Genomic DNA, 55,841 nt, shown 5'->3' with positions numbered 1-55,841 from the left:
CGTCCCCGCCGGACTGAGGCTTCTCGATCCAGCGGACGGTCTTGCCGTCCGAGTAGGTCTGCAGGGTCTTGAAGACCAACTGGTCGCCGCTGTCGGGCAGTTGACCGAAGGCGACGTCGAAGTCCTCGTACTGGCCGGCGCCGATCTTCCCGCCGGTCCAGGTGATCTCGGAGACGGCGTCGGTGATGGTGCCGTCGTCGGTCTTCACCGGCGTCTTCAGCTTCGTGTGGGTGACCTTGGCCGTCCAGCCGTCCCGCGGCGGCGAGACGAGCACACCGAGGACGGGATGGTCGGTGGGCAGGAAGACCTGCACCTTGGTGGTCCTTGCCGTGTCCTCCTCGTTGGGGACCCGGAAGGTCAGGACGCCGTCCGTGGCGCCCTTCGCATAGCTGTCGGGGTGCACGGTGACGTGCGCAAAGGCCGCGCCCGCGGCGGCGAGGACCCCGGCGGCGGCCAGGGCGGTCACGGCGCCGGCGCGGCGCAGGGCGGTGGGTGCGATGGACATGACTGGGTCGGTCTCCGTACTGGTGAGGGGTGTCGAGGTCGGCTCGCGTACGACGTCCCCGCCGGTGGACCGCGCCGCTGCACCGCGTGCCGCAGCAGGAGCCGCCGCAGCCGCGGCGGACCGCCGGACCCCGGGCGTACGGCGTCCTGCGCGTCCGGCACCCCCCGGACCCCACCGCACACCTGCCACCAGGCCGCGAGGCCCGGCACGAGCCGGGCGGCCCGGCGCAGCAGCGACCACACCGCGGCCTCGCCGCGCCGCAGCCACCACGTGAGCAGCACGGCCGCACCGACATGCGCGACGGTGGCGTGCGGTGCGAGGGCGTGCGCGTGGGCCATGCCCATGCCGTCCACGGCCTGTGTACCGCCCATGCCGGGCATGTCCCGCGCGGTCGTCCCCGCGTACGGCCGTGCGAGGACGAAGGCCAGGTGCAGTCCGCCCTGGGCCGTGAGGGTGCCCGTGCCGATGGCGGGCAGCGACCGCTCACGGCCGGCCAGCAGACAGCCGGCGGCGAAGACCGGCCCGAACCCGGCGGCCTGCACCCACACGGGCGGCACCATCCCCGTCCCGAGGGCATGGCCGCCGGTGGCGAGCAGCACGCACAGCGCGGCGAACACCGCCGCGCGCGTCACGCGTACCGAAGGAGCCGCCCTCATGCCGCCCGATCCTGCCACGCCCGCGACCGGCCCCGCCGTGCGGATGCCGGCGCGCACCGGTGCACACTGAAGACCCACGGACCGGACGGCGAAGGCGGTGACGGGATGCGCATCCGGATCGACGGCGTGGACCTGCCCGGTCTCAGGTGCGGGCCCGGCGACGGCGTCCCGTCGTACACGAACATCCATGTGGCCGTGCAACGCCGGGACCGGCCGGCCGAGTTGCTCGACCCGCAGCCCGGCGACGCCGTCCGTGCGAGCTGGACACTGGAGTGCACGGTCACCGGTACGGACGTCAAGGGGCCCTACGTTCAAGGGCGTCCCGGCAACCGGTTCGTCTATCTGTCGTGGGGCACGGTCGACGGTCGTGGTGCCTTCGCCATGTTCCGGCGCGCCAAGCTGATGCTGGACGCGGTGCCCGCGGAGGTGCTCGGGGCCGCCGTGCGCGAAGGGCTCCTGGTGGGGCGGCTCGGACTGACCGACGGGCGGGGTCACCCCCTGTGCGCCCGGGTCGTGCCGCCGCGTATCACCTGGAGTGCCCGGCCCGCCGGCCGGAGCTGACCGGGCGTACGCCGCCATCCGTCCGCGCGGTGGGCCGCCGGGGTCTTGCGTGCCGCCGGCGCCCGCACGGTTGCGGTGCTCGGCGCCGGCGTGGACGCCGTGTTCGCGCCGCCGGTGCGGCGCACGGAGCCGACGACGCGGGAGATCCGGGCCGCGGTGGACGGGAGCGCGGGTGACGCGGGCCGGGTGACCCGGTCGCCCGGTGACGGAGCCGGTGGACGCGGACGGGGTGCGCCGCGCGCCGGTGGCGCCGGTCCGGGACGGGGCCGGCTCACGCTTCGCGGTGCGGGTGTCCGCCGTCCACCCGGATCGCCCGGACACCGCTGCCGTACCGGGCCCCGCACCGCTCCCGCGGCAGCACCGGCGCATGCGCGACGTCGGGGTCGGTCTCCGCCCAGGACGGCGGCGCGTGGTGGCCGTCGGTGCCGGTGACCGCACGCACCTGACGCCGCGGTGCCCGCCCTCCGGGCGGACGACGGGAATCGTCAGACACCCCCTAGGACACAAGTGCCGTGAGGACCTCCGCGCAGATGGACATGGCGGTCTCCGCGGGGGTGCGGGCGCCGATGTCCAGGCCGATCGGGCCGTGGATGCGCCCGAGGAGCCGCTCGTCCAGGCCCGCCTCGGCCAGGCCCGCGGCCCGGCGCTCCTGCGTGTGGCGCGAGCCCAGCGCACCCACGTAGGGGATGCCCGAGGCGAGCGCCGTGCGCAGGGTGGGGACGTCGACCTCGGGCTCATGGCTGAGCATGATCAGGCAGGCGGCCGCGGGGCGTTCGGCGAGGAGCTTGGCGGCGTCCGGCGCGGCCGCGGTGACGGCGGCCTGCCAGCCGAGCAACTCCGCCTGGGAGACGAGGAGTCCGGCGAGTTCACCGCCGCCGACGATGACGAGACGGGGGACGGCGGGGCAGGTCTCGATCAGGACGAGCCCGGCCTCGGTGGCCTGCACCTCGCGGCCGGCGTGACGGCGGGCGAGCAGGGCGCGGGCCCGGGCGGCGGCCTGCGGCGGCAGGTCCGCGTCGTCCGGGCCCGGGGCCGGGGTGACCACCGTGCTGACGGCGTGGGCGCGCCGCTCGTCGAGCCAGGTGATCAGCGCGGCGTCGCCGCCGGCCGCGAGCACCTCCCACCAGCGGGCCGGCACCGCGGGCAGCGGCTGGAGCAGGATCTCGGCCTGTCCGCCGCAGGTCAGCCCCGCTTCCCCGACCTCGTCCTGGTGGACGGCCACCGCGCACACGCGGGCGGTGTGCCCCGGCGCGAGCGTCGCGGCCTCCTCGGCCAGCCGCCGGTCGAAGGCGCCCCGGTAGAGGCTGCCGTGGCAGGTCCCGTCCGCGTCGATCAGGAGCGCGTCGGCCGGGCGCCTGGGCCCGAACCCCCGCTCGGTCACCGGCCGCGCGAGGACCGCCGCGCCACGGCCGAGGGCCGCCCACTGCCGTGCCGTTTCCGCCAGTTCACGCATGTCCCCAGCGTAGTCAGTACCCGTCCCGTCCGTACCGCCTGCCGGTGGCGGGCCGCATGACCGAGGCCGCCGCGCCCGCCGGACGAGGGGGCGGCACCCGGGACGCCCGTGGCGCGGGTGCCTCGACGCAGGTCAGGAGGGCGCACCGGACGGACGGCGGCGGGGCGGCGCCCCCCGCCCGCACGGGGCGTGAGGGGGTGGCGCACCCGCCCTTCATCCGCCGTTCGGAGCGGCGCGGCAAAACTTGGCCAGTTCGTTTTCTTGAACTCTTCGTGTTTATCGGGCTAGGTTGATCCCATGACCGCGTCCCAGACCCCGAACACCGCCGCTGAGCTGCGCGGTGCCGGCCTGCGGGTGACGGCCGCCCGCGTAGCGCTGCTCGAGACCGTCCGCGAGGGCGACCACCTCGGCGTCGAAGCGATCGCGTCGGGAGTACGCGACCGCGTGGGCCACATATCCCTGCAGGCCGTGTACGAGGCTCTCCACGCGCTCACCACGGCCAAACTCGTGCGCCGCCTCGAACCGCCGGGCAGTGCCGTCCGGTTCGAGGGACGGGTCGGCGACAACCATCACCACCTCGTGTGCCGATCGTGCGGAACCGTCGTCGACGTCGACTGCGCGGTGGGCCACGCACCCTGTCTGACCGCCTCGGACGACCGCGGCTTCGCGGTCGACGAGGCCGAGGTCATCTACTGGGGCCTGTGCCCCGCCTGCTCCACCGAAGCCCCCACGTCAGCACCCTGATCCACCCAGTTCGGAAGGACTGTCATGTCTGAGAACCCCGATGCAATCGTGACCGATCCCAAGGCGGAGGGCACCGGCGGCTGCCCGGTCGCGCACGAGCGTGCCGCGCACCCGACTCAGGGTGGCGGCAACCGCCAGTGGTGGCCGGAGCGGCTGAACCTGAAGATCCTCGCCAAGAACCCCGACGTGGCGAACCCGCTCGGCAAGGACTTCGACTACGCCGCCGCCTTTGAGGCCCTCGACCTCGCGGCCGTGAAACAGGACATCGCCGAGGTGCTCACCACCTCGCAGGACTGGTGGCCCGCGGACTTCGGCAACTACGGCCCGCTGATGATCCGTATGGCCTGGCACAGCGCGGGCACCTACCGCATCAGCGACGGCCGCGGCGGCGCCGGCGCCGGCCAGCAGCGCTTCGCCCCGCTCAACAGCTGGCCGGACAACGCCAGCCTCGACAAGGCCCGCCGTCTGCTGTGGCCGGTCAAGAAGAAGTACGGCCAGAGCATCTCCTGGGCCGACCTGATGGTCCTCACCGGCAACGTCGCGCTGGAGCAGATGGGCTTCGCGACCTTCGGCTTCGGCGGCGGCCGCGAGGACGTCTGGGAGGCCGAGGAGGACGTCTACTGGGGTCCCGAGACCACCTGGCTGGACGACCGGCGCTACACCGGCGACCGTGAGCTGGAGAACCCGCTCGGCGCCGTCCAGATGGGCCTGATCTACGTCAACCCCGAGGGCCCGAACGGCAACCCGGACCCGATCGCCGCCGCCCGCGACATCCGCGAGACCTTCCGCCGGATGGCGATGAACGACGAGGAGACCGTCGCCCTCATCGCCGGCGGCCACACCTTCGGCAAGACCCACGGCGCGGGCCCCGCGGACAACGTCGGCGCCGACCCCGAGGCCGCCCCGATGGAGCAGCAGGGCCTGGGCTGGCGGAGCACGTACGGCACGGGCGTGGGCAAGGACGCGATCACGTCCGGCCTGGAGGTCACCTGGACCACCACCCCCACGCAGTGGAGCAACGGCTTCTTCAAGAACCTCTTCGAGTACGAGTACGAGCTCGTCCAGAGCCCGGCCGGCGCCAACCAGTGGGAGGCGAAGGACGCCCCCCAGACCGTTCCGGACGCCTTCGACCCGGAGAAGAAGCACCGCCCGACGATGCTCACCACCGACCTGTCGCTGCGCTTCGACCCGATCTACGAGCCCATCGCCCGCCGGTTCTACGAGAACCCGCAGGAGTTCGCGGATGCGTTCGCCCGCGCCTGGTACAAGCTGACCCACCGCGACATGGGCCCGAAGTCCCTGTACCTGGGCCCGGAGGTGCCCGCGGAGACGCTGCTGTGGCAGGACCCGCTGCCCGCGGCCGAGGGCGAGGCCGTCGACGCCGCCGACGTGACGGCGCTCAAGGCGAAGATCCTCGACTCCGGTCTGACCGTCCCGCAGCTGATCGGCGCGGCCTGGGCGTCGGCCTCGACGTTCCGCGGCTCCGACAAGCGCGGCGGCGCCAACGGCGCCCGCGTCCGCCTCGAGCCGCAGCGCGGCTGGGAGGTCAACAACCCGGACGAGCTCGCGCAGGTCCTGCGCACCCTGGAGAGCATCCAGGCCGACTTCAACTCCGGCGCCAAGAAGGTCTCCGTCGCCGACCTGATCGTCCTCGGCGGCAGCGCGGCCGTGGAGAAGGCGGCCAAGGACGCCGGCGTGGAGGTCGAGGTGCCGTTCGCGGCCGGCCGTGTCGACGCGACCGACGAGCACACCGACGCCGAGTCGTTCGCCGCGCTGGAGCCGCAGTACGACGGCTTCCGCAACTACGTCGGCAAGGGCAACCGCCTGCCGGCCGAGTACCTGCTGCTGGACCGCGCGAACCTGCTCGACCTGAGCGCCCCCGAGATGACCGCCCTGGTCGGCGGTCTGCGTGTCCTGGGTGCGAACTACGACGGTTCGAAGCACGGCGTCCTCACCGAGACGCCGGGCCGGCTGACCAACGACTTCTTCGTCAACCTGCTCGACCTGGGCACGACCTGGAAGTCGACGTCCGCGGACCAGACCACCTTCGAGGGCCGCGACGCCTCCGGCGCTCTCAAGTGGACCGGCACCCGTGCCGACCTCGTCTTCGGCTCCAACTCCGAGCTGCGCGCCCTCGCGGAGGTCTACGCCGCCGACGACGCCAAGGAGAAGTTCGTGACGGACTTCGTCAAGGCGTGGGTCAAGGTCATGAACCTGGACCGGTTCGACCTCGTCTGATCGCACCGCACCGCACGCCGGGGCCGGCCCGCATCGGGCCGGCCCCGGCCGTCTTGGGGACCGCGGTCCCTCACGGACGCCGCCCGACCGCGACGAAGGTGGCGGCGAAGAAGCGGCGTTCGCCGCTCCCCTCCTTCTCGGCCTCCTGGAAGGCCGCGTCCCAGCGGGCGACGTCGTCCGGCCCCGCCAGCCCCTCGGCGACCAGGGCCTCCCGGGCGGCCCAGGCGGGGCCGCGCATCCCGGGTGGCGGCGTGACGACGTCGATGTGACCCTCGAAGACGGCGACGTCCAGCCCGGCGGCGACGAGCAGTTCGTCGAGCCGCGTGCCGATGCTCAGGTCGTCGCCCCGGCGCCGGTGCAGTTCGCCGTACAGCTCGTGCATCTCGTCGAAGACGGGCGGGGCGTTGCGCATCCCGGAGGAGCCGATGTCGATGTCGACGAGGTACACGGTGCCGCCGCCGGGTCGGGCGAGCGTGGCCAGGTGGTCGACGATCGCCTGCTCCTGCCCGCCGTTGTGGGCCAGCACGTGCCGCATCATGACCAGGTCGAACGTGCCGGCGTCCAGCCCCGTGCGCGCGGCCGAACCGAGCCCGGTGTGCACCGCGACACCCGTGCGCTCGGCGAGCGCCGACGCGACGGCCAGCGCGTCGGCGTCCCGGTCGACCGCCCACACCGCTCCGTTGGGGGCCGCCAGGCGCGCCAGCCGCACCGCGACCGCGCCGGGTCCGCATCCGACGTCCGCGATCCGCGCACCGGGGCCCGCCCCGGCCTCCGCCCACAGCTCACGCTCGCGCCGCTCGGCGGCGTCCGCCATGAGCCGGTAGCGCCGGATCTCCGCGTCACTGAGGGTCAGGGAGTAGTCGGCCACGTCAGCCCTGCCTTTCCTCGGCCGCGGGCGCGGCGCACCCGCGGGGGCCACCGTCAGCACCATGCCACGCGGGGGCCGCGCGGGCACGGCGGACGCCCGAGCGGACGGCGGGCGCAGAGCCTCGTGACGGCCGCGCGAACGGTGCGCGCGGAGGTGTAGGAGGCTGTACGGGCGGTGCCGGTGCCACGGGGCGGACGGCACCGCCCGCCCGCCCCGGGCGAGCGCCGCCCCGCCCCGCCCCGCCCCGGACGACAGGACCACCGTGACCAGCCGTGTCACCCTCATCTCGCCCGCCATGAACCGGTCGCTGCGCCAGGCGCGCTTCGACGACGGCACGACGTCGCTGGACGACGGCGGCACGGCGCTGGCCCGCGCCGCGGCCGGGACCCTGCCGCCCGCCGCGCGTCTCGTCGTCTCGCCCGGTGCGCGCTGCCGCGAGACCGCCACGGCGCTCGGGCTGGGCGCCGCCGAACCGCTGGCGGAACTGGCCGGTCTGCGGACGGGCCGCTGGGCGGGCCGCACGCTGGACGAGGTGGGCGGGTCCGAACCGGAGGCGGTGGCCCGGTGGTTGACCGATCCGGACTGCGCGCCGCACGGCGGGGAGTCGGTGGCGGACCTGTGCCTGCGCGTCGGGCGCTGGCTGGACACCGCGTCGCGGACGGACGGCCGCACCCTCGCCGTGGTCGAGCCGGACGTCGTACGGGCCGTGGTGGTACGGGTGTTGGGGGCGCCCGCGGCCGCCTTCTGGCGCGCCGACGTGCCCCCGCTGACGGCGACCGAGATCAGCGGGCGGGCGGGGCGCTGGAACCTGCGGCTGGGGAACCCGCTGCGGCCGGAGCCGGCCGGCGGCTGACCCCGGTACGCGAGAGGGCCCGCGGAGGGTTCCGCGGGCCCTGTGGTGCGCTCGGTTCGGCCGCCGTCAGCCGGGCGCGGTGACCGCCGACGGCGTGGCCGCCTTCGCGGGCCGGGGGTTGAGCAGCCGCTGCGCCAACTCGCCGAAGGCGAGCCCGAATGCTCCCCACAGCGTGAACTGGATGGCCAGCGCCGACAGCCGGAAGCGCCACAGCACGGTGGCCGGGAAGTGCGCGGGCACCTCGTTGACCACCGGCAGGAACGCGAAGGCCACACCGATCACCAGGGCGAACGCGGCCACCGCGACGACGGTGGCGTACCAGTTGCCCAGTCTTGGGGCGAGCCGCTTGCCCAGGATGGTCGCGGCGACCGCGAGGAGCACGCTCAGCACCATCATCAGGAAGTACAGGGTGGTCCGCTTGCCGATGGTGTCGGCGTTGCCGACGGCGGGCGGGTTCGCCGGGTACTTCAGGAACGGCACCACGTAGACCGCGAGCAGGGCGCAGCCGGACAGCAGCAGCGCGGTGGCCCGCGGGCCGAAGCGGCCGACCCGGCCGAGCGCGAAGCAGTACGCGAGCGCGGCGATGCCGCCGAAGGCGACGCCGTAGATCAGCACACCGGTGGCCAGGCCGGCGGTCGACTGCAGGCCACGGGAGACGATCTCCATCTCGTGTTCGTGGGAGTGCGCCTCCTCGAAGCCGATCGCCTTGTCGACGTTGGGTTCACCGAGGAAGTAGGCGGCGACCAGAGCGAGCACGCCGGCCGCGAGGCCGGCGAGCATGCCCCGCACGAGCAGTTTTCTCACCGTTGCGGAGTTCATGAGGATGTCGGGGTCCCTCGCGTCAGTGGCAGGGGAAACCGAGCAGATGGCGGGCGTCGTGCACCCACTCGTGGACGTCCGAGCCGGAGAGGACGGAGGTGGCGCCCTGCTCGGCGCCGACGAAGTACAGCAGGACCAGCATCAGGATGCCGAAGAAGACCGCCCACGGGGCGATCGCGCCGATCGGCAGCTTGGCGGGGAGGGTGGGAGTGGTGGCAGTCGGCTGCGCGACATGCTGCGCCATGGCAGTGCCTCTCCGGGAGTTCGCGTCCCTTTTCGATGGTGCACAGGACGAGGGCTACGGGTCTGACTCGCCGCCGCCCTTGCGAGGCTGCGGCACACAGTGGCGCGACCGTGCCGGATTCCCACCGGCTTCCGTCTTGCCCTCGTCGATATCGCATCGACGGTATCGCGTGTCGCGAACATGGCCAATACCGCCCGACCAGGCGTGATCTTTCTCGCGATCACGCGGCGGGGGGCGGCGGCGACGCTTGGCGTGATCCGACAAGAAATGCCCGCCGTGGCGCCGTACGGTCGAGACATGCACGAAGAACCAGACCTGACCGGCATCCCCGTGGACACGTCCGCCCCCGTCCTGGTCACCGGCGCGACCGGATACGTCGCCGGGTGGCTCGTCAAGGGACTCCTCGACGCAGGTGTCACGGTGCATGCCGCGGTGCGCGACCCGCACGACACTGCCAAGATCCAGCACCTCGTGGACTTCGCGGAGCTGTCGCCGGGTGCCATCGAGTTCTTCGCCGCGGACCTGCTCGCGGAGGGCTCCTACACCGATGCGATGGGGGGCTGCCGCATCGTGTTCCACACCGCGTCGCCGTTCACGACCCAGGTGGAGGATCCGCAGCGCGAGCTGGTGGATCCGGCCGTCCAGGGCACCCGTACCGTCCTGCAGAGCGCCGACGCGACCCCCTCGGTGCAGCGCGTCGTCCTGACCTCCTCCTGCGCCGCGATCTACACCGACGCCGCCGACTGCGCCGCCGCCCCGGACGGACGGCTGACCGAGGACGTCTGGAACACCACCGCCTCGCTGGACCACCAGCCCTACAGCTACTCCAAGCTGCTGGCCGAGCGGGCCGCCTGGGACATCGCCGACGCGCAGAGCCGCTGGCGGCTCGTCGTCGTCAATCCGTCCCTGGTCATCGGGCCCTCGGTCAATGCCCGGCCCACGTCCGAAAGCTTCTCCATCGTGCGGCAGCTGGGCGACGGCACCATGCGCCGGGGCGCCCCCCGGGCCGGGCTCGGCGTGGTCGACGTCCGCGACCTGGCCCGCGCGCACATCGCCGCGGCCTACCAGCCCGACGCCCACGGCCGCCACATCCTCTCCGGCCACGACACGGACCTGCTCGAACTCTCCCGGGTGCTGCTGCCGCGCTTCGGGGACCGTTTCCCGCTCCCCCGGCGTGCGCTGCCCAAGCCCCTGGTCTGGCTGGCGGCGCCGAGCGCCGGGCTCACCCGCACCTTCGTCAGCCGGAACGTCGGCGTGGAATGGCACGCGGACAACGGCAAGAGCCGCCGGGAGCTCGGCATGGTCTACCGGCCGCTCCAGGAGTCGATGGAGGACATGTTCGAGCAGCTCGTCGAGCGGGACGCGGTCGGCGCCCGCGCGTAGCGCCGTGTCGACCTACTCCCTCGCCCCGGGATGGCACCGCGTCCTGTCCGCCCTCGGCCTGGCCCCGGACGCCCTGCTACGGCAGGCGCATCTGCCGGCGGACCTGCTGCACCGTCCGGGGGCCCGGATCGGCGCCGAGGGCTACTTCGCGCTGTGGGAGGCGGCCGACACCCTGTATCCCGGCCCCGACTTCGCCGTCGCGGCCGCCTCTGCGGTGTCGGCCGACCATTTCGACGCCCCCCTCTTCGCCGGGCTGGCCAGCCGCGACCTGGCACAGGCGGCGCAGCGCATCGCCGTCTACAAGCGGCTCATCTACCCGGTGACCCTGGACGTGCGCACCGATGCGGGCCTGCGGATCGCGCTGCGACCGCGGGACCCCTTCAACCCGCCCGCCGTGCTGGAGCGGTTCGAGCTGCTCTTCTGGGTGGCCTTCGCACGGCTGGCGACAGGAGCCCGGGTGGGGCCGGTGCGGATCACGGTCCCGGACCCGCCGGACGACCAGACCGCCGTGGCGGACTTCCTCGACGGCGCCCGGTTCGTCCGCGGTCGCCGCGCCGAGGTGGTCTTCTCCCCGTACGACATGCGCCGCCCGTTCGTGACCGGCGTGCGCACCGGCATGTGGGAGCACCTGGAGACGGGGCTGCGCCGGAGTCTGCACGATCTCGAACAGTCCGCGACCTGGGCCGACCGCACGCACGCGGCCCTGCTGACCTGCCTGCCGGCGGGGCGTCGCACGCTCGCCGACGTGGCACTCGAGCTGGCCACCAGCCCGCGCACCCTGCAGCGCCGCCTGGAGGCGGAGAGCACGTCCTTCCAGATGGTCCTCGCCCAGACCCGGGAACGGCTGGCGCGCGCGTACCTGCGACGTTCCACCCTGTCGAGCACCGAGATCGCGTTCCTCGTCGGATACGACGAACTGACCTCCTTCCACCGCGCCCTGCGGCGATGGACGGGCGAGACACCGCGCAGCCTGCGCTCCGCGTGAGCGGGCCGGCGGCCGCCGTCAGCGGTCGCGTCCGACCCAGAGACGCCGCGCCACGGCGGCCATCCGGAAGTTCCCGGCCGGCCGGAGTTCGAGCAGCTCAGCGACGTGCCGAATATGCCATTCCCTGTCGAATTCGACGCCGTGCGCGCATACCTACCGCATGACATACCCGGCGCATTCCGGCACGACCGACGGCACCGCCGAAATCGCGATCCCCGGACCGAGAGCGGGTCAGGAACGCTTCGCCGCCGGCTCCAGGATCGCCCCGCACTCCAGGTGGCGGGTCATCGGAACGGTGTCACCGGAACCGCATCCGGGAAACTGCAGGTCAGTACCGCGTCGGTGTCGTACTCAGCGGCTATGGCCACGCTCGCCGCGTCCGCGAGGTCCAGGCCCAGGTCGCGATACCGGGCGCGTACCGACCGGGCGACACCCGGATGGCCCTCCGTGATCTCGGGCAGAACGACACGACCTCGTCGCACCCCATGACGGATGTCGTCGACCGCACTGAACGCCGCTGCACGACCGAGCTCGCGCGTGGCGACGTGGTCGATCTCCGCGAGCAGCGGCGGGGACATCGCCAGGAGCCATGACGGCTTCGTTCGACGCTTGGTACTCGGGGTGGGCGGAGTCGAGCGCCGCGAGCGGCCCGGAGGCATCCGCGACGACGACGATCACGCCTCAGTCATCGGAGCGAGGCCGGCCCGGGCGAGCAACGGGGAACACGAGGCCAGATCGGTTCTTGGCTCGCTGCCCGCGTCGGCGGCCGGGGCCGGGTCGCCGCTGATGCCGGCCGTCACGATGGCCCCAGATCGCCCGCCGTTCACGCGGGAGACCGCGCTGCGGAAGGTCCAGGCCACTGGGAACGCAGGGAACACCCGCGGCCCCGGCGGCCGGCATCCGCCCGCACCCGGACTCGACGCGGCGGAACCGGGACGTGTTCATCAGCGGCCGTGCCAGGACACCGCGCCCGCCGCCTCGTGCCGGCTCCCGCTGCCGCACGCCGCCGACGGAGCGCGGCCCCGGTGCGGCCGCCCCCTACCGGGGCGTCCTGCGGCGTGGCAGCGGCACCAGAGCCAGTCCCGCCACCATGAGCGGCAGGAAGCTGACCAGCAGCATGGTGCGTTGCAGCGCCTGGGTGAAGTCCAGCCCGAGGTGGAGTCCGGAAGCCTGACGGAGCAGGTTCGGATCGTAGACGCCGCCGCCGACGTTCTGTGCCATCGCACTGCGTACGGCATCCACGGCCTGCTGAGCCTCGTTCACGGACAGATCGCGTGACTGCGCGTCCGCCAGCCAGCGCCGCTGGAAGAAGAAGTTGAAGAGCAGGAGGTAGACGGTGGGCCCGAGTGCCGAGCCGGTCATCCCGAAAGCCATCTGCACGGAGGCCACCGTGCCGGACCGCCCCGGCGGTGCCTGGGCGAGGACCGTCTCGGACACCGCTGTGGAGGTGACCAGCGCCCCCAGGTTGGTCAGCCATGTGGCCAGTACGAGCAGCCACAGCGCCATCGTGGGGCTGACGGTGCCGGCCAGCAGCAGACCGCTCGCCGCCATCGCGAGCAGACCGGTGACCATCACCGGCCGGGGACTGTGCTTCCCGACCAGACGCCCGGCCAGGATCACGGCGCCGGCGACGAGAAGCGTGCCGGGCAGGTACAACAGGCCGATCTTCTCGGGGGACAGCCTCAGCACCACGCTGCCGAACTGCCCCAGAACCAGGCTGAGCCCGACCCCCAGGAAGTTCAGTGTGAGGGCCGCCGCCAGGGCCACACCGAACGGTGCGCTGCGGAACAGCGCCAGATCCAGCGCGGGTTGGGCGGTGCGGCGGGCATGCAGCACGTAGAACACGACGGCGACCGCACTGATCACCAGCGGTACCCAGGTCTGAGGCCGGGAGACGCCGTTCTGCGCCGCGGCGAGACCGACGACCAAGGTCAGCAGGGCCGCTCCGATCAGGCTGACACCGGTCACGTCCACGGGGCGCCCCTGCTGAGCGGGGGTCGGCGGCACATACCGGGCCGTCAGCCACAGCGAGACCAGGGCGAGCGCAGGGGCGATCAGGAACAGGAACCGCCAGCCGACGGCCGCCACCGCCCAGCCCGTGAACGCGGGGATCACCCCGCACAGGGCCATCTCGACGCCCATCAGGACACCGATGGCCGCCGGCCGTTGCTCCTCGGTCACCGACACTTTCAGCAGGGCCAGCGACACCCCCAGCAGCATGGTCATCCCCAGCCCGTCCAGGAACCGCATCGCCAGCAGGAATCCGTAGCCGGGGGAGAACGCGGAGAGCACGTTGACGACCGTGACGACCACCAGTCCCCGCATCAGCATCCGCTTGAGTCCCACGGTGTCCGCGAGGCTGCCCGCGGCGAGGACGGAGGCGGCCATCACCAGCGTCGCGGCGCCGCTCAGCAGACCGACGGCCTGGGGCGGCACCTGCAGGGCCCGGTCCACCTGGGCCAGGTTCAGGCTGAGGACCAACGGGTCGACCACCGTGACGGTGAAGGCGAGGGAGAGCCCGAGGACGATCGCCAGAGGCAATCCCCTGGCAGGCGACCCGACCGCCGGCGCGGCACCTCCGCTGCTTCCACGTCCCATGCCGGTCGACGCTAGCCCGGTGCCGGCGGACTGTCCGACGTGCCCGGTCCAACACGCACGGAAGCCAGACGATCGGGTCAGCGGGGAAACGGGCCGTGACCCGAGGCCCTACCGCCCGCAACGCCCGCACCGCGCCTGATGCGCACGGACAAAACCGCCGTTCAGGAGCCCTTCGCGGCCGGTTCGAGGATGGCGACACACTCCAGGTGGTGGGTCATCGGGAACAGGTCGAACGCCCGCAGCGTGCGCACCCGGTAGCCGCCGTCCCGGAAGTACGCCAGGTCCCGGGCGAGCGCGGCCGGGTCGCAGGCGACGTAGGCGATCCTGCGTGCGCCGAGGGAGGCCAGGTGCGCCACCGTGTCGCGGCCCGCGCCCGCCCGCGGCGGGTCCAGGACGATGAGGTCGACCTCGGTGATGCCGGTGCGCGGCAGCACGGCCTCCACCTTGCCGTGCTCGATGCGCACCCGGTCGAAGCCCTCCAAGTTGTGCCGGGCGTCCTCCACGGCGCGCTTGCCGGACTCGATGCCGAGCACCGCGCCCCGCTCGCCGAGCCGGTCGGCGAGCGCGCCCGCGAACAGGCCGACGCCGCAGTACAGGTCGAGCGCCGTCTCGCCCTTGCGCGGCAGCAGGCCCTGCATCACGGCGGTCACCAGGGTGTCCGCCGACTTCGGGTGGACCTGCCAGAAGCCGCCGTTGCCGACCCGGTAGGTGCGCCCGTCCGCGCGCTCACGGACGAAGGGACGGCCGTGCACACGGTGCACCCCGCCGTCCTTCTCCCCGACGCGCATCACCGACACCGGCTTGTCCAGCTCCACGATCGGCAGGCGGGCGCCCGGACGCGGCGTCAGGATCACCTGGCGGTCCTGCGAACCGGTCGCCGCGATCGCGTCGACGGAGGCCATGCCGCTCCAGTCGCGCTTCTCGATGCCCAGCTCGCTCACCCCGGGGGCGGCGATCATGCAGTGGTCGACCGGCTCGACCTCGTGCGAGCGGTGGCGGCGCAGACCGGCGTGCCCAGCGGCGTCCACCGCGTACTGCACGCGCGTGCGCCAGGCGGGTACCTCACCCGCGGGCAGCTTGTCGCCCTCGGCGGGCATCACCGTGCCGTCCCACCCGGCCTCCTCGGGCGTGAGGCCCGCGAGCCGCCGCAGCTGCTCGGCGAGGACCTCGCCCTTGAGCCGGCGCTGTGCGCCCGGCTTGGCGTGCTGCCAGTCGCAGCCGCCGCAGCGGCCGGGACCGGCGTAGGGGCAGGGCGCCTCGATGCGGTCCTTGGCGGCGTTGATGATCTCGACCGCGTCCGCGCGCAGGTACCGTGCGCCCTCCTCGCCCTCGGTGACCCGTGCCACGACCAGCTCGCCGGGCAGCGCGTGCCGGACGAACAGGACCTGGCCCTCGGGGGTGCGGGCGACGCAGTGCCCGCCGTGGGCGACGGGTCCGACCTCGACCTCGTACTCCTCCCCCACCAGCGACTTCTTCGGTTCTGCCTGCATGGCGGGGTGACTCCACAACGTCGGATGCGAAACGGCCGGACAACAGCCCACCAGTCTACGTGGGTGTCGTCCGGCCGCTGACCGGCGAGCCTCAGCCCTGGCTGCCGGTGTGCTCCTTCGGGCGGCCGGACTGGGCGGGACCGCGCCGCACCGAACCCGGCGCGCTCCAGTCCTGCCGCCTGCGGGCCCGCACCTTCGCGGCCTCCGAGGACTCCAGCTGGTAGGGCACCGAGGTGACCATGACACCGGGCGTGAACAGCAGCCGGCCCTTCAGCCGCAGCGCGCTCTGGTTGTGCAGCAGGTGCTCGTACCAGTGGCCCACCACGTACTCGGGGATGATCACGGACACGGCGTCCCGCGGCGACTGGTTGCGCAGCCCCTTCACGTACTCGATGATCGGGCGCGTGATCTCGCGGTACGGCGAGTCCAGCACCTTCAGCGGTACGTCGATGCCGCGCCGCTCCCACTCCTGCCGCAGCGCCTTCGTCTCCGCCGGGTCGACGTTGACGGTCAGCGCCTCCAGGGTGTCCGAGCGCATCAGCTTGGCGTAGGCGAGGGCGCGCAGCGTGGGGCGGTGGATCTTCGAGATCAGGACGACCGAGTGCACGCGGGAGGGCCGCACGCTGTCCTCGCTCGGGCCCTCGGGGGCCGCGATCTCGGAGGCGACCCGGTCGTAGTGCTTACGGATGGCCGTCATCGTCGCGTAGAAGATGCACATGCCCAGCAGCGCCACCCAGGCGCCGTGCGTGAACTTGGTGACGAGGACGACCACCAGCACCAGGCCGGTGAAGAAGGCGCCGAAGGTGTTGATGGCGCGCGAGCGGACCATGTGGCTGCGCCGGGCGGGGTCCTTCTCGACGGCCAGATGGCGGTTCCAGTGCCGGACCATGCCGGTCTGGCTGAGCGTGAAGGACATGAACACGCCGACGATGTACAGCTGGATGAGCCGGGTCGAGTCGGCGCCGTAGATGACGACGAGCAGGGTCGCCGCGCCGGCCAGCAGTACGATGCCGTTGGAGAAGGCGAGGCGGTCGCCGCGGGTGTGCAGCTGGCGGGGCAGGTAGCGGTCCTGGGCAAGGATCGAGCCGAGCACCGGGAAGCCGTTGTAGGCGGTGTTGGCGGCCAGGAACAGCACCAGCGCGGTGGCCGCGGCGAGCACCACGAAGAAGAAGCTGCCCTTGCCGAAGACGGCCTCGGCGACCTGTGTGATCACCGGGTTCTGCACATATCCGGAGCCGACGCCCACACCGTGCTCGAGCAGGTCGGTGGCCGGGTTCTCGACCATGCGGACCTTGGTCGCCAGGGCGAGGGCGATGATGCCGCAGAACATGGTGACGGCGAGCAGGCCCATCATCGCGAGCGTGGTCGCCGCGTTCTTGGACTTGGGCTTCCTGAAGGCCGGCACACCGTTGGAGATCGCCTCGACGCCGGTGAGCGCGGCACAGCCGGAGGAGAAGGCCCGCAGCAGCAGGAAGACCAGGGCGAATCCGGCGAGGCCCTGGTGCTCGGCCTTGATGGTGTACTGCGCCGTCGGTGCCCGCATGGTGTCGCCGAGCACCAGACCGCGGAAGGCGCCCCACGCGACCATGATGAACACGCCGCCGACGAACACGTACGTCGGGATCGCGAAGAGCTTTCCGGACTCCTTGACGCCGCGCAGGTTCATCAGGGTCAGCAGCACGATCACGGTGACCGCGCAGAAGACCTTGTGCTCGACCACGAAGGGGATCGCCGAGCCGAGGTTCTCGATGCCGGACGCGATCGACACGGCCACGGTGAGGACGTAGTCGACGAGCAGGGCGCTGGCCACGGTCAGGCCCGCCTTGGGGCCCAGGTTGGTGGTCGCGACCTCGTAGTCGCCGCCGCCGCTGGGGTAGGCGTGCACGTTCTGCCGGTAGGAGGCGACCACGGTGAACATCAGCACCACGACCGCGAGCGCGATCCAGGGGCTGAAGTGGTACGCCGACACGCCTGCGATGGACAGGACCAGCAGGACCTCGCCGGGGGCGTACGCCACCGAGGACAGCGGGTCGGAAGCGAAGACGGGGAGGGCGATGCGCTTCGGCAGGAGCGTTTCGCCGAGCCGGTCGCTGCGCAGTGCGCGCCCGATCAGAATCCGTTTGGGCACGTCGGTCAGTTTGGACACAACAGGTAATCGTAGGCGTTCGAACGCGCGCCGAACCACCTCCCCCACCCTCGATCGCGCGGGAACCGGGAACCGCCGCCCGCGGATCTGCCCTCCGGGTGAAAACGGCGGGGCCACGGCTGCGGATTCCGCGGCCCGCCGTCGCGTCATGCCTATATGACAAGCACCGCTCCACTCATCGCTCTACTCACCGCCGTCGTCGCCCTGTTGCCGTTCCCCGGAGGTTCCATGCACGCCACCGCAGAGTTGATCGGCGCCGCGGCGGCCCTCGTCGGCCTCGGAATCCTGACACTCGCCAGCGTCCGCAGCATCAGCCGCCGCTGACCTCACACGCCGCGCGGCAACCGTGCACAGGGGTGCCTGCGTCTCCCCGCTGGTGTGTAGCTTTGGGCGTCGGTCTGAGACCCTGATCGGGCTGAGCAGTGATTCTTGACACCGGAAGGACGGTCGTGCACATCGTCATCATGGGCTGCGGAAGAGTGGGTTCCGCTCTTGCCCAGACCCTGGAGCAGCAGGGGCACACGGTCGCCGTGATCGACCGGGACCCCACGGCCTTCCGCCGCCTCGGCCCCGGATTCGGCGGCCGCCGGGTCACCGGAATCGGCTTCGACCAGGACACCCTGCGTGAGGCGGGCATCGAAGAGGCCGGCGCCTTCGCCGCCGTGTCCAGCGGCGACAACTCGAACATCATCTCCGCGCGCGTGGCCCGCGAGATGTTCGGTGTGGAGAACGTCGCCGCCCGCATCTACGACCCGCGCCGTGCCGAGGTCTACCAGCGCCTCGGCATCCCCACCGTCGCGACGGTGCGCTGGACGGCCGACCAGATGCTGCGCCGGCTGCTCCCCTCGGGCGCCGAGCCCCTGTGGCGCGATCCCACCGGCGGCGTCCAGCTCGCCGAGGTGCACGCGTCCGCCGCCTGGGTCGGCCACAAGATCAGCAGGCTGCAGGAGGAGACGGGCGTCCGCGTGGCGTTCCTGACCCGGCTCGGCGAGGCGATCCTGCCCACCTCCCAGACGGTGCTGCAGGAGGGCGACCTGGTGCACGTGATGATGCGCACCGACGAGGTCGACACGGTCGAGGCGTCCTTCGCCAAGGGCCCGGACGAGGAGGGTGGGCACTGATGAGGGTCGCCATTGCCGGTGCCGGTGCGGTCGGCCGCTCGATCGCGGGCGAGCTGCTGGAGAACGGCCACGAGGTCCTGCTCATCGACAAGACGCCGACCGCCATCTCGGTGGAGCGTGTCCCACAGGCGGAGTGGCTGCTCGCCGACGCCTGCGAGATCACCTCGCTGGACGAGGCGGCGCTCCAGCGCTGCAACGTCGTGATCGCCGCGACGGGCGACGACAAGGTGAACCTGGTCGTCTCGCTCCTCGCCAAGACGGAGTACGGCGTCCCGCGCGTCGTGGCCCGCGTCAACAACCCCAAGAACGAGTGGCTCTTCAACGAGTCCTGGGGCGTCGACGTCGCCGTCTCCACCCCCCGTCTGATGTCCGCCCTGGTCGAGGAGGCGGTGAGCGTCGGCGACCTGGTCCGCCTGCTCCGCTTCAGCCACGGTGACGCGAACCTGGTGGAGCTGACGCTGCCGGAGGAGTCGGCCCTGGCCGGCACCCAGGTCGGCGATGTGGCGTGGCCCGAGGACACCTCCCTGGTCACCATCATCCGCGGCACCCGCGTCCTGACGCCCTCCAGGGAGGACTCCCTGGAGGCGGGCGACGAGCTGCTCTTCGTGGCCGCCCAGGCCAGGGAGGAGCAGCTGGAGGACCTGCTGTCGCTGCGCAGGCAGGACACGACGGGCTGACCCGGCCCGCCACCGCGTTCCCGGCCACGACGAGGGGCGCCCCGCACGTGCGGGGCGCCCCTCGTCGTGGTGGAGCGCATGACGTCGGCGGGGTCTACGCGTCCCGGCGGTGCCGCCCCCCGGCCGCCTCGACCCCCGCGGCGGCGGCCCGCTCCTTCTCGGCCCGCTCCTCCGCCTCCATCTCCGCGAACACGTCGATCGGCGCCGGCGCCTTCGCCAGGAAGACCCAGGTCAGCCACACGGCCAGCAGGAACGGCGGAATCTTGAGGGCGACCAGGACCCAGCCCAGCTGCGCGGTGTTCGCCCACCAGTACAGCGGGAAGAGGATCGCGCACTTGCCGAGCAGGATCAGCCCCCAGGCCCAACTGGCCTTGGCGTAGGCCCTCTTGCGGCCCGGGTTGCGGGTGCGCCAGGAGAGGTTCTCCTTGAACACGGGACCGAGGATCAGCCCGAGGAGCGGGACCCCGCTCAGCGTCGTGACGATGTACGCCAGCGCCAGGCCCAGCGTGTAGAGCATGCCCGGCAGGTAGAAGTCCTTGGCGTTGCCCGTCATCATCGCGAAGACGACACCGAAGGCGACGCCGAAGACCCCGCTGAACGCGTGCTTGACGGTGTCCCGCATGGCCAGACGGACCACCACGAGCGCCAGGGACACCACGAGGGCGGCGATGGCCGACCAGTGCAGGTCCTTGTTGATCGTGTAGATGGTGACGAAGAGGAGGCCGGGCAGCACCGTCTCGACCATGCCCCGCACTCCGCCGAACGCCTCGAACAGGGCGGCCTCCGTCACCGTCCGCGTGTCGTCGGCTTGAGTGTCTTCGGTCGGCTTGTCGAGCGACGTCACCGGCTACTCCCGTCCGAGGGGTCTCAGTTCGTATTTCGGATTGAACAGCACCCGGCGGCCCCGGCTCATCGAGACCCGGCCTGATGCGATCAGTCTGCGCCCCGGCTCTATCCCGACGATGGAGCGCCGCCCGAGCCACACCACGTCGAGCGCGGCGGAGCCGTCGAACAACTCGGCCTCCAGGGCCGGGACGCCCGCACGCGGCCGCAGGGTGACCGTGCGCAAGGTACCAGTAACCGTGACGATCTGTCGGTCGTGGCAGTCACCGATCCGGGTGCAGCCCGCTGTCTCGGTGTCCTCCCGCAGCTCCTCGGACTCCAGGTCCTCCTGCGAAGAGGAGAGCCGGTCGAGCATGCGCCGGAACCGGCCCACCGGCTTTTCGGAACGAGGAACAGCACTCATGTCTTGAAGCGTACCGGGGTGCACTGACGGCTACGTACCCGCGGCCCTAGCGCTCGAACCGGTAGCCCATGCCCGGCTCGGTGATGAAGTGCCTGGGGTGCGAGGGGTCCGCCTCGAGTTTCCTGCGCAGTTGCGCCATGTACACCCTGAGGTAGTTCGTCTCCGTGCCGTACGACGGGCCCCACACCTCCCGCAGGAGCTGCTTCTGGCTCACCAGGCGTCCCGTGTTGCGCACCAGCACCTCCAGCAGATGCCACTCCGTGGGGGTCAGCCGTACGTCCCTGCCGCCCCGGTTGACCTTCTTCGCGGCCAGGTCGACGGTGAACTCCTCGGTCTCCACGGCCGTCAGGTCGTCCTCGCCGGCGCCGACCGGCTCGGCCCGGCGGACCGCGGCCCGCAGCCGGGCCAGCAGCTCGTCCATGCCGAAGGGCTTGGTGACGTAGTCGTCGGCGCCGGCGTCCAGCACCTCGACCTTCTCGTCGGAGGTGTGCCGCGCGGACAGCACCAGGATCGGCACCCGGGTCCAGCCGCGCAGCCCCCTGATCACCTCGACGCCGTCCATGTCGGGCAGTCCCAGGTCGAGGACGACCACGTCGGGGTGGCGGGCGGCGGCGAGCTGGAGGGCGCTCGCGCCGTCGTGTGCCGCGTCGACCTCGTACCTGCGCGCCTTGAGGTTGATCACGAGGGCACGGACGATCTGCGGCTCGTCGTCGACGACGAGCACCCTGGTGGGGGCCTGGGGGACGCCCCCGGTCGGGCTCACCATGTGGTCTGCCTTTCGGGTTCCGCGGGGTGGGGAGGCTCCGGCGCGTGCGAGGCCGCCGCACGCAGGGTGAGGACCATCGTGAGGCCGCCGCCGGGTGTGTCCTCGGCGTCGAGGGTGCCGCCCATGGCCTCGGTGAAACCGCGCGCCACGGCGAGGCCGAGGCCCACGCCGGCCCCGCGCGGCGCGTCGCCGTAGCGCTGGAAGGGCTCGAAGATGCGCTCCTTGGCCTCGTCGGGGACGCCGGGGCCGCGGTCGACGACCCGGACCTCCACCCGGTCGGCGATGGCGCTCGCGGCGACCAGGACCGCCTCGCCGGGCGGGCTGTACTTCACGGCGTTCTCGACCAGGTTGGCCATCGCCCGCTCCAGCAGCCCCGGGTCGACGGCGACCATGGGCAGCGTCTCCGGCACCTCGAGGCCGACGCTGCCCTCCGGCACGCCGACCAGCGCCATCGGTACGACCTCGTCGAGGTCGGCCTCGCGGATCAGCGGGGTGACCGTGCCGGTCTGCAGCCGGGACATGTCCAGGAGGTTGCCCACGAGGTGGTCGAGCCGGTCGGCGCCCTCCTCGATGCCCTCCAGCAGCTCCGCCCGGTCCTCCTCGGACCACGCCACGTCATCCGAGCGCAGGGACGACACCGACGCCTTGATCCCGGCGAGCGGGGTGCGCAGGTCGTGGCTGACGGCGGCCAGCAGCGCCGTACGGATGCGGTTGCCCTCGGCCAGCGCACGGGCCGTTTGGGCCTCCTCCCGAAGGCGCGTGCGGTCCAGCACGACGGCGGCCTGGGCGGCGAACGCGGCCAGCACCCGGCGGTCCTCGGCGGGCAGCACGCGGCCGGTGAGCGCCAGCGCCAGGTGGTCCCCGACCGGCACGTCCACGTCGGCGTCCTCGGGCCGCCCGCCCGCCGGCCCGAGTCCGGCGCGGCCCGCGCAGGTCCACGGGTCGCGGTCGCCCGCCCGCTCCAGCAGGGCCGCGGACTCCATGCCGAAGGTCTCGCGGACCCGTTCGAGGAGGTCCTCCAGACCGGTCTCGCCGCGCAGCACGTTGCCCGCGAGGAAGGACAGGATCTCCGACTCGGCGCGCAGCCGGGAGGCCTGGTGGGTGCGGCGGGCGGCGAGGTCGACGACCGAGGCGACCGCGGCGCCGACGCCGACGAAGACGGCGATGGCGACCATGTTCTTGGGGTCGGCGATGGTGAAGCGGTGCAGCGGCGGTGTGTAGAAGTAGTTCAGCAGCAGGGAGCCCACCGCCGCCGAGGCCAGTGCGGGCAGCAGGCCGCCGAGCAGCGCCGCCGCGACCGTCACCGCCAGGTACAGCAGCATGTCGTTGGCGAGGCCCAGGTGGACGGTGACGAGCAGCACCGCGAGGACGGCCGGAAGGATCACGCCGACCGCCCAGCCGGCGATGATCCGGGACCGGCCGAGCCGTGCCCCGCGGGACACCGGCAGCCCGCGCCCCTTTCCCGCCTGGCCGTGAGTGATCAGGTGGACGTCGAGGTCGGGTCCGGAGTCCCGGGCCACGGTGGCGCCGACGCCGGGCCCGAAGACGTACTGCCAGCTCTTGCGCCGGGAGACGCCGAGCACGATCTGGGTCGCGTTGGCCCCGCGCGCGAAGGCGAGCAGGGCCGCCGGTATGTCGTCGCCGACGACGTGGTGGAAGGTGCCGCCCAGGTCCTCCACGAGGGTGCGCTGCACGGCCAGTTCCTTCGGCGAGGCGGCCGTCAGCCCGTCGCTGCTGGCTATGTAGACGGCGAGCACCTCGCCGCCGGCGCCCTTCTCGGCCAGGCGCGCGGCCCGCCGGATGAGGGTGCTGCCCTCGGGTCCGCCGGTCAGGCCGACCACGATCCGCTCGCGCGAGCCCCAGATCCGGGAGACCCGGTGCTCGCTGCGGTACTGCTGCAGGTACTCGTCGACCCGGTCGGCCACCCACAGCAGCGCCAGCTCTCGCAGCGCGGTGAGGTTGCCGGGCCGGAAGTAGTTGGACAGGGCCGCGTCGACCTTGTCGGGCTGGTAGATGTTGCCGTGCGCCATGCGCCGCCGCAGCGCCTCGGGCGACATGTCGACCAGCTCGATCTGGTCCGCCCGCCGTACCACCTCGTCGGGCACCGTCTCCCGCTGCCGCACCCCGGTGATCGACGCGACGACGTCGCCGAGTGACTCCAGGTGCTGGATGTTGACGGTGGAGACGACGTCGACACCGGCGGCGAGCAGCTCCTCCACGTCCTGCCAGCGCTTGCCGTTGCGGGAGCCGGGGACGTTGCTGTGCGCGAGTTCGTCCACGAGGGCCACCCGCGGGGCCCGGTCGAGCACGGCGTCGACGTCCATCTCGGTGAAGACGGCGCCGCGGTACTCCAGCTCCCTGCGCGCCACCTGCTCCAGGCCGCGCAGCATCACCTCGGTGCGCGGCCGGCCGTGGTGCTCGACGAAGCCCACGACGCAGTCGGTGCCCCGCTCCACGCGCCGGTGCGCCTCGGCGAGCATGGCGTACGTCTTGCCGACGCCCGGTGCCGCACCGAGGTAGATCCGAAGCTTGCCGCGTCCCATGGCCCCCATTGTCTTCCCGTTCCGCGCGGTGCACGCAGCGTCGACCCTACGGCCGGCGCACCGGGCAAAAGGGACGAGGGGCGGGGTAAGTGACGTCTTTGACACTTCTCTGACGGGCCCGGCGGACCGGCGCCCGGCGATCTCCCCGTCGCCCGGCTCCGGGTCCCGGCCGACCGGCTCGGTGGCCGCGCGGACCGGGACGGGGTCCGCGGGACTCGACCCGAGGCCGGCGTGGTCGCGGCGCGGGGCGAGGAGCCCGTCCTCGCCGGGGCGTGGCCGGGGGCGCCCCCGGCGGCGCGCTCGTGATCGCGCCCGGGAGGGCCGCAGCCGCCACCGGGCGCGTGGTCCGTCGGCGGCCGGTCAGTTCGGATTGTCCCCGTGGGTGAGGGTCTCCCAGGCGACGAAGAGGTTGTTGCTGCCGGCCGGGCGCTGCCGCTCGGTCAGCGCCTGGGTGTTGGTCATCGCGATGCCGAGGCGGTTGTGCAGGGCGTTGTAGCCGACCTCGGTGACCGGCCCGAGCCCGAGCTTCAGCGATCCGCCGCACAGCCAGCCCGGGACCGCCGCGCCCCGCTGGTACTTGGACTGGAAGCCGAGCGCCTGCCGCAGCCGCTCGCCGACGTCGGTGCCGTAGAGGTCCTGGCCCTGGATCCGGCTGGTCTCGGCGACGTGCGAGAGCGAGGAGATGCCATAGCCCGTGTGGGTGAGGTCGCGGCAGGTCTCCTGGGTGAGCCCGGTGACGAAGGTGGACTGCCCCTGCCAGTAGCTGACGATCTTCGCCTTCGTGTCGAGGTGCTGGCCCGGCACGGTCTTCGGCAGGTCGCCGTCGGAGGCCAGGTACACATAGGCGGCCGTACGGGTGCGGAACGTCGCCATGGCCTTGTCGTACGACGCCCTGTCGTCCAGGAAGACGGAGATGCCCACGGCGGCCTCCATCATCGTCAGCTCCCAATTTCCGTTGGAGTGGGAGCCGTTGATGATCTCCGGGAGGTAGACGTCGCGGAGCATGGCCGCGAAGCGGCCGGAGTTCGCCCAGGTCCCGGTGTACGTGTACTTGATGATCTCGGCGGCCTTGGGCCAGGAGGAGCCGGCCCAGCCCGTCTGCAGGGGCGCGTTGCTGTTGGTGTGGTCCTTGATCACGGCGGACCAGGCGTCCATCAGCTCGATGGACTTCTTCGCGTAGCGGTCGTCGCGCGTGATGTACCAGGCGAGCGCGTCGGTGTACGCGGCGATCGCGTCCTCGCGCTCGTCCGTGCAGCCGTGGTTGGGATTCGAGTACGAGCCGCACTCGACCGTCGCGCGCGGCTTCGGCGTGCGGTTCAGGTCCGCGTACTTGCTCGCCGTCATCTGGTCGAAGGCGCTCTTCCAGGGCTGGGCGCCGGCCTCGACCTCGGTGCGCGCGAAGTCCAGCTGCGCTCTGGAGACGGTGACTCCGGGGTGGACGAAGGCGCCGGGGGCGGCGTCCGCGGGACGGACACCGGGCCAGGTGAGCATGCCCACGACAAGTGTGGAGGTGGCGACGAGGAGGGCGGTACGGCGCATGGTGGGGGGCCTTCCGTTCTCGTACATGAACGTGAAGCGCCTTCATGAACAGACGCGGGGAGTTGGAACGGTAAGTACGGACCAATGCGCCGTCAAGAGGTCACGCACGTGAAAGAGCCGCACCCCTGGGGGTGCGGCTCCCGATCCGTTCTGCGAGCGGAGTGTCTAGCGGACCTCGGTGATCTCCGGTCCGCGCTGGAGCTGGCCCATGCCGCCGGCGAAGCGCGAGGACTCCTCCTGCTGCACGCCCTCGGGCACCATCTGCGCGTCGTTCGGCAGCTTCAGGACGATCGGGTCGCGGGGCGCCATCGGGCCCTCGCCGCGGACCACGACCGTGTCCCGGAAGATCTGCTCGAGCAGGCCGGCCGCCTGCGGCTGCACCGCACCCTGCCCCGAGATCACACCGCGCAGGAACCAGCGCGGACCGTCCACACCGACGAACCGCACGACCTGGAAACCGCCCGTGCCGTCCGGCAGTTGCACCGGCACCTGAGCCCGCAGCTCCCAGCCCAGCGGACCCTCGACCTCGTCGATGATCCCACCCTGCTGGGTGATGCCGGAGCCGATCTCCTCGCGCACCTCGCCCCAGATGCCCTCGCGCTTGGGAGCGGCGAAGGCCTGCAGCTGGATGGCGCTGTCGCGCAGCACGACGGTCGCCGCGACGATCGCGTCGCCCGCGACCTCGACCCGCAGCTCCATGCCGTCGACCCCGGGCACGAACATGCCGCCCAGGTCGACGCGGCCCTCGGCCGGGTCGCGCACCTCGGAGTCGTCCCAGGGACCGTCGGGCCGCGGCCCGGGTTCGAGCCGTACGCGCCCGCGCTCTTCCTCGTCCGCCTCAGTGTCGACGCTGTCGACGACCTGCTCGGCCTCGCCGGCCGCGTCCTCGGCGGCACCCTTCTTATTGCGACGTCCGAACACGTCACTGTCCTTCCCGGTCGGATACGACCGATGCGTATCGATTCCCACCCGCCCGGCCGCCCTCGGCGGCCTGACCGTTCGTGCTGCTGGTTCCGGTCACCGAGGCATGGCCCCCGGTGGACCCGAAGCCCCCTTCGGCCCGCGCCGAGTCGGGAAGCTCCGCGACCTCCTGGAAGCGAACCCTCTCGACCTGCTGGACGACCAGTTGGGCAATCCGGTCGAAGCGCTCGAACCGCACGGCCTCGCGCGGGTCGAGATTCACCACGATCACCTTGATCTCCCCACGGTACCCGGCATCAACCGTCCCCGGGGCATTCACGAGGGCGACACCGCACCGGGCGGCCAGACCGGATCGAGGATGCACGAAGGCCGCGTACCCCTCCGGCAGCGCGACAGACACCCCGGTGGGCAGCACCGCGCGCTCACCGGGCTCCAGTTCGCACGCCTCGGTGGTGCGCAGATCGGCTCCCGCGTCGCCGGGGTGCTCGTACGTCGGAAGCGGTACGTCCGGATCGACGCGGCGGATCTGCACGTCGAGCCCGGGACGGGGGGTGCGGCTCACGGGTTCACCTCGAAGGCGCGGGCGCGCCTTTGCCGGTCGGGGTCGCTCATGGCGGCGCGGATCTCCTCCGGGCGGCCGTTGTCGACGAAGTGGTCGACCTTGACCTCGATGAACAGGCCGTCCGCGCGGACCGCGACGGGCCCGTCCGGGCCGCCGACACGGCCGGTGGCGGTCGAGTAGATCTTGCGGCCCGCCACCGCGGTGACCTCGGCCGCCAGATGCAGGGTGGTGCCCACCGGAACCGGCCGGACGAAGTCGGTCTCCAGCCGTCCGGTCACGGCGATCGTCCGCAGCAGCCAGTTCAGCGAGCCGAGGGTCTCGTCGAGCGCGGTCACGAGCACACCGCCGTGCGCGAGCCCGGGAGCGCCCTGGTGGGCGGGCTGCACCGTGAACTCGGCGGTGACCGTGACGCCCTCGCCGGCCCGCGCCTCCAGGTGCAGTCCGTGGGGCTGCTCGCCGCCACACCCGAAACACTGTTCGTAGTGGGCACCGAGAGGCTCGCCGGGCGCGGGGGCGTCGGGGTGCCGCACGGGTCGCACCGCGTCGGCGGGAGGCTGAAGAGCTGGGGAAGTACCACTCACAGCCGCAGACCTTACCCGCCCGCCCGTCTCCCACCACCGCCCTGCTCGACGGCGCCGGGCACCGCCACCCCTGATCCGCGGTGGATCCGGACACCGTGCCAAGCTGGCTCCATGCAGCTCTCCACCGCCCCGTACGAAGAACGCCTCACGGCTCCCCGCTCGTGGTGGCTGATCTCCTTCCTGGTGGGCGTCTCCTTCGCCCTGATCCTGCTGCCGTTCGGCACCCTGCCGTTGCTCGGCGGGCTGGTCGGCGGCACCGCGGCGGCGGCCGTCGTGGCGAGCTCGTACGGCTCGGTCCGCATCCGCGTGGTGGGCGGCTCGCTGATCGCGGGCGAGGCGAAGATCCCGGTCACGGCCCTGGGCGAGGCGGAGGTGCTGGAGCCGGAGGAGGCGCGCGCCTGGCGCACGTACAAGGCCGACACCCGCGCCTTCCTGCTGCTGCGCGCCTACATCCCGAGGGCCCTGCGGGTGGAGGTCACCGACCCCGAGGACCCGACGCCGTACCTGTACCTGTCGACGCGGGAGCCCGAACGGCTCGCGCAGGCGCTGAAGGCGGCGCGGGAGGCGGCCGCGTAGCGGCGCCGGGGGACGGGAGGGCTCAGCCCGCGGCCTCGTCGTCGAGGTCCAGCGGATCGGCGGGCGCCTCCAGGGGAGGCAGCGCGGGCAGCGCGTCCCAGGGCACCTGGACCTTGCGCAGGTCCCTGCGGATGCGTCCGGCGAGCTTCTTGGTGTCACGGCGGTTCATGACCGCGCCCACCGCCGCGCCCACCATGAAGGGCATCAGGTTCGGCAGGTCGCGCACCGTGCGCTTCATGATCTGCTGGCGCAGCTGCTGCTTGGCGTGGCTGTTGAGCGCGGAGGTCACGGTCGCCGGCCTGGCCACGTCGATCCGGCGCTCCCCCGACCAGGAGTTCAGATACGCGGTGCTGCGCTGCTTGAGGTTGCCGGGCGGGCGCACCCCGTAGACCTCGTGGAGTTCGGCGATCAGCTTGAGCTCGATCGCGGCGACGCCGGTGATCTCGGCGGCGATCTCCGTCGGCATCGCGGGCGGTACGGGCAGCATCGCCGCCGCTCCGACGCCGGCTCCGACGGTGGAGGTGGCGGCCGCCGCGCCCGCCACGAGCTTGTCCGCGAGCTGCTCGGGCCCGAGGCCCGGGAACTGTCTGCGGAGCGCGGCGAGATCCCGTACGGGAACTCGCGGGGCGATGTCGATGATCCGGTCGGCGACGTACGCCAGACCGGCTCTCGCGGCGCTGCCGCTCCGGAGCACGCCCTGGCGCGCCTTGTCACGGATCGCCGCGGCCCGCCGCTTCGCGACGGGCGCGGGGTTCGTCGGCGGAGCCGGGAGGTCACCCCGGCCGGCCGCCGGTTCGAGCGAGGCCGATCCTGTGGAGCCGTCCGCACCGGGCGTCTCACCGGAGGGGCCCCGCTCGTCGTCACGCGCGCCGTCAGGGCCGCCGTACGGCCCTTCGTCCGCTCCCGCCATCGGGAAGCGGCGCTTCCAAGGTGGGGTCGAGCCAGTCACGGCCGACCCGGCCTCAGTCGCAGTCGCGGCAGATCGGCTGACCGTTCTTCTCCCGGGCCAGCTGGCTGCGGTGGTGCACCAGGAAGCAGCTCATGCAGGTGAACTCGTCCTGCTGCTTCGGCAGCACCCGGACGGCCAGCTCCTCGTTGGAGAGGTCCGCGCCGGGCAGCTCCAGGCCTTCCGCGGCCTCGAACTCGTCGACGTCGACGGCGGACGTCGACTTGTCGTTCCGCCGGGCCTTCAGCTCTTCAAGGCTGTCCGAGTCGACGTCGTCGTCGGTCTTGCGTGGAGTGTCGTAATCCGTTGCCATGTCGCTCTCCCCCTCTGGGTGTCTGCGGTGTCTCCAGCGCACGTAACGCGTGAGAGGCCGGACTTGTGCCCGACCCGAGGCGGAGATTTTGCCTCACATCAAGGTCTGTTACTCAATCGACACCCAACCGGACCCCTCAAGAGTGATCGGCTTGGATGGCGAACGGGACCGTACACGGTCCCCATGCCGCTGTTCAAAGGCATCTCACCCTGTACTTCCCGTGATCAGGTGACCCGAAAACCCGGATTTTCCCGGCTTTCCGGAAGTCATCATGATCACGGAGAGTAGATGGCCGGAAAATCGCCCATGTGATCGATCACACACGGGGTGGGCCATTCGGCGGCCAGAAAATTCCGCGCAAAGCGAACATCCCCGCGTGTCCGGGACATGGTCTCAGATCGGCAGAGTCACCCGCATCACGAGACCACCCCCCTCGCGCGGCCGTGCCGAGATGTGGCCGCCGTGCGCACGGGCCACCGACCGGACGATGGACAGCCCCAGTCCGACGCCCTTGTCGCTGCCGGTGCGCTCGGTGCGCAGCCGCCGGAAGGGCTCGAAGAGATTGTCGATCTCGTACGCCGGCACGACGGGTCCGGTGTTCGTCACGACCAGCACCGCCTGCCCGTGCTGGACGTCGGTGGTGACCTCGACCCAGCCGCCCTCCCGTCTCCCACCACCGTCCTTGTTCGGAAACGCTTCGCGCTGCGCCTCGTCACTCGGCACGTTGTACCGCACGGCGTTCTGCACGAGGTTCAGGGCGATCCGCTCCAGCAGCACGCCGTTGCCCTGGACGACGGCGGGCTTCTGCTCGCCGCGCATCTCCACGCCCTTGGCGTCCGCCTCCGCGCGCACCTGGTCGACGGCCTGCTCGGCGACCTCGGCGAGGTTCACGGGCTTGCGCTCGACGATCTGGTTGTCGCTGCGGGCGAGCAGCAGCAGCCCCTCGACGAGCTGCTCGCTGCGCTCGTTGGTCGCCAGCAGTGTCTTGCCGAGCTGCTGGAGCTCCACCGGCGCGTTCGGGTCGGAGAGGTGGACCTCGAGAAGCGTGCGGTTGATCGCGAGGGGCGTGCGCAGCTCGTGCGAGGCGTTGCCGACGAAGCGCTGCTGGGCGGTGAAGGCACGCTGGAGGCGCTCCAGCATGTCGTCGAAGGTGTCGGCCAGCTCCTTGATCTCGTCGTCCGGGCCGTCCAGCTCGATCCGGCGGGAGAGGTCCGAGCCGGCCACCGCGCGCGCCGTGCGCAGGATCCGGCCCAGCGGCGACAGGACGCGGCCCGCCATCGCGTAGCCGAAGGCGAAGGCGATCACGGCGAGGCCGAGCAGGGCCAGCAGCGAGCGGCTGAGGAGGTCGTCCAGGGCGTGCTGGCGCTGGACGGCCTCGCACGACGCGAGGATCGAGTTGAACTGGTCGTTGCTGGTCGCCTGGCTGAGCTTGGGACAGGTGGAGCTGCTGATGTCGAGGTTCGTGCCCGACAGCCGGAAGCTCTGGCCACTGCCCTCGTGCAGGGCCTGGGCCGCCAGCAGATAGATGATCGACAGCAGCAGGATGCCGGCGATCAGGAACATGCCGCCGTACAGCAGCGTGAGGCGTATACGGATGGTCGGGCGCAGCCACGGGAACGGCGGTTCGGGTTTCCGGGGGTCCCAGGTGGGCTTGGGCGGCGCGGTGGGGAGAGCGGGTGTTGCTGCCATTGCGTATCAGATCCGGTAGCCGGAGCCGGGCACGGTGACGATGACGGGGGGCTCGCCCAGCTTGCGGCGCAGTGTCATGACGGTCACGCGCACGACGTTCGTGAACGGGTCGGTGTTCTCGTCCCAGGCCTTCTCCAGGAGCTGCTCCGCGGAGACGACGGCGCCCTCGGAGCGCATCAGCACCTCCAGGACGGCGAACTCCTTGGGCGCGAGCTGGACCTCCTTGCCGTCGCGGAAGACCTCGCGGCGGTTGGGGTCGAGCTTGATGCCCGAACGCTCCAGCACCGGCGGCAGCGGCACACTGGTGCGCCGGCCGAGGGCACGCACGCGTGCGATCAGCTCGCTGAACGCGAAGGGCTTGGGCAGATAGTCGTCGGCGCCGATCTCCAGGCCCTCGACCCGGTCGCTGACGTCGCCGGAGGCCGTGAGCATCAGCACGCGCGTGGGCATGCCCAGCTCGACGATCTTGCGGCACACGTCGTCGCCGTGGACGAGCGGGAGGTCGCGGTCGAGGACGACCACGTCGTAGTCGTTGACGCCGATGCGCTCCAGGGCGGCCGCACCGTCGTACACGACGTCGACGGCCATGGCCTCCCGGCGCAGTCCGGTGGCCACCGCATCGGCGAGCAGTTGCTCGTCCTCGACGACGAGTACGCGCACGTCGCAAGTCCTTCCTGTGTCCACCCGCGCGGCCGGGCGGCACACGCGGGCGGGATCCGTCTCGGGCTGGTGCCTCCATCCTGCCCTTTTCGGTCATAAGTCGGCAGTAAGACGGGTGGGCGGCGGATGAGCACCGGATGAAGGACAGGTGTGAGACCCGGGAATCAAAGATTTCTTCGTCGGGTTGAGGTTTCCACGGAAGGGAGCGGGGGGAGGACGGTTCATACCCCGCGATCACGCTCTGCTAGTGCCGCAGCACCATGCGGCACGGCGCAATCCGCTTACCGCAGAGTGGGCGTGGGTGTTCGGCACCGTCGCCGCCCGGCACGGCCGCGCCGGGCACTCGCAGGAGACGTGATCGCCCCTTCCGAACGGCACACCCCCGTGCCATCGACCCACGACCCAGGACGAGGGGGCGCAGCATGGACGCTTTCACCGCAGGACTTCTGCAGCGCATAAGGACGACCGAGTCCGACCTGACGCGGGCTCGCGACGAAGGCGACGACTTCCTCGTGGAGGTGGAGCAGGGCGAGCTCGACGACCTGCGCCGTCTCGCCGCCGAACACGGTGTGGAGGTCGGCGCCTAGCGTCCGGTCAGCTCGGCAGTACGGCACGGCGGGCCCCCGGCGAATCCAGCGCCGGGGGCCCGCCGTCGTCGTGCCACAGCCGTGTTCACCTGCTGTTCGCCGTGGGTGCGCCCGGCGTCCACACGGTCAGTCGTGCCAGGCGCCGAAGTCCTCCAGGAGCCGCTGGAGGGGCTCGAAGACGCCCGGGGTGCCGGCGATGGCGAGATCGCGTCCGGGGCGCTCTCCGGGCCGCCCACCGGTCAGGGCGCCCGCTTCCCGCGCGATGAGGTCGCCCGCCGCGAGGTCCCACGCGTTGAGCCCCCGCTCGAAGAAGCCGTCGAGGCGGCCGGACGCCACGTCGCACAGGTCGACCGCGGCCGAGCCGCTGCGCCGGATGTCGCGCAGCAGGGGGATCAGCTGCCGGGCGACCTCGGCCTGGTGGACGCGGACCTCGGTGACGTAGTTGAAGCCCGTCGAGACCAGGGCCTGGTCGAGGGGCGGCGCGGGACGGCAGGCCAGCTCGCGCTCCCCCTCCCAGGCGCCGGTGGCGCGGGCCCCGCCGCCGCGGACCGCGTGGTACGTCTCACCGCGCATCGGGGCCGCCACCACCCCGGCGACGGTCTCGCCGTCCTGCTCGGCCGCGATGGAGACGGCCCAAGTGGGAAGGCCGTACAGGTAGTTGACCGTGCCGTCGAGCGGGTCGATCACCCAGCGGACGCCGCTCGTGCCCTTGCTGGAGGCGCCCTCCTCGCCGAGGAAGCCGTCGTCCGGGCGGCGCTCGGAGATCAGGTCGGTGATCAGCTTCTCCGCCGCGATGTCCATCTCGGTGACCACGTCGATCGGGCTCGACTTGGTCGCGGCGACCGCGAGGTGGGCCGGGCGTCCGTCCCGCAGCAGTTCCCCGGCGCGGCGGGCGGCCTCCTGGGCGAGGGCGAGCAGGTCCTGGTGGAGGGGGTCGGTCACGGCGCTCCTCATGCGTAGGGGCTGTCGGCGCCGGCGGCGGCCGGACGGGGTGCGCGGGCCGGGCAGCAGCCGGCCGGGCAGAGGTTGTGGCTCGCGCCGAGCGTGCCCAGGGCGCAGGGCGTGACCTCCTCGCCGCGCTCCACCGCGGCGCGTTCCAGGACGAGGCCGCGGACCGCGGCGGCGAAGCGAGGGTCGTCGCCGACCGTGGCCGAGCGGCGCATCGGCAGCCCGAGCTCCTCGGCCTTGGCCCTGGCCTCCGTGTCGAGGTCGTAGAGGACCTCCATGTGGTCGGAGACGAAGCCGATGGGGGCGACCACGACCGCCGGGACGCCGGCCGTGTGCCGCTCCTGGAGGTGGTCGCAGATGTCGGGCTCGAGCCACGGGATGTGCGGGGCGCCGGAGCGCGACTGGTAGACGAGCTGCCAGGGATGTGCGACGCCGGTGCGCTCGCGCACGGCGTCGGCGATCAGCCGCGCCACCTCCAGGTGCTGTTCGACGTACGCCCCGCCCTCGCCGTGGGCCTCGACCGGGCCGGAGGTGTCCGCCGACGCGGTCGGGATCGAGTGCGTCGAGAACGCGATGTGCGCGCCCGCGCGCACGTCCTCGGGCAGGTCGGCCAGCGCCCGCAGCACGCCGTCGGTCATCGGGCCCACGAAGCCCTCGTGGTTGAAGTAGTGCCGGAGCTTGTCGATCTTCGGGAGCTTCAGCCCCTCGGCCTGCAGGGCGGCCAGCGAGTCGGCGAGGTTCTCGCGGTACTGGCGGCAGCCGGAGTACGAGGCGTACGCACTGGTGGCCAGGACCAGGACGCGGCGGCGGCCGTCGGCGGCCATCTCGCGCAGCGTGTCCGTCAGGTAGGGCGCCCAGTTGCGGTTGCCCCAGTAGACCGGCAGGTCCAGGCCGTGCTCCGCGAAGTCCTTGCGCAGGGCGTCCAGCAGGGCACGGTTCTGGTCGTTGATCGGGCTGACCCCGCCGAAGAGGAAGTAGTGCTGCCCGACTTCCTTCAGGCGTTCCTTGGGGATGCCCCGCCCGCGCGTCACGTTCTCCAGGAACGGGACCACGTCGTCCGGGCCCTCCGGGCCGCCGAACGAGAGCAGGAGAAGGGCGTCGTAGGGGCTGGCATCGAGCGCGTCTGACATGGAGCGATCCTCCCACCCGGCACCGACGGCCGGGAAACGGCGGGGTGACGGGTGGGGGCCCGGCCCCGGTCCGGAGGTGTCGACCGGCGGAATCAGGGGTGCATTAGGGTGACCTCACTCGTAAGCTGTATCGGCCGCAGTAGCACCTTACTGATCCGTACCGTCCGGCTACCGATCCGTACCCACCGGAGACCCCGTGCCCAGCCCCTACCGCGCCTTGTTCGCCGCCCCCGGCACCAAGGGCTTCTCCGCCGCGGGCCTCCTCGGCCGGATGCCGCTGTCGATGATGGGCATCGGCGTGGTCACGATGATCTCCCAGCTCACCGGGCGCTACGGGCTCGCCGGGGCCCTGTCGGCCACCATCGCGCTCGCGGCCGCGGCGATCGGACCGCAGATCTCCCGGCTGGTGGACCAGTACGGACAGCGCCGGGTGCTGCGCCCCGCGACCCTGGTCGCGGTCTGCGCGGCGGCCGGGCTGCTGCTCGCCGCGCACCTCGCGTGGCCGGACTGGGTGCTGTTCGTGTGCGCCGCGGGCATCGGCTCGGTGCCGAGCCTCGGTGCGATGATCCGCGCCCGCTGGGCCGCCCTGTACCGGGGCACCCCGAAGCTGCACACCGCGTACTCCTTCGAGTCCGTCGTCGACGAGGTGTGCTTCATCTTCGGGCCGATCATCTCGATCGGCCTGTCCACGGCCTGGTTCCCGGAGGCCGGCCCGCTGCTCGCCGCGTGCTTCCTGGCGGCCGGCGTCCTCTGGCTGACCGCGCAGCGCGCCACGGAGCCCGCGCCGCACCCGCGCGAGCGGCACGGCGGCGGCGGCAGCGCCCTGCGCTCCCCCGGTCTGCAGGTGCTGGTGGCCACCTTCGCGGCGACCGGGGCGATCTTCGGGGCCGTCGACGTGGTCACGGTGGCCTTCGCCGACGAGCGCGGGCACAAGGCCGCCGCGAGCCTCGTGCTCGCGCTGTACGCGGCGGGCTCCTGCGTGGCGGGGGTCGTGTTCGGGCTGCTGCACTTCGCCGGGGCGCCCGCCCGCCGCTGGCTGCTGGGCGTGTGTGCGATGGGCGTGAGTATGATCCCCCTCCTACTGGTCGGAAACTTGCCGCTTCTGGCCGTGGCGCTGTTCGTTGCGGGCCTGTCCATCGCTCCCACGATGATCACGACGATGTCCCTCATCGAAGAGCACGTACCGCGCACGCACCTGACCGAGGGCATGACCTGGGTGAGCACCGGGCTCGCGGTCGGCGTCGCGCTCGGCTCCTCGGTGGCCGGCTGGGTCATCGACGCGGCCGGCGCGCGTGCCGGGTACGGGGTTCCGGCGGTGTCCGGGGCCGTCGCGGTGGCGGTCGGTTTTCTGGGGTACCGCCGGCTGAGCAGGCCGGCTACGCAACGGGGAGGCACCGTTGAGCAGCACAGCGAGCGCGAAGAACGGCACGTGGCGTAACTGGGGCGGCAACGTCTCGGCCCGTCCGGCGCGAGAGGTCGCGCCGGCGTCCGTGGAGGAACTGTCCGCGGCGGTGCGCAAGGCCGCGGAGGACGGCCTGACCGTGAAGGCCGTCGGCAGCGGGCACTCCTTCACGTCCATCGCCGCCACCGACGGTGTGTTGATCCGCCCTCAACTGTTGACCGGCATCCGCAGGATCGATCGCGATGCCATGACGGTCACGGTCGAGGCGGGCACCCCGCTCAAGAGACTCAACATGGCCCTGGCCCGCGAGGGCCTGTCGCTCACGAACATGGGCGACATCATGGAGCAGACGGTCTCCGGCGCCACCAGCACCGGCACGCACGGCACGGGCCGTGAGTCGGCGTCGATCGCCGCCCAGATCAGGGGACTCGAACTGGTCACCGCCGACGGCTCGGTGCTGACCTGCTCCGAGAAGGAGCACCCCGACGTCTTCGCGGCCGCCCGGATCGGCCTCGGCGCGCTCGGCATCGTCACCGCGATCACCTTCGCCGTGGAGCCGATCTTCCTGCTCACCGCGCGCGAGGAGCCGATGCCGCTGGACAGGGTGCTCGCCGAGTTCGACGAACTCTGGGCCGAGAACGAGCACTTCGAGTTCTACTGGTTCCCGCACACCGGCAACACCAACACCAAGCGCAACAACCGCAGCGCCGGTCCGGAGAAGCCGGTGCCCCCGGTCGCCGGCTGGTTCGAGGACGAGTTCCTCTCCAACGGCGTCTTCCAGGTGGCCCAGTGGGTCGGCCGCGCGGCGCCCGCGGCCGTCCCGGCGATCGCCCGCATCTCCAGCACGGCCCTGTCCGCCCGCAGTTACACCGACATTCCGTACAAGGTCTTCACCTCCCCGCGCCGGGTGCACTTCGTGGAGATGGAGTACGCCGTCCCGCGCGAGGCCCTGACCGCGACGCTGCGCGAGATCAAGGCGATGGTGGAGCGCTCCGGTCTGCGCATCAGCTTCCCGGTCGAGGTGCGCACCGCCCCGGCCGACGACATCACGCTGTCCACGGCCTCGGACCGCGACAGCGCGTACATCGCCGTCCACATGTTCAAGGGCACGCCGTACCAGGCCTACTTCACCGCCGCCGAACGCATCTTCACCGCCCACGAGGGCCGGCCGCACTGGGGCAAGGTGCACACGCGGGACGCCGAGTACTTCTCCGCGGCCTATCCGCGCTTCGGCGAGTTCACCGCGCTGCGCGACCGGCTCGACCCGGACCGGCGCTTCCAGAACGCGTACCTGCGGCGGGTGCTGGGCCGGTAGCCGGCCGGGCCCGTGGCCATTGGTTCCGTTTCCGGCGATTGCGTGAAGTACGCCACGTCCAAGATCCCCGGGCGCGCTCAACGGGCGGCCGGACACCGCCCCTTGCCAGAAGTTGAGCGGCGTGCCAATCCACGCACGTGGCCCGAATGGAGTACTGTTGCGAGCCCTGGGTCCGGTCTCCCGCCAGGGCGTCCGTGACCTTCAAGGACCGCCATGAGGGGGCTAGTTGCACAGGGTGACGGAGTTGGTCACTTAGCGTTGCGAATAGGTAACCGTGCCATAACGGCGGTCCAGGGCCCGTGCCCGACACGCCGGGCAACTCGGCAAGGTTGTGGCAGGCTGCACCCGGGCAGGCCACACTCGACTAGCGGAAGCAGCGACGCACGTGACGTCGGCAGGCACCACCCGGGAGGTCCCCATGCCCGAACTGCGTGTCGTGGCCGTCTCGAATGACGGCACACGGCTGGTGCTGAAGGCTGCCGACTCAACGGAGTACACGCTTCCGATCGACGAACGCCTGCGCGCGGCGGTGCGCGGCGACCGGCCCCGTCTCGGCCAGATCGAGATCGAGGTGGAGAGCCATCTCCGCCCCCGCGACATCCAGGCACGTATACGCGCCGGTGCGACCGCCGAAGAGGTGGCCCAGCTCGCCGGCATCCCCGTCGACCGCGTCCGCCGCTTCGAGGGCCCGGTGCTCGCGGAGCGCGCCTTCATGGCCGAGCGGGCCCGCAAGACGCCCGTCCGCCGTCCCGGCGAGAACGCCGGTCCACAGCTCGGCGAGGCCGTCCAGGAGCGGCTGTTGCTGCGCGGTGCCGAGAAGGACACCGTGCAGTGGGACTCGTGGCGCCGCGACGACGGCACCTGGGAGGTCCTGCTGGTCTACCGGGTGGCGGGCGAACCGCACTCGGCGAGCTGGACGTACGACCCGCCCCGGCGGCTCGTACAGGCCGTCGACGACGAGGCGCGCTCGCTCATCGGCGAGTCCGAGGACCTCGCGGCCCCGGAGCCCAGCTTCCCGTTCGTGCCGCGCATCGCGCGGCTGCCGCGCGACCGTCCGCTGGACCGCGCCCTCGACCGGGATCGGCCGGGCCTGCCCGCGCAGGCCTCCGAGCCCGCCGAGGAGAGCACGGGCGAACGGGACTCGCTGACCAGCCTGTTGGAGGCCGTGCCGAGCTTCCGCGGCGACCTGGTGGTGCCGGAGCGCCCGGCCCAGGACACCCCGCCGCCGGCGCCGCCCGCGGAGGAGCCCCCCGCCGAACCCGAGGCGGAGGAGCCCCCGGCGCCCGCGGCCTCGGCCGGTTCCGCCTATGCGGACGTCCTCATGCCGCGCTCCGTCGGCAGCCACCGGGACCGTCTCGTCGGCGCCACCGACCGGCAGGCCGAGGCCGACGGCGTCCGTCCCGGCCGCCGCGCGGCGGTCCCCAGCTGGGACGAGATCGTGTTCGGCACGCGGCGCAAGAAGCAGGACTAGCCGCCCGTACAGGCGAAGGGGCCGCACCCGGCGGGTGTGGCCCCTTCGCCTGTACGGGCGCGTGGTGTCACCGCGGGTCGGGTCCCACGGCCACCGGCCGTGACGGGTCCGACGACCACTCCGACCAGGAACCCACGTACAGCGCCGCGTCGATGCCCGCGACCGCCAGCGCGAGCACCTCGTGCGCCCCGGAGACACCCGAGCCGCAGTAGACGCCGACCGGTGAACCGTCCGCCGCGCCAAGGGCCTTGAAGCGCCCGGCCAGCTCCTCCGCGGGCAGGAAGCGCCCGTCGGCGCCCACGTTCTCACCGGTGGGCGCCGAGACCGCGCCCGGGATGTGCCCGCCGACCCGGTCGATCGGCTCCACCTCGCCGCGGTACCGCTCCCCCGCCCGCGCGTCCAACAGCACGCCGGTGCGGGCCAGCGCCGCGGCGCCGTCGGCGTCCAGCAGTCCCTCGGTGCCGGGCACCGGTTCGAAGTCGCCCTCGGCGGGCGCGGGCAGGGACGTCTGCAGCGGGCCCTCCCACGACGGCAGCCCGCCGTCGAGGACCCGCACGTCCGGGTGGCCCGTCCAGCGCAGCAGCCACCACGCACGGGCCGCGGCCCAGCCCTGTCCGCCGTCGTACACGACCACCGGCCGCGTGGCCGACACACCCGCCCGGCGCATCGCGGCGCCGAACACCTCGAGGTCCGGCAGCGGGTGGCGGCCGTTCTCGCCGGGCTCGGCGGCCAGTTCGGCATCGAGGTCGACGTGGACGGCGCCGGGAAGGTGCCCGGCCGCGTACTCGGCACGCCCGTCGAAGGCCGGCTCACCGGCCGCCTTGGCCACGCTGAGCTGCCAGCGGACGTCGAGCAGGACGGGCGGGCGCTGCCCCGCCAGGTCGCTCGCGAGTTCGGAAGCGGAGATGATGGCGTTCATGGCCACCATCCTTGCGCACGGGGTGGCCGCATCGTCCATGTCCGGCTACTCTGCTCGGCCGGGCAGCCTCGATCACGAGGCGTACGGGTTCGAGCACATGCTGTACAGCTGATCGACATTCGTCGGCAATCGCACGGAAACGGATGGGAAACCGCACACCGGGCATCCTCCGGGACGGGCGGCGCGCCCGGAGCGCGCACCGGCGTCGGTGGTGCGAGCATCGGCACGGAGATCCGGCGAGCGGGGCCAAGAGGCCACCGCGAGGGGTCGAGGAGAGAGCGACGATGACCGAGGCACGGGGACCGGCCGGCCCGGACGGCGGGACGCGCACGCGTCACGCACCCGGCACGCCCTGCTGGGTGAGCCTGATGGTGCACGGGTTGACCACCACCCAGGAGTTCTACGGCGCGCTGTTCGGCTGGGAGTTCAGGCCGGGCCCGCAGCAGCTCGGCCCGTACGTGCGGGCGCTGCTCGACGGGGCCGAGGTGGCGGGCATCGGCCGGCTGCCGCCGGACCGCCATCTGCCCGTCGCCTGGACGCCCTACCTGGCCTCGGACGACGTGGACGTGACCGCCGAGACGGTGCGGCTGTGCGGCGGCACCATCGGCGTGGGGCCGCTGGACGCCGCCGAGGCCGGCCGGCTGGCGATCGGCTCGGACCCCTCCGGCGCCGTCTTCGGCATCTGGCAGGCGGCCGAGCACCAGGGCACCGGCCTCACGGGCGTGCCCGGCACCCCCGCCTGGAACGAGCTGGTGACCTTCGAGTCGGTGAGCGTGGCCAAGTTCTACGAGACGGTCTTCGGCTACGAGGAGGAGGCGGTGGTCTCCGCCGACTTCGACTACCTGACGCTGCAGGTCGAGGGCCGCCCTGTCGCCGGCATCCACGGCGTGGGCCACGCCCTGCCCCGCGACCGGGGCCCGCACTGGATCACGTACTTCGAGGTCGCCGACGCGGACGGCGCGGTGGAGCACGTGGTGGATCTCGGCGGCCACGTGCTGTCGCCGCCCAGGGACGGCTCCCACGGACGGGAGGCCACGGTGGCCGACCCCGAGGGCGCCCGCTTCTGCCTGCTCGAGAGCCCGAGCTGAGCCGAAGCCGTCACCGACCTGCCCGGCCGGAACACCTAGAGCTGCGACACCGGCAGCACGTCCGGGGACAGCGCCGCCGCCCCGGACGTCGCGGCCGTCATCCGGCGGCGGTGGTGGCGCCGGCACAGGACCTCGTAGCCGATGTCCTCGGGCTGGTTGACGTCTCCGACGACGACCTGCGCGCCCTCGACGACCATGGCGCCGCCTATCGTGCGGGCGTTGTGCGTGGCGCGGGCTCCGCACCAGCACAGGGCCTCCACCTGGAGGACCTCGACGCGGTCGGCCAGCTCGATCAGGCGCTGGGAGCCGGGGAAGAGCTTGGTGCGGAAGTCCGTCGTGATGCCGAAGGCGTAGACCTCCAGGCCCAGGTCGTCGACCACGCGCGCGAGTTGGTCGATCTGCTCCGGCGCCAGGAACTGCGCCTCGTCCGCGATGACGTAGTCCGCGCGGCCGCCCTGCGAGAGATGGTCGACGAGGTAGGCGTACAGGTCCTGCCCGTCCTCGACCTCCACCGCGTCCGTGACCAGGCCGAGCCGGGAGGAGAGCTTGCCCTCGCCCGCGCGGTCGTCGCGTGTGAAGATCATGCCCGCCAGGCCGCGCGCCGAGCGGTTGTGCTCGATCTGCAGAGCCAGCGTCGACTTCCCGCAGTCCATGGTTCCGGAGAAGAAGACCAGCTCGGGCATGGCGAGTTGAGCACCTTTCGGTGTGCGGGATCGGGGTCGGGCTTCAGGAGCGTACTTCGAGCAGGGGGATCAGCTGCTCGGCAGGGGTCATCGAACCGTGGTTGCCGACCATCGCCGACTCCTTCGGCTCCCGCTCGGAGGCGATGATCAGGACGTCGTCACGGGCGGCCGCGACGACGTCGCCGATGCGCGCGTACACCCGCTCGTCGACCTGGGGGCCGAACCAGCCGGCCGCGATCGCCTCGTCCCGCGAGGCGATCCAGAACTGCTCGCCGAGCACCTCGCGCCAGACCGTCAGGACGTCGTGCTGAGCGCCGGGGACCGCGTACACGTGCCGGGCCCTGCCCTCGCCGCCCAGCAGGGCGACGCCGGCCCGCAGTTCCCAGTCCGCGTCGAAGTCGATGCGGTGCTCCTCGTCGAAGGGGACGTCGATCATGCCGTGGTCGGCGGTGACGTACAGCGCGGTGCGCTCCGGCAGTTGCTCGGCGAGGCGCTGGACGAGCCGGTCGACGTGCATGAGCTGGCCGCGCCAGGTGTCCGACTCGACGCCGTAGCGGTGGCCGGCGCCGTCGAGCTCGGCGTAGTACGTGTAGACCAGGGAGCGGTCGCCGGCCGCCAGTTGCTCGGCGGCGAGGTCCATGCGCTCCTCGCCGGACAGCCGCCCGTGGAACGTTCCGCCACTGAGTGCGACCTTGGTCAGCGGGGTGGTCTCGAAGGTGGGCGAGGACACCTGGGCGGCGTGCACGCCCGCGTCGTGGGCCCGCTGGAAGACGGTGGGGTACGGCTGCCAGGCGCGCGGCGGGGTCCAGGGCTGCCAGCGCAGCTGGTTCATCAGCTCGCCGGTCTTGGGGTTGCGCGCGGTGTAGCCGGGCAGGCCGTGCGCGCCGGGCGGCAGGCCGGTGCCGACGGAGGCCAGGGAGGTCGCGGTGGTCGCCGGGTAGCCGGTGGTCAGGGGGCGCCCGGTGCCGCCGCGCGAGCTGCCGAGGAGCGAGGTCATGAAGGGGGCCTCGTCCGGGTGCGCCCTCAGCTGCTCCCAGCCGAGACCGTCGATCAGGAAGACGCAGTTGCGGTCGGCGGGCGTCAGCTCGGTGATCGCGGCCGTCGTGTCCGGTACGCCCATGCCCGCGGCCAGCGTGGGCAGCAGGTCGGCGAGCGAACCGCTGCCGTATGCGGGCAGCGGCGCGGAACCGACGGCGAGGGGTTCGGGGTGACCGTCCCAGGAGGCGGAATCGGCAGGTGTGGGCACGGAGCGCCCTCGATCATGGGCTGAGGGGGGAGACGGGTGGGCCATCAGCGGCTGGTGTCCGCGGTCGCCTCGGAGAGGGACTGGGCGAAGGCGAGCGCCTGGCGCACCGTCTCCGGGCCGTCCCCGGCCTCGCTGACGCGCAGGCTGAGGTCGTCCGCCGTCGAGTTGCCCGTGTACCCGTGGTCCGCCTCGCAGTTGGGGTCGCCGCAGGTGGCCGGTTCGAGGTCGATGCGGGAGACGGCGCCCCAGCCGATGGTGAGGACGACCTCGCGGGGCAGCGTGCCCGGCTGGTACTGCTCCGGATTGGCGACCACGCGGCTGACCACGACCGACGAGATCCGGCCGAGCTTGACCGACTCCGTCGAGGTCGTGGCGTACGGCGTCGGGGAGGTGTCGTCCGCCGCCTGCTCGTCGGTGTGGCTGACGATGAAGCGGTTGCCGGTGAGGACGAGCACGGTCACGTGCCGCCGCACCTCGTTCTGGTCGAACGTCGTCTCCTGGTGGACCAGGTACGACCGGACGGGCTCGCCGCCCACGGCGGCCTCCACCGCCTCGGCCACGAGGGCCGGGTAGTAGCCGCTGCGCTCGATCGCCGCACGCAGCCCCTGGGTCGTCGTACTGGTCTTGGCCATGACGTCCATCCTAAAGGGGTGCGCCGACTGCGAGGCACCGGTCATGCGGTGCGCGTGTGCACGTCTCAGTAGAGGGGGAGCGTGCGCGGACCGAGGTCGCCCCGGGCGGGCGGCGGCGCGAGACGGACCGAGGCGCCGAGAACGGTCAGGCCACGCGGCGCGACCACGACGGGCTCCAGGGTCACCGCCACGACCTCCGGGTGATCGTCGACCAGGCGGGACACCCGCAGCAGCAGCTCCTCCAGCGCAGGCGTGTCGACCGGTGTCGAGCCGCGCCAGCCGAACAGCAGCGGCGCCGTCCGGATCGAGCGGATCAGCGAGGTCGCCTCCCGGTCGGTGACCGGGACCAGCCGGTGCGCCATGTCGCCGAGCAGCTGGGAGGCGGCTCCGGCCAGCCCGAAGGACAGGACGGCCCCGGCCGCGGGGTCGATGACGGCCCGCACGACGGTGTCCACGCCGCGTGGTGCCATCTGCTGCACCACGGGCCGAAGCTCCTCCGGCTTGCCGAACAGCTCGGTCAATTCGGCGTACGCCCGCCGCAGTTGCTCTTCGTCGGCGAGGTCCAGCCGTACGCCGCCCAGGTCGGCGCGGTGGCGCAGGTGCGGGGCGGTGGCCTTGAGGGCGACGGGGTAACCGAGGTCCGCGGCGGCGCGGGCGGCGTCGTCCGGGGTGAAGGCGGGGACGGCCTTGCGCACGGCGATGCCGTACCGGCCGAGCAGCTCGTGGGTCTCCTCGGTGCCGAGCGTGAGCCCCTGGCCGCGCGCGAGCATCCCGTCGACGAGCCGGGCCGCTCCCTTCTCGTCGATGTCCTCGTACTCGGGCACCTTGCCGGGCTCGGCCGCCTCGCGCCGCCACTGGGCGTAGTGCACGGCCTCGGCCAGGGCGCGGACCGCGCGCTCGGCCGCGGGGTAGGCGGGGATGAGCCGGGGGCCGGTGTCGGGCGCGGCGGGTTCCTGGGGGCGCACCGGTGGCGGCAGCTGCTGCGAGGGGCGGAGCCGGCGGGCTCCGGAGGCTTTGGCGTGCGGCTCGGGCGCGGTGCTCGTCGCGGCCGACAGTGCCTCGGCGAGGCCGCCGAGTTCCACGTGCACCACGAGCACCGGCTTGCCCGGGACCTGTTCGGCCGCCGAGCGCAGCGCCTCCGCGAGCTCGGCGTCCCCCGGCGAGCCCTCACCGATCGCCGGGATCGCGGTCACCACCACGGCGTCGCACGTGTCGTCCGCCAGGGCGCGCGCGAGCGCCGCGTGGAAGTCGCCCGCCGACGCCTGCGTGGTCAGGTCGAGCGGCCGCAGGGGCCGCAGCCCTTCGGACAGGCAGGCGTCGTAGGTGAGCAGGCCCAGTGATTCGGAGTTGCCGAGGATCGCCACGCGCGGTCCCGCCGGCAGCGGCTGGCGTGCGAGCAGCAGGCCCGCGTCGACCAGCTCGGTGATGGTGTCCACCCGGATGACCCCGGCCTGTCTGAGCAGTGCGGAGACCGTCGCGTGCGGCAGCTGCGTGGCCCGGACGGCGTGCCCCTGGGGTGCGGAGCCGGCACCCTGGACCACGACCAGCGGCTTGGCGGCCGCGGTCCGCCGGGCGAGGCGGGTGAACTTGCGCGGGTTGCCGATGGACTCCAGGTACATGAGGACGACGTCGGTGTCCGGGTCGTCGTACCAGAACTGGAGCACGTCGTTGCCGGACACGTCGGCGCGGTTGCCGGACGACACGAAGGTCGAGACGCCCGTGACCCCGGTGACTCCGCCGCCGCGGCGCTGCAGCCGGGACAGCAGCGCGATGCCGATGGCCCCGGACTGGGCGAACAGCCCGATCCGGCCGGGTCGGGGCATGTCGGGGGCGAGGGAGGCGTTCAGCCGCGTCCCGGGCGACGTGTTGATGATGCCGAAGGCGTTCGGGCCGACGATCCGCATGCCGTACGTACGCGCGTGCCGTACGAGTTCGCGCTGGCGCTCGCGCCCCTCGGGCCCGCTCTCGGCGTATCCGGCGGAGACGACGACCAGCCCCTGCACGCCGTGTTCGCCGCACTCGGTGACGACCTCCGGCACGTGGTCGGCGGGGACGGCGACCACCGCGAGGTCGACGGGCCCCCCGATGTCCCGCACCGAGCGGTGGGCGGGCACCCCGTCGAGCTCCTTGAGCTCTTCGGGCAGCGCCTTGTTCACGGCGTACAGCGCCCCGGTGAAGCCGGCGTCCCGGATGTTGTCGAGGATGCTGCGGCCCACGCCTCCGGGCGTGCGGCCGGCGCCGACGACGGCGACGGAGCCGGGCAGGAGCAGCCGCCGTACGGACCGGCCCTCGGCGCGCTGCTCCCGCGCGCGCTGCACGGCGAGCGACCGGTCGGTGGGCTCGATGCCGAACTCCAGGTGGACGACGCCGTCCTCGAAGCTGCGCTTCTGGGTGTAGCCGGCGTCGGTGAAGACCTTGATCATCTTGACGTTGGCCGGGAGCACCTCGGCGGTGAAGCGGCGGATGCCCCGCTCACGGGCGACCGCGGCGACGTGTTCGAGGAGCGCGGAGGCGACGCCGCGCCCCTGGTGGGCGTCCTGGACGAGGAAGGCCACCTCGGCCTCGTCGGCCGGTGCCGACGCGGGCATTCCGTCGGCGCCGATGCGGTCGTAGCGTACGGTGGCGATGAACTCGCCGCCGACCGTGGCCGCGAGTCCCACCCGGTCCACAAAGTCGTGGTGCGTGAAGCGGTGGACGTCCTTGGCGGACAGACGAGGGTACGGCGCGAAGAAGCGGTAGTACTTCGACTCGTCCGAGACCTGCTCGTAGAAGCTGACCAGGCGCTCGGCGTCATCAACGGTGATGGGGCGGACGCGCGCGGTGCCGCCGTCGCGCAGCACCACGTCGGCTTCCCAGTGGGCGGGGTACTCATGCCGGTCCGACGAGGTCTGCATGGGGCCCAGAGTACGGCTCGCGTCCGACAACGGCGCGAGGCAGTCTGTGGGAAGGACGGCAGTCGCCGAGAACAGAACAAGGACGCACGTCGGGCCGAGGCCGCGGTCCGACGGCCCACCCCCGGCGGAGCGGAGGACCGCTCCGCACATGCTTCACGTTGTGGGAAACTGGTCTAGACAACCCTGAACACCGAAGGGCAGCATCACATGGCTGAGCGCCGCGTCAACGTCGGCTGGGCCGAGGGCCTCCACGCCCGCCCCGCTTCCATCTTCGTCCGGGCCGCCACGGCCGCAGGTATCCCGGTGACGATCGCCAAGGCCGACGGCAACCCCGTCAACGCGGCCTCCATGCTGGCCGTCCTGGGCCTCGGCGCCCAGGGGGGCGAGGAGATCGTCCTCGCCTCCGACGCCGAGGGTGCCGACGCGGCGCTCGACCGGCTGGCGAAGCTGGTCTCCGAGGGGCTCGAGGAACTCCCCGAGACCGTCTGATCCCGGCACCGCGGAAGGGCTCGTCCGAATTATCGGACGAGCCCTTCACATTTCCCCCCGGCGGCCCGACAGAAATTCCGATCAACGCCGGTGGAATTCTCAGCCAGGGCAGCAGAAATAACCCCCCGGCCAATTCCACCCCCTTTGTATACGGCGCGCATGTTAATGGCGCGGGCCCGTCACGTTTACGGCATGTTGCGAGGTCCTCACAGGGTCGGCGCGATCGCCGCCGGGAGCGAACCGCAGCCGGTGCGCCGCACTGGAGCGCTCGGTGTGCAGGGTCGTGATCGCCCGCGCGCGCTCGCCGTCGCCGCGGGCCACGGCGTCGACGATCGCGCCGTGCTCCGCCCAGGACTCCACGGGGCTGGCGGGCGCCTCCTCGGTGTACATCCAGGCGATCTTGTGCCGCAGCTGGGTCAGCATCGAGGTCAGGGCCGGACTGCCGGACGCCTGGGCGAGAGTCTCGTGGAACCAGCCCTCCAGGGAGCGCAGATCCTCACTGGTGCCCCGCCTGGCCCGCTCCTGCCCCAGCCGGACCAGGCCGCGCAGGACCTTGAGGTGGGCCTCGGTGCGCCGCTGGGCGGCCCGGGAGGCGGCGAGCGGCTCCAGGAGCACACGCATCTCCAGCAGGTCGGCGGCCTCCTGCTCGTTCGGTTCCGCCACGCAGGCGCCCGCGTGCCGCCGGGTCACCACGAAGCCCTCCGCCTCCAGGGTGCGCAGCGCCTCGCGCACGGGGACGCGCGAGACACCGTAGCGGCGGGCGAGGAGTTCCTCGGTGAGCCGGCTGCCGCGCTCGTAGACACCCGCGACGATGTCGTCCCGGATCGCTGTGCACACCGAGTGCGCCGGAATACGCATGACCGACCTCCGACTTAATCCCCGTGAAACGCCAATGATTGACGTGTGTTCCGGTGACTCTATTGCACGGGGCCGGAATTTCCGACGGCGGGCCGGAATCCATGGATATTTTTTGGACACCGGGGCCGGCGAAACCGAAAGGCCCCGGCCGGGAGGCCGGGGCCGGGGGAGGTCGCGCGGAGGTTCGTCAGACGCCGACGCCGTGCGAGCGCAGGTAGGCGACGGGGTCGATGTCCGAGCCGTACTCGGGCGTCGTGCGGGCCTCGAAGTGCAGGTGCGGCCCGGTGGTGTTGCCGGTCGAGCCGGACAGGCCTATGTGCTGCCCCGGGGTGACCGTCTGGCCGGCCGAGACACCGATGGACGACAGGTGGCCGTACTGGGTGTACGTGCCGTCGTGCATCCTGATGACGATCTCGTTGCCGTAGGCGCCGCCCCAGCCGGTCCGGACGACGGTGCCGGCGCCGACGGCGTGCACGACCGTGCCGCTCGCCGCGTGGAAGTCGATGCCCGTGTGGCTGCCGGAGGACCACAGGGAGCCACCGGTCTTGTAGCCCGTCGACACGTACGAGTGCGACACCGGGGCGACGAAGCGGTTCAGGCGCCTGCGCTCGGCCGCACGGGCCGCGCGTTCCTCGGCCGCACGCTCCGCCTTGGCCTTCGCGGCGGCCTTCAGGCGCGCGGCCTCCTCGGCGGCCTTCTTGCGGGCGGCCTCCTCGGCGGCGTGCTTCTGGGCCTCGGCCTGGGCGTCGATCTGGTCGGCGATCGCGTTGCCGATGGTGATGACGGGGTTGAGCCCGGTCTGCTCGAAGGAGTGGTCGACGGAGTTCCCGGCGGCGAACGAGGGGGCGGCGAGAGTGCCGACGACGCCGGTCGTGGCGAGGGCCGCGACCCCGGCGGCCCTGACGGTGCCGCGCTTGATCATGCTGGGACGACGGTGCTTCCCGGTGGCGCAGTTGAACGCCATGAACTGGCTGGTCCTTTCCTTCCCTCTCGCCTACCGGGTTAGCTGACGGGTTCGGAGCAGGAAGGTCTCCTACGGACCCCCTCGCCGGTGCGCGGGCGTCCGATTCACCCCAAGGACTCGGATCCCGCCGGCCGCGACGGCGGCGACGGAAGGGTGGGTCCCCGGCTCCCCTGGCTCGCGCCGTACGGGGACTCGGCGATGGCTGTCCGGTGCCGCGGGCGCGGCGCACTGCCTGACGAACAGCCCGGAAGACGCTAGGCAGAGCCGTCTTCAATCCCCAAACGGATCCCGGCTTTTGTAGCGCATCCCACAGGGCAGACGGGCAACTCTCCCCCAATTCGGACATACGAGGGCCCTGGTGACACATCCGTCACCAGGGCCCTCACGCGTGCGTGCCCCGTACTCGCTACTCGGCGGACACCACGGTGACTTCGCCGATGCCCAGAGCCGCGACCGGCTCCTTGATCTGGCTCGCGTCACCGACGAGGACCGTGACCAGGCGGTCCACCGGGAAGGCGCTCACGGCGGCCGCGGTGGCCTCCACGGTGCCGGTGGCGGCGAGCTGCTGATAGAGCGTCGCCTGGTAGTCGTCGGGCAGGTGCTGCTCGACCTGGTCGGCCAGCGTGCTCGCCACGGCCGCCGCGGTCTCGTACTTCAGCGGCGCCACCCCGACGAGGTTCTGCACGGCGACGTCGCGCTCGGCGTCCGTCAGGCCGCCCTCGGCCAGCGTGCGCAGCACCGTCCACAGATCCTGCAGTGCCGGGCCGGTGTTGGGCGTGTCGACGGAGCCGCTGATGGCGAGCATCGCCGCACCCGTGCCGTCCGGGGCGGACCTGAGGACCTGGCCGAAGGCGCGCACACCGTAGGTGTAGCCCTTCTCCTCGCGCAGGACGCGGTCCAGACGGGAGGTGAGGGTGCCGCCCAGGCAGTACGTGCCGAGCACCTGCGCGGGCCAGACGCGGTCGTGCCGGTCGGCGCCGACGCGGCCGATGAGCAGCTGCGTCTGGACGGCGCCGGGGCGGTCCACGATGACCACGCGCCCGGTGTCGTCGGCGGTCACCGGCGGCACCGGGCGCGGCTCGGCCGAGGAGCCCGTCCAGGCGCCCAGGGTGTCGCCGAGCAGCGCGTCCAGGTCGATGCCGGTGAGGTCGCCGACGACCACCGCGGTGGCGGTGGCGGGCCGGACGTGACGGTCGTAGAAGGCGCGTACGGCCGCGGCGTCGATCTTCTCGACCGTCTCCTCGGTGCCCTGGCGCGGGCGCGACATGCGCGAGGCCGCCGGGAACAGCTGCTTGGAGAGCTCCTTGGCCGCCCGGCGGGAGGGGTTGGCCAGCTCGTGCGGGATCTCGTCCAGGCGGTTGCGGACCAGCCGCTCCACCTCGCTGTCGGCGAACGCGGGCGCCCTGAGGGCGTCGGACATCAGGCCGAGCGCCTTGGCCAGACGGGAGGCCGGGACCTCCAGGCTCAGGCGCACGCCCGGGTGGTCGGCGTGCGCGTCGAGGGTGGCGCCGCAGCGCTCCAGCTCGGCGGCGAACTCCTCGGCGGAGTGCTTGTCGGTGCCCTCCGAGAAGGCCCGCGCCATGATCGTGGCGACGCCCTCGACGGCGGCCGGCTCGGCCTCCAGGGGCGCGTCCAGGGAGACCTCCACGGCGACGACCTGCTGGCCGGGGCGGTGGCAGCGCAGGACGGTCATGCCGTTGCCGAGCGCGCCGCGCTCCGGTGCCGGGAACGCCCAGGGCCTGGCCTCGCCCGCCTGGGGCTGCGGGTGGAAATCCATCGTGGCGAGCTCGGTCACTTGGCCGCCTCCTCGTTGTCGTCGCCGGCTTCGACCGTGGCCTCGGCCTCAGGGTCTTCCGGGGGATTCGCGTCCTCGGCGGCCTCCGCCGAGACGGGCTCGTAGACGAGCACCGCGCGGTTGTCGGGGCGCAGGCGGGCCTTGGCGACCTCCTGGACCTCCTCGGCCGTCACCTCCAGGACGCGCCGCACGGCGGTGAGCGCGAGCTGCGGGTCGCCGAACAGGACGGCGTACCGGCACAGTTCGTCCGCGCGGCCCGCGACCGTGCCGAGCCGGTCCAGCCACTCGCGCTCCAGCTGCGCCTGGGCGCGCTCCATCTCCTCGGCCGTCGGGCCCTCCTCGGCGAACCGGGCGAGCTCCTCGTCGATGGCGGTCTCGATGACCGGCACCTCGACGTCACCGGAGGTCTTCACGTCCAGCCAGCCCAGTGAGGGGGCTCCCGCGAGGCGCAGCAGGCCGAAGCCGGCCGCGACGGCCGTACGGTCGCGCCGTACCAGCCGGTTGTAGAGACGGGAGGACTCGCCGCCGCCGAGGACGGTGAGCGCGAGGTCCGCCGCGTCGCACGCGCGCGTGCCGTCGTGCGGCAGCCGGTAGGCGGCCATCAGGGCGCGTGCCGGAACCTCCTCCTCGACGATCTCGCGCAGCTGCTCGCCGATGACGTCGGGCAGCGAGCCGTCCCGGGGCGCGGGCTTGCCGTCGTGCGCGGCGATGGACCCGAAGTACTTCTCGACCCAGGCGAGCGTCTGCCCCGGGTCGATGTCGCCGACGATCGACAGGACCGCGTTGCCCGGCGCGTAGTACGTGCGGAAGAACGCGCGCGCGTCCTCGAGCGTCGCCGCGTCCAGGTCGGCCATCGAACCGATGGGGGTGTGGTGGTAGGGGTGGCCCTCGGGGTAGGTGAGCGCGGTGAGCTTCTCGAACGCGGTGCCGTAGGGCACGTTGTCGTAGCGCTGCCGGCGTTCGTTCTTGACGACGTCCCGCTGGTTCTCCATGGACTCCTCGTCCAGGGCGGCGAGCAGGGAGCCCATACGGTCGGCCTCCAGCCAGAGGGCGAGCTCCAGCTGGTGGGCGGGCATGGTCTCGAAGTAGTTGGTGCGCTCGAAGCTGGTGGTGCCGTTGAGCGAACCGCCCGCGCCCTGCACCAGCTCGAAGTGGCCGTTGCCCTTGACCTGTCCCGAGCCCTGGAACATCAGGTGCTCGAAAAGGTGAGCCAGGCCGGTACGCCCCTTGACTTCGTGCCGGGAACCGACGTCGTACCAGAGGCACACCGCCGCGACCGGGGTCAGGTGGTCCTCGGAGAGCACCACGCGCAGGCCGTTGGCCAGGCGGTGCTCCGTCGCTGTCAGGCCCCCGGAGCCTGCCTGGTCTGTGGCCGTGTGACCCATGGTCATGTACGTCCCTTCGATCGCCGAGGCGGTGGTTCGAACCGCGGTTTTCCTGCCGTTCCTGCCACTGTATGCAAGCGTGCGGAACGTGGGCGAAGTTCCCGGACGACGTACGCCCACAGCGGATCGCGTAACCTGCGGGCAGCCGCGGCGAGGGTGATCCCCGAGCGCCGGGCCGGGCCGCCCGCACCGGGTCCTGGCCCGCGTTGTCAGTGCCGCGGTCCACAATGGTCCGCGTCAGATCCCGTTCACGCTTCAGGCAAGAGTGAGCCGAAGGGGCGCGACCCGTAGGCGAGCGACCAGAAAAGAGGAGCCGGCAGCGATGGCCCGCCGCAGCACGAAGACCCCGCCGCCCGACGACGCGTACGAGGAGAAGATCCTCGACATCGACGTCGTCGACGAAATGCAGGGCTCCTTCCTCGAGTACGCGTACTCGGTCATCTACTCGCGAGCCCTGCCCGACGCCCGCGACGGCCTCAAGCCGGTGCACCGCCGCATCGTGTACCAGATGAACGAGATGGGGCTGCGCCCCGACCGCGGTTATGTGAAGTGCGCCCGCGTCGTCGGCGAGGTCATGGGCAAGCTGCACCCGCACGGGGACGCGTCGATCTACGACGCCCTCGTGCGCATGGCCCAGCCCTTCTCCATGCGCGTGCCGCTCGTCGACGGCCACGGCAACTTCGGTTCGCTGGGCAACGACGACCCGCCGGCCGCCATGCGGTACACGGAGTGCCGCCAGGCCGCCGCGACGAGCCTGATGACCGAGTCGATCGACGAGGACACGGTCGACTTCGCGCCCAACTACGACGGCCAGGAGCGGGAGCCCGTCGCCCTGCCCGCGGCCTTCCCGAACCTGCTGGTCAACGGCGCGTCGGGCATCGCGGTCGGCATGGCGACGAACATGCCGCCGCACAATCTCTCCGAGGTCGTCTCCGCCGCCCGCCATCTGATCCGCCACCCCAACGCGGACCTGGACACGCTGATGAAGCACGTCCCGGGCCCCGACCTGCCCACCGGCGGCCGCATCGTCGGCCTCGCCGGCATCCGGGACGCGTACGAGACCGGTCGCGGCACCTTCAAGATCCGCGCCACCGTCGACGTCGAGACCGTCACCGCCCGGCGCAAGGGCCTGGTCGTCACCGAGCTGCCCTTCACGGTCGGCCCGGAGAAGGTGATCGCCAAGATCAAGGACCTGGTCGGTTCGAAGAAGATCCAGGGCATCGCCGACGTCAAGGACCTCACCGACCGCGAGCACGGCCTGCGCCTGGTCATCGAGATCAAGAACGGCTTCGTGCCGGAGGCCGTCCTGGAGCAGCTGTACAAGCTGACGCCGATGGAGGAGTCCTTCGGCATCAACAACGTCGCGCTGGTGGACGGTCAGCCGCTCACGCTGGGCCTCAAGGAGCTCCTGGAGGTCTACCTCGACCACCGCTTCGAGGTCGTGCGCCGCCGCAGCGAGTTCCGCCGCAGCAAGCGGCGCGACCGCCTGCACCTGGTGGAGGGCCTGCTGACGGCGCTCGTCGACATCGACGAGGTCATCCGCCTGATCCGCTCCAGCGAGAACAGCGCGCAGGCCAAGGAGCGCCTGATGGAGCGCTTCTCCCTGTCGGACGTGCAGACCCAGTACATCCTCGACACGCCGCTGCGCCGCCTCACCAGGTACGACCGTATCGAGCTGGAGTCCGAGAAGGACCGGCTCAACACGGAGATCGCGGAGCTGACCCGGATCCTCGATTCGGACGCGGAGCTGCGCAAGCTGGTCTCCGCGGAACTGGCCCAGGTGGCGAAGAAGTTCGGCACCGACCGGCGCACCATCCTGCTGGAGTCCTCCGGCGCCCCGGCGGCCGTGGTGCCGCTCCAGGTCGCGGACGACCCCTGCCGGGTGCTGCTCTCCTCCACCGGCCTGCTGGCCCGTACGGCGAACGGCGAGCCCTTCCCCGAGGACAAGGCCGGCAAGCGCGTCAAGCACGACGTGATCGTCTCGGCGGTCCCGGCGACCGCGCGCGGCGAGATCGGCGCCGTGACCTCGCTCGGCCGCCTGCTGCGGATCAACGTCGTCGACCTGCCGCAGCTCCCAGAGACGGCGTCGGCGCCGAACCTCTCGGGCGGAGCGCCGCTCACGGAGTTCGTCCCGCTGGACGGCGCCGAGACGGTGGTCTGCCTGATCACGCTCGACGAGTCCTCCCCCGGTCTCGCCCTCGGCACGGAGCAGGGCGTGGTCAAGCGCGTGGTCCCCGACTACCCCACCAACAAGGAGGAGTTGGAGGTCATCACGCTCAAGGAGGGCGACCGGATCGTCGGCGCGATCGAGCTGCGCACGGGCGAGGAGGACCTGGTCTTCATCACCGACGACGCCCAGCTGCTGCGCTATCAGGCCTCGCAGGTCCGTCCCCAGGGCCGTCCCGCGGGCGGCATGGCGGGCATCAAGCTGACGGACGGCGCCAAGGTCATCTCCTTCACGGCGGTGGACCCGGCGGCGGACGCGGTGGTCTTCACGGTCGCGGGCTCGCGCGGCACGCTCGACGACTCGGTCCAGACGACGGCCAAGCTGACCCCGTTCGACCAGTACCCGCGCAAGGGCCGCGCCACCGGCGGCGTCCGCTGCCAGCGCTTCCTCAAGGGCGAGGACTGCCTCTCCCTGGCCTGGGCGGGCGCCGTCCCGGCCAAGGCGGCCCAGAAGAACGGCGCACCGGCCGACCTCCCGGACATCGACCCGCGGCGCGACGGCTCCGGGGTGTCGCTGGCGAGGACGGTGTCGGTGGTGGCGGGGCCGGTCTAGAGCGGAGGCTCCGCGCGGTGCGGATCGTCCGGGAGGCCGGGTTCCTGTTCCCGGGCGTCCGGATCTTGTACGAAGCGCAGGACGCCCCACATACCGGCCTCTTCGGCGGTGTGCGGGGCGTCGCTCTTGCACGCGTCGAGCCCCTTGGCGAGGGCGTGCGCGTCGATGCCGGAGCCGATGAGGACGAGCTGGGTGAGGCGGGCGCGGTCGGCGCCGCCGAAGCCGTTGGCGTTGCCCGGCCAGGGCTCGGGATGGAACCGCAGGAAGGGCCCCACGGCGTGCACGGCGTAACGGTTGCGGACGTCGTACGCCCCGAAGTCGACGTACCCCTTGATCCGGTAGAGCCCCTCCGGCCGGCTGTCGAGGAACTCCATCAACCGGCGCGGCTCCATGGGCACTTCGGAGGTGAAGGAGACGGTGTCGTAGGCGGCGTGCAGGTGCTGCGCGTGCTCGTGGGATTCCCCGCCGTCCCGTACGTGCAGGTCGTCGAAGGACAGCTGCCCGATGCGCTCCTCGCCGGGCCGGCAGTCGAAGAGGAACTCGGGGTCGATACGGCCGTAGAAGGCCGGGACGACGGCGGCACGGTCGACGAGGGACCGGACGAGCCCGAGGACGCGCTCGGCGTCCGGCGCGCGGTCGAGCTTGTTGACGACGACGAGATCGGCGAGGGCGAGATGCCGGTCCACCTCGGGATGCCGGGCGCGGGTGTCGTCGAACTCGGCGGCGTCGACGACCTCGACGAGCCCGCCGTAGACGATCCCCCGGAGCTCGCTGGCGAGCACCATGCGCACGAGTTCCTGCGGTTCGGCGAGTCCGCTGGCCTCGATGACGATGACGTCGATGCCGGCGGAGGGGCGGACGAGCCGCTCGAGGTAGTCGTCGAGCTCACTGGCGTCGACGGCGCAGCACAGGCATCCGTTGCCGAGGGAGACGGTGGAGTCCCCGAGCGCGCCGGCGACGGCCATGGCGTCGATCTCGATGGCCCCGAAGTCGTTGACGACGGCGCCGATACGACTGCCACCGCTGCGGTGCAGGAGGTGGTTGAGGAGAGTGGTCTTGCCGGAACCCAGGAATCCGGCGAGTACGACGACCGGGATCTGCCGACTGGTGCGACTCGGCTGACTCAACGTGCGACCTCTTCCACGCTTCCTTGTGCGCCGGATCGCGGCTGCGGCGCGCGTCCGACAGATGAATGCCGGACCAGGATACGAGCCGGAACAATCACTCCTGAGTGAACGATTGTTAGCAGCGCTTACGGGGCAGACGTTGGGCAAGGCGCCGGAGTGTGCGACCCTCGCTTCCCTCCGTGCGCCGCCTCTCCGCCTCCCTGCCGATCAGAGCCGCTCGGCATCCTGGGAGACGGCAAGCGCCGCCCACCGCTCGCCGGTCCCCCACAGTCGACCCGCACCCCGACGACCGGCGGACGGCCGCCTGATTCGGGGGTTGACATGGCCACACAGAACATGGGTCCGCGGGGACTGGGTATCGCCGCAGCAGCGGGAGCCGCCTTCGCCGCTGGAGCCCTCACCGTCCTCGCCGTCTACCAACGCTGGTACGAAGCCCCACTCTCACG

The 55,841-nt window shown here is 72.2% G+C and carries 53 protein-coding genes and 2 riboswitches (2 of these 55 only partly in view); of the genes, 18 read left to right on the top strand and 35 right to left on the bottom strand.

The features are described 5' to 3' along the window. A protein-coding gene (locus ACIRPX_RS24020) for a YcnI family protein (protein ID WP_404198073.1) crosses the window boundary here: on the bottom strand, positions 1–505 show its 5' portion. 245 nt of this gene lie to the left of the window's left edge; 505 of the gene's 750 nt are visible here — the first part of the coding sequence; it begins with the start codon at positions 503–505; the stop codon falls past the left edge of the window. Further along, complete coding sequence (locus ACIRPX_RS24015) at positions 463–1,161, bottom strand: hypothetical protein (RefSeq protein ID WP_404198070.1); 699 nt, start codon at positions 1,159–1,161, stop codon at positions 463–465. The genes ACIRPX_RS24020 and ACIRPX_RS24015 overlap by 43 nt, the downstream gene beginning before the upstream one ends. Positions 1,162–1,266: 105 nt before the next feature. Between ACIRPX_RS24015 and ACIRPX_RS24010 the strand changes: the two genes are divergently transcribed. Next, positions 1,267–1,722: a DUF5990 family protein gene (locus tag ACIRPX_RS24010; RefSeq protein ID WP_404198067.1), complete on the top strand. Its 456-nt coding sequence runs from the start codon at positions 1,267–1,269 to the stop codon at positions 1,720–1,722. A gap of 271 nt (positions 1,723–1,993) precedes the next feature. On the opposite strand, the gene ACIRPX_RS24005 is transcribed toward ACIRPX_RS24010, so the two are convergent. After that, a complete protein-coding gene (locus tag ACIRPX_RS24005) occupies positions 1,994–2,164 on the bottom strand; it encodes a hypothetical protein (RefSeq protein ID WP_404198064.1) in 171 nt (56 codons plus the stop codon). A gap of 54 nt (positions 2,165–2,218) precedes the next feature. Continuing rightward, positions 2,219–3,175, bottom strand: coding sequence for an XdhC family protein (locus ACIRPX_RS24000; RefSeq protein ID WP_404198062.1), 957 nt, complete (start codon positions 3,173–3,175; stop codon positions 2,219–2,221). Between the two features lie 297 nt (positions 3,176–3,472). On the opposite strand from ACIRPX_RS24000, the gene ACIRPX_RS23995 reads away from it, so the two are divergent. Both ACIRPX_RS23995 and katG read left to right on the top strand, forming a co-directional pair. Next, positions 3,473–3,919: a Fur family transcriptional regulator gene (locus tag ACIRPX_RS23995; protein WP_404198060.1), complete on the top strand. Its 447-nt coding sequence runs from the start codon at positions 3,473–3,475 to the stop codon at positions 3,917–3,919. 24 nt (positions 3,920–3,943) lie between these two features. Continuing rightward, entirely contained in the window at positions 3,944–6,157 is a 2,214-nt protein-coding gene (gene katG, locus ACIRPX_RS23990; protein ID WP_404198057.1) for a catalase/peroxidase HPI, read from the top strand. Between the two features lie 70 nt (positions 6,158–6,227). On the opposite strand, the gene ACIRPX_RS23985 is transcribed toward katG, so the two are convergent. Then, positions 6,228–7,025: a class I SAM-dependent methyltransferase gene (locus ACIRPX_RS23985; protein WP_404198054.1), complete on the bottom strand. Its 798-nt coding sequence runs from the start codon at positions 7,023–7,025 to the stop codon at positions 6,228–6,230. Positions 7,026–7,287: 262 nt separating this feature from the next. On the opposite strand from ACIRPX_RS23985, the gene ACIRPX_RS23980 reads away from it, so the two are divergent. Continuing rightward, complete coding sequence (locus tag ACIRPX_RS23980; protein WP_404198051.1) at positions 7,288–7,878, top strand: histidine phosphatase family protein; 591 nt, start codon at positions 7,288–7,290, stop codon at positions 7,876–7,878. 66 nt (positions 7,879–7,944) lie between these two features. Here ACIRPX_RS23980 and ACIRPX_RS23975 read toward each other — a convergent pair whose 3' ends face one another. Beyond that, positions 7,945–8,697 (bottom strand): CbtA family protein, encoded by a 753-nt coding sequence (locus tag ACIRPX_RS23975; protein WP_404198048.1) that lies wholly within the window; start codon positions 8,695–8,697, stop codon positions 7,945–7,947. Between the two features lie 22 nt (positions 8,698–8,719). Beyond that, positions 8,720–8,941 (bottom strand): CbtB-domain containing protein, encoded by a 222-nt coding sequence (locus ACIRPX_RS23970; protein ID WP_404198045.1) that lies wholly within the window; start codon positions 8,939–8,941, stop codon positions 8,720–8,722. A gap of 60 nt (positions 8,942–9,001) precedes the next feature. Further along, positions 9,002–9,074, bottom strand: a riboswitch (cobalamin riboswitch). Between the two features lie 164 nt (positions 9,075–9,238). Here ACIRPX_RS23970 and ACIRPX_RS23965 point away from each other — a divergent pair. Both ACIRPX_RS23965 and ACIRPX_RS23960 read left to right on the top strand, forming a co-directional pair. After that, positions 9,239–10,324: an NAD-dependent epimerase/dehydratase family protein gene (locus tag ACIRPX_RS23965; protein WP_404198042.1), complete on the top strand. Its 1,086-nt coding sequence runs from the start codon at positions 9,239–9,241 to the stop codon at positions 10,322–10,324. Positions 10,325–10,328: 4 nt separating this feature from the next. Beyond that, the gene (locus ACIRPX_RS23960) at positions 10,329–11,309 is read left to right on the top strand and encodes an AraC family transcriptional regulator ligand-binding domain-containing protein (protein ID WP_404198040.1); all 981 of its coding nucleotides are present in this window, start codon (positions 10,329–10,331) and stop codon (positions 11,307–11,309) included. A 284-nt stretch (positions 11,310–11,593) separates the two neighbouring features. On the opposite strand, the gene ACIRPX_RS23955 is transcribed toward ACIRPX_RS23960, so the two are convergent. The 4 genes from ACIRPX_RS23955 to ACIRPX_RS23940 all read right to left on the bottom strand — a co-directional run bounded on the left by ACIRPX_RS23955 (position 11,594) and on the right by ACIRPX_RS23940 (position 17,543). Next, complete coding sequence (locus tag ACIRPX_RS23955; RefSeq protein WP_404198037.1) at positions 11,594–11,887, bottom strand: VapC toxin family PIN domain ribonuclease; 294 nt, start codon at positions 11,885–11,887, stop codon at positions 11,594–11,596. Between the two features lie 460 nt (positions 11,888–12,347). Continuing rightward, positions 12,348–13,907 carry an MFS transporter gene (locus tag ACIRPX_RS23950; RefSeq protein WP_404198034.1) on the bottom strand — a complete coding sequence of 520 codons (1,560 nt, stop codon included), beginning with the start codon at positions 13,905–13,907 and terminating at the stop codon, positions 12,348–12,350. A 161-nt stretch (positions 13,908–14,068) separates the two neighbouring features. After that, the gene (locus ACIRPX_RS23945) at positions 14,069–15,397 is read right to left on the bottom strand and encodes a class I SAM-dependent RNA methyltransferase (RefSeq protein WP_404198032.1); all 1,329 of its coding nucleotides are present in this window, start codon (positions 15,395–15,397) and stop codon (positions 14,069–14,071) included. Between the two features lie 91 nt (positions 15,398–15,488). Then, the gene (locus ACIRPX_RS23940; RefSeq protein ID WP_404198030.1) at positions 15,489–17,543 is read right to left on the bottom strand and encodes an APC family permease; all 2,055 of its coding nucleotides are present in this window, start codon (positions 17,541–17,543) and stop codon (positions 15,489–15,491) included. Between the two features lie 156 nt (positions 17,544–17,699). On the opposite strand from ACIRPX_RS23940, the gene ACIRPX_RS23935 reads away from it, so the two are divergent. The 3 genes from ACIRPX_RS23935 to ACIRPX_RS23925 all read left to right on the top strand — a co-directional run bounded on the left by ACIRPX_RS23935 (position 17,700) and on the right by ACIRPX_RS23925 (position 19,341). Continuing rightward, complete coding sequence (locus tag ACIRPX_RS23935) at positions 17,700–17,867, top strand: hypothetical protein (protein ID WP_404198137.1); 168 nt, start codon at positions 17,700–17,702, stop codon at positions 17,865–17,867. 125 nt (positions 17,868–17,992) lie between these two features. Then, entirely contained in the window at positions 17,993–18,664 is a 672-nt protein-coding gene (locus ACIRPX_RS23930) for a potassium channel family protein (protein ID WP_404198027.1), read from the top strand. Then, positions 18,664–19,341 carry a potassium channel family protein gene (locus ACIRPX_RS23925; RefSeq protein ID WP_404198024.1) on the top strand — a complete coding sequence of 226 codons (678 nt, stop codon included), beginning with the start codon at positions 18,664–18,666 and terminating at the stop codon, positions 19,339–19,341. Before ACIRPX_RS23930 ends, ACIRPX_RS23925 begins: the two co-directional genes overlap by 1 nt. A 94-nt stretch (positions 19,342–19,435) precedes the next feature. Here the strand turns inward: ACIRPX_RS23925 and ACIRPX_RS23920 are convergent, their stop codons facing one another. The 8 genes from ACIRPX_RS23920 to ACIRPX_RS23885 form a co-directional block, all read right to left on the bottom strand. Continuing rightward, positions 19,436–20,185 (bottom strand): DUF3159 domain-containing protein, encoded by a 750-nt coding sequence (locus ACIRPX_RS23920; protein WP_404198022.1) that lies wholly within the window; start codon positions 20,183–20,185, stop codon positions 19,436–19,438. A gap of 3 nt (positions 20,186–20,188) precedes the next feature. After that, complete coding sequence (locus ACIRPX_RS23915; protein ID WP_404198019.1) at positions 20,189–20,587, bottom strand: OB-fold nucleic acid binding domain-containing protein; 399 nt, start codon at positions 20,585–20,587, stop codon at positions 20,189–20,191. A gap of 46 nt (positions 20,588–20,633) precedes the next feature. Continuing rightward, entirely contained in the window at positions 20,634–21,353 is a 720-nt protein-coding gene (locus ACIRPX_RS23910; protein WP_404198016.1) for a response regulator, read from the bottom strand. Next, the gene (locus tag ACIRPX_RS23905; RefSeq protein ID WP_404198013.1) at positions 21,347–23,896 is read right to left on the bottom strand and encodes an ATP-binding protein; all 2,550 of its coding nucleotides are present in this window, start codon (positions 23,894–23,896) and stop codon (positions 21,347–21,349) included. The genes ACIRPX_RS23910 and ACIRPX_RS23905 overlap by 7 nt, the downstream gene beginning before the upstream one ends. A gap of 360 nt (positions 23,897–24,256) precedes the next feature. Beyond that, complete coding sequence (locus ACIRPX_RS23900; RefSeq protein ID WP_404198120.1) at positions 24,257–25,435, bottom strand: alginate lyase family protein; 1,179 nt, start codon at positions 25,433–25,435, stop codon at positions 24,257–24,259. Positions 25,436–25,600: 165 nt separating this feature from the next. Further along, on the bottom strand, positions 25,601–26,356 hold the full coding sequence (locus ACIRPX_RS23895; protein WP_384265374.1) for a DUF3710 domain-containing protein: 756 nt from the start codon (positions 26,354–26,356) through the stop codon (positions 25,601–25,603). Between the two features lies 1 nt (position 26,357). Continuing rightward, complete coding sequence (dut, locus tag ACIRPX_RS23890; protein ID WP_404198010.1) at positions 26,358–26,918, bottom strand: dUTP diphosphatase; 561 nt, start codon at positions 26,916–26,918, stop codon at positions 26,358–26,360. Continuing rightward, positions 26,915–27,499, bottom strand: a complete 585-nt coding sequence (locus tag ACIRPX_RS23885; protein WP_404198007.1) for a PaaI family thioesterase — start codon at positions 27,497–27,499, stop codon at positions 26,915–26,917. Before ACIRPX_RS23885 ends, dut begins: the two co-directional genes overlap by 4 nt. A 111-nt stretch (positions 27,500–27,610) precedes the next feature. On the opposite strand from ACIRPX_RS23885, the gene ACIRPX_RS23880 reads away from it, so the two are divergent. Continuing rightward, entirely contained in the window at positions 27,611–28,075 is a 465-nt protein-coding gene (locus ACIRPX_RS23880) for a DUF3093 domain-containing protein (protein ID WP_404198005.1), read from the top strand. Between the two features lie 22 nt (positions 28,076–28,097). Here ACIRPX_RS23880 and ACIRPX_RS23875 read toward each other — a convergent pair whose 3' ends face one another. From ACIRPX_RS23875 to ACIRPX_RS23860, 4 genes are all read right to left on the bottom strand, one after another. Then, complete coding sequence (locus tag ACIRPX_RS23875) at positions 28,098–29,024, bottom strand: hypothetical protein (RefSeq protein WP_404198002.1); 927 nt, start codon at positions 29,022–29,024, stop codon at positions 28,098–28,100. Between the two features lie 13 nt (positions 29,025–29,037). Beyond that, positions 29,038–29,334: a DUF4193 domain-containing protein gene (locus ACIRPX_RS23870; RefSeq protein WP_005481602.1), complete on the bottom strand. Its 297-nt coding sequence runs from the start codon at positions 29,332–29,334 to the stop codon at positions 29,038–29,040. A 393-nt stretch (positions 29,335–29,727) separates the two neighbouring features. Further along, entirely contained in the window at positions 29,728–31,023 is a 1,296-nt protein-coding gene (locus ACIRPX_RS23865) for a sensor histidine kinase (RefSeq protein WP_404197999.1), read from the bottom strand. A gap of 6 nt (positions 31,024–31,029) precedes the next feature. Further along, a complete protein-coding gene (locus ACIRPX_RS23860; RefSeq protein ID WP_016432179.1) occupies positions 31,030–31,683 on the bottom strand; it encodes a response regulator transcription factor in 654 nt (217 codons plus the stop codon). A gap of 422 nt (positions 31,684–32,105) precedes the next feature. Between ACIRPX_RS23860 and ACIRPX_RS23855 the strand changes: the two genes are divergently transcribed. Beyond that, a complete protein-coding gene (locus tag ACIRPX_RS23855; RefSeq protein WP_016432180.1) occupies positions 32,106–32,270 on the top strand; it encodes a hypothetical protein in 165 nt (54 codons plus the stop codon). 126 nt (positions 32,271–32,396) lie between these two features. Here ACIRPX_RS23855 and ACIRPX_RS23850 read toward each other — a convergent pair whose 3' ends face one another. Then, on the bottom strand, positions 32,397–33,212 hold the full coding sequence (locus ACIRPX_RS23850) for an inositol monophosphatase family protein (RefSeq protein WP_404197994.1): 816 nt from the start codon (positions 33,210–33,212) through the stop codon (positions 32,397–32,399). A gap of 8 nt (positions 33,213–33,220) precedes the next feature. After that, positions 33,221–34,348, bottom strand: coding sequence for a ferrochelatase (locus ACIRPX_RS23845; protein ID WP_404197992.1), 1,128 nt, complete (start codon positions 34,346–34,348; stop codon positions 33,221–33,223). A gap of 196 nt (positions 34,349–34,544) precedes the next feature. On the opposite strand from ACIRPX_RS23845, the gene ACIRPX_RS23840 reads away from it, so the two are divergent. From ACIRPX_RS23840 to sepH, 3 genes are all read left to right on the top strand, one after another. Further along, complete coding sequence (locus tag ACIRPX_RS23840; protein WP_404197989.1) at positions 34,545–35,786, top strand: MFS transporter; 1,242 nt, start codon at positions 34,545–34,547, stop codon at positions 35,784–35,786. Then, on the top strand, positions 35,746–37,065 hold the full coding sequence (locus tag ACIRPX_RS23835; RefSeq protein ID WP_404197987.1) for a D-arabinono-1,4-lactone oxidase: 1,320 nt from the start codon (positions 35,746–35,748) through the stop codon (positions 37,063–37,065). Before ACIRPX_RS23840 ends, ACIRPX_RS23835 begins: the two co-directional genes overlap by 41 nt. 418 nt (positions 37,066–37,483) lie before the next feature. After that, positions 37,484–38,536, top strand: coding sequence for a septation protein SepH (gene sepH, locus ACIRPX_RS23830; RefSeq protein ID WP_404197985.1), 1,053 nt, complete (start codon positions 37,484–37,486; stop codon positions 38,534–38,536). Between the two features lie 67 nt (positions 38,537–38,603). On the opposite strand, the gene ACIRPX_RS23825 is transcribed toward sepH, so the two are convergent. Continuing rightward, positions 38,604–39,464 (bottom strand): sulfurtransferase, encoded by an 861-nt coding sequence (locus ACIRPX_RS23825; RefSeq protein WP_404197982.1) that lies wholly within the window; start codon positions 39,462–39,464, stop codon positions 38,604–38,606. A gap of 275 nt (positions 39,465–39,739) precedes the next feature. Here ACIRPX_RS23825 and ACIRPX_RS23820 point away from each other — a divergent pair, with 275 nt between their 5' ends. Continuing rightward, complete coding sequence (locus tag ACIRPX_RS23820) at positions 39,740–40,543, top strand: VOC family protein (protein WP_404197980.1); 804 nt, start codon at positions 39,740–39,742, stop codon at positions 40,541–40,543. Between the two features lie 35 nt (positions 40,544–40,578). On the opposite strand, the gene ACIRPX_RS23815 is transcribed toward ACIRPX_RS23820, so the two are convergent. Genes ACIRPX_RS23815 through ACIRPX_RS23800 form a run of 4 tightly spaced genes read right to left on the bottom strand, consistent with a single transcriptional unit; the run spans position 40,579 to position 45,998 of the window. Then, complete coding sequence (locus tag ACIRPX_RS23815) at positions 40,579–41,226, bottom strand: thymidine kinase (protein ID WP_404197977.1); 648 nt, start codon at positions 41,224–41,226, stop codon at positions 40,579–40,581. A gap of 43 nt (positions 41,227–41,269) precedes the next feature. Continuing rightward, a complete protein-coding gene (locus tag ACIRPX_RS23810; protein WP_404197975.1) occupies positions 41,270–42,517 on the bottom strand; it encodes an alkaline phosphatase family protein in 1,248 nt (415 codons plus the stop codon). Continuing rightward, positions 42,517–43,113 (bottom strand): DUF5998 family protein, encoded by a 597-nt coding sequence (locus tag ACIRPX_RS23805; RefSeq protein ID WP_404198117.1) that lies wholly within the window; start codon positions 43,111–43,113, stop codon positions 42,517–42,519. Before ACIRPX_RS23805 ends, ACIRPX_RS23810 begins: the two co-directional genes overlap by 1 nt. A 56-nt stretch (positions 43,114–43,169) precedes the next feature. Next, positions 43,170–45,998 (bottom strand): GNAT family N-acetyltransferase, encoded by a 2,829-nt coding sequence (locus tag ACIRPX_RS23800; protein ID WP_404197972.1) that lies wholly within the window; start codon positions 45,996–45,998, stop codon positions 43,170–43,172. A 207-nt stretch (positions 45,999–46,205) separates the two neighbouring features. Between ACIRPX_RS23800 and ACIRPX_RS23795 the strand changes: the two genes are divergently transcribed. Beyond that, complete coding sequence (locus tag ACIRPX_RS23795) at positions 46,206–46,487, top strand: HPr family phosphocarrier protein (protein WP_016432192.1); 282 nt, start codon at positions 46,206–46,208, stop codon at positions 46,485–46,487. A 162-nt stretch (positions 46,488–46,649) separates the two neighbouring features. On the opposite strand, the gene ACIRPX_RS23790 is transcribed toward ACIRPX_RS23795, so the two are convergent. The 4 genes from ACIRPX_RS23790 to ACIRPX_RS23775 form a co-directional block, all read right to left on the bottom strand. Beyond that, entirely contained in the window at positions 46,650–47,345 is a 696-nt protein-coding gene (locus tag ACIRPX_RS23790) for a GntR family transcriptional regulator (protein ID WP_404197969.1), read from the bottom strand. Between the two features lie 187 nt (positions 47,346–47,532). Further along, positions 47,533–48,309, bottom strand: a complete 777-nt coding sequence (locus ACIRPX_RS23785) for a M23 family metallopeptidase (protein WP_404197966.1) — start codon at positions 48,307–48,309, stop codon at positions 47,533–47,535. Positions 48,310–48,321: 12 nt separating this feature from the next. Next, positions 48,322–48,517, bottom strand: a riboswitch (cyclic di-AMP (ydaO/yuaA leader). Positions 48,518–48,715: 198 nt separating this feature from the next. Continuing rightward, entirely contained in the window at positions 48,716–50,104 is a 1,389-nt protein-coding gene (locus ACIRPX_RS23780) for a M16 family metallopeptidase (protein ID WP_404197963.1), read from the bottom strand. Further along, the gene (locus tag ACIRPX_RS23775) at positions 50,101–51,495 is read right to left on the bottom strand and encodes a M16 family metallopeptidase (RefSeq protein WP_404197960.1); all 1,395 of its coding nucleotides are present in this window, start codon (positions 51,493–51,495) and stop codon (positions 50,101–50,103) included. The genes ACIRPX_RS23780 and ACIRPX_RS23775 overlap by 4 nt, the downstream gene beginning before the upstream one ends. Before the next feature lie 316 nt (positions 51,496–51,811). Between ACIRPX_RS23775 and ACIRPX_RS23770 the strand changes: the two genes are divergently transcribed. After that, positions 51,812–54,268 (top strand): DNA topoisomerase (ATP-hydrolyzing) subunit A, encoded by a 2,457-nt coding sequence (locus ACIRPX_RS23770; RefSeq protein ID WP_404197958.1) that lies wholly within the window; start codon positions 51,812–51,814, stop codon positions 54,266–54,268. Here the strand turns inward: ACIRPX_RS23770 and ACIRPX_RS23765 are convergent. After that, a complete protein-coding gene (locus ACIRPX_RS23765; protein WP_404197956.1) occupies positions 54,265–55,395 on the bottom strand; it encodes a CobW family GTP-binding protein in 1,131 nt (376 codons plus the stop codon). The genes ACIRPX_RS23770 and ACIRPX_RS23765 overlap by 4 nt on opposite strands. 321 nt (positions 55,396–55,716) lie before the next feature. Between ACIRPX_RS23765 and ACIRPX_RS23760 the strand changes: the two genes are divergently transcribed. Beyond that, positions 55,717–55,841, top strand: the start of a protein-coding gene (locus ACIRPX_RS23760) for a DUF6082 family protein (RefSeq protein WP_404197954.1). It continues 424 nt past the right edge of the window; 125 of the gene's 549 nt are visible here — the first part of the coding sequence; the start codon lies at positions 55,717–55,719; the stop codon falls past the right edge of the window.

The sequence above is a fragment of the Streptomyces sp. NPDC101225 genome (assembly GCF_044767585.1).
Classification (GTDB): domain Bacteria; phylum Actinomycetota; class Actinomycetes; order Streptomycetales; family Streptomycetaceae; genus Streptomyces.
Note: the sequence above shows the minus strand (reverse complement) of the source record. Positions and strands in the feature narration are given on the sequence as shown.

Excerpts from the sequence above, each read along its gene's own strand:
- sepH (WP_404197985.1), top strand. The coding sequence starts at position 37,484 with ATGCCCGAACTGCGTGTCGTGGCCGTCTCGAATGACGGCACACGGCTG.
- ACIRPX_RS23870 (WP_005481602.1), bottom strand. The coding sequence starts at position 29,334 with ATGGCAACGGATTACGACACTCCACGCAAGACCGACGACGACGTCGAC.
- ACIRPX_RS23950 (WP_404198034.1), bottom strand. The coding sequence starts at position 13,907 with ATGGGACGTGGAAGCAGCGGAGGTGCCGCGCCGGCGGTCGGGTCGCCT.
- ACIRPX_RS23975 (WP_404198048.1), bottom strand. The coding sequence starts at position 8,697 with ATGAACTCCGCAACGGTGAGAAAACTGCTCGTGCGGGGCATGCTCGCC.
- ACIRPX_RS23970 (WP_404198045.1), bottom strand. The coding sequence starts at position 8,941 with ATGGCGCAGCATGTCGCGCAGCCGACTGCCACCACTCCCACCCTCCCC.
- ACIRPX_RS24000 (WP_404198062.1), bottom strand. The coding sequence starts at position 3,175 with ATGCGTGAACTGGCGGAAACGGCACGGCAGTGGGCGGCCCTCGGCCGT.
- ACIRPX_RS23855 (WP_016432180.1), top strand. The coding sequence starts at position 32,106 with ATGGACGCTTTCACCGCAGGACTTCTGCAGCGCATAAGGACGACCGAG.
- ACIRPX_RS24015 (WP_404198070.1), bottom strand. The coding sequence starts at position 1,161 with ATGAGGGCGGCTCCTTCGGTACGCGTGACGCGCGCGGCGGTGTTCGCC.
- ACIRPX_RS23800 (WP_404197972.1), bottom strand. The coding sequence starts at position 45,998 with ATGCAGACCTCGTCGGACCGGCATGAGTACCCCGCCCACTGGGAAGCC.
- ACIRPX_RS23995 (WP_404198060.1), top strand. The coding sequence starts at position 3,473 with ATGACCGCGTCCCAGACCCCGAACACCGCCGCTGAGCTGCGCGGTGCC.
- ACIRPX_RS23965 (WP_404198042.1), top strand. The coding sequence starts at position 9,239 with ATGCACGAAGAACCAGACCTGACCGGCATCCCCGTGGACACGTCCGCC.
- ACIRPX_RS23825 (WP_404197982.1), bottom strand. The coding sequence starts at position 39,464 with ATGGTGGCCATGAACGCCATCATCTCCGCTTCCGAACTCGCGAGCGAC.
- katG (WP_404198057.1), top strand. The coding sequence starts at position 3,944 with ATGTCTGAGAACCCCGATGCAATCGTGACCGATCCCAAGGCGGAGGGC.
- ACIRPX_RS23910 (WP_404198016.1), bottom strand. The coding sequence starts at position 21,353 with ATGGTGAGCCCGACCGGGGGCGTCCCCCAGGCCCCCACCAGGGTGCTC.
- ACIRPX_RS23820 (WP_404197980.1), top strand. The coding sequence starts at position 39,740 with ATGACCGAGGCACGGGGACCGGCCGGCCCGGACGGCGGGACGCGCACG.
- ACIRPX_RS23945 (WP_404198032.1), bottom strand. The coding sequence starts at position 15,397 with ATGCAGGCAGAACCGAAGAAGTCGCTGGTGGGGGAGGAGTACGAGGTC.
- ACIRPX_RS23905 (WP_404198013.1), bottom strand. The coding sequence starts at position 23,896 with ATGGGACGCGGCAAGCTTCGGATCTACCTCGGTGCGGCACCGGGCGTC.
- ACIRPX_RS23845 (WP_404197992.1), bottom strand. The coding sequence starts at position 34,348 with ATGTCAGACGCGCTCGATGCCAGCCCCTACGACGCCCTTCTCCTGCTC.
- ACIRPX_RS23795 (WP_016432192.1), top strand. The coding sequence starts at position 46,206 with ATGGCTGAGCGCCGCGTCAACGTCGGCTGGGCCGAGGGCCTCCACGCC.
- ACIRPX_RS24010 (WP_404198067.1), top strand. The coding sequence starts at position 1,267 with ATGCGCATCCGGATCGACGGCGTGGACCTGCCCGGTCTCAGGTGCGGG.
- ACIRPX_RS23770 (WP_404197958.1), top strand. The coding sequence starts at position 51,812 with ATGGCCCGCCGCAGCACGAAGACCCCGCCGCCCGACGACGCGTACGAG.
- ACIRPX_RS23790 (WP_404197969.1), bottom strand. The coding sequence starts at position 47,345 with ATGCGTATTCCGGCGCACTCGGTGTGCACAGCGATCCGGGACGACATC.
- ACIRPX_RS23775 (WP_404197960.1), bottom strand. The coding sequence starts at position 51,495 with ATGACCATGGGTCACACGGCCACAGACCAGGCAGGCTCCGGGGGCCTG.
- ACIRPX_RS23810 (WP_404197975.1), bottom strand. The coding sequence starts at position 42,517 with ATGGCCCACCCGTCTCCCCCCTCAGCCCATGATCGAGGGCGCTCCGTG.
- ACIRPX_RS23865 (WP_404197999.1), bottom strand. The coding sequence starts at position 31,023 with ATGGCAGCAACACCCGCTCTCCCCACCGCGCCGCCCAAGCCCACCTGG.
- ACIRPX_RS23935 (WP_404198137.1), top strand. The coding sequence starts at position 17,700 with ATGACAAGCACCGCTCCACTCATCGCTCTACTCACCGCCGTCGTCGCC.
- ACIRPX_RS23900 (WP_404198120.1), bottom strand. The coding sequence starts at position 25,435 with ATGCGCCGTACCGCCCTCCTCGTCGCCACCTCCACACTTGTCGTGGGC.
- ACIRPX_RS23785 (WP_404197966.1), bottom strand. The coding sequence starts at position 48,309 with ATGGCGTTCAACTGCGCCACCGGGAAGCACCGTCGTCCCAGCATGATC.
- ACIRPX_RS23925 (WP_404198024.1), top strand. The coding sequence starts at position 18,664 with ATGAGGGTCGCCATTGCCGGTGCCGGTGCGGTCGGCCGCTCGATCGCG.
- ACIRPX_RS23805 (WP_404198117.1), bottom strand. The coding sequence starts at position 43,113 with ATGGACGTCATGGCCAAGACCAGTACGACGACCCAGGGGCTGCGTGCG.
- ACIRPX_RS23915 (WP_404198019.1), bottom strand. The coding sequence starts at position 20,587 with ATGAGTGCTGTTCCTCGTTCCGAAAAGCCGGTGGGCCGGTTCCGGCGC.
- ACIRPX_RS23815 (WP_404197977.1), bottom strand. The coding sequence starts at position 41,226 with ATGCCCGAGCTGGTCTTCTTCTCCGGAACCATGGACTGCGGGAAGTCG.
- ACIRPX_RS23880 (WP_404198005.1), top strand. The coding sequence starts at position 27,611 with ATGCAGCTCTCCACCGCCCCGTACGAAGAACGCCTCACGGCTCCCCGC.
- ACIRPX_RS23955 (WP_404198037.1), bottom strand. The coding sequence starts at position 11,887 with ATGTCCCCGCCGCTGCTCGCGGAGATCGACCACGTCGCCACGCGCGAG.